Annotated in this window: 49 protein-coding genes (2 of these 49 only partly in view); 25 read left to right on the top strand and 24 right to left on the bottom strand. The window is 70.6% G+C overall.

Translation table 11 applies throughout. From position 1 onward, the window contains the following. Positions 1–369 carry the 5' end (the start) of a COX15/CtaA family protein gene (locus tag KF837_21215; GenBank protein ID MBX3229853.1) on the bottom strand. Its footprint begins 651 nt before the window's first position, so 369 of the gene's 1,020 nt are visible here — the first part of the coding sequence; it begins with the start codon at positions 367–369; its stop codon lies beyond the left edge, outside the window. An 87-nt stretch (positions 370–456) separates the two neighbouring features. Between KF837_21215 and KF837_21210 the strand changes: the two genes are divergently transcribed. After that, positions 457–1,077, top strand: coding sequence for a class I SAM-dependent methyltransferase (locus KF837_21210; GenBank protein ID MBX3229852.1), 621 nt, complete (start codon positions 457–459; stop codon positions 1,075–1,077). Positions 1,078–1,084: 7 nt separating this feature from the next. On the opposite strand, the gene KF837_21205 is transcribed toward KF837_21210, so the two are convergent. The 3 genes from KF837_21205 to KF837_21195 are packed head-to-tail and all read right to left on the bottom strand — an operon-like array spanning position 1,085 to position 3,764. Continuing rightward, on the bottom strand, positions 1,085–2,092 hold the full coding sequence (locus KF837_21205; GenBank protein ID MBX3229851.1) for a hypothetical protein: 1,008 nt from the start codon (positions 2,090–2,092) through the stop codon (positions 1,085–1,087). A gap of 5 nt (positions 2,093–2,097) precedes the next feature. Beyond that, positions 2,098–3,372, bottom strand: a complete 1,275-nt coding sequence (locus tag KF837_21200; GenBank protein MBX3229850.1) for a threonine/serine exporter family protein — start codon at positions 3,370–3,372, stop codon at positions 2,098–2,100. Then, positions 3,369–3,764 (bottom strand): PilZ domain-containing protein, encoded by a 396-nt coding sequence (locus KF837_21195; protein ID MBX3229849.1) that lies wholly within the window; start codon positions 3,762–3,764, stop codon positions 3,369–3,371. Before KF837_21195 ends, KF837_21200 begins: the two co-directional genes overlap by 4 nt. A gap of 58 nt (positions 3,765–3,822) precedes the next feature. On the opposite strand from KF837_21195, the gene KF837_21190 reads away from it, so the two are divergent. The 5 genes from KF837_21190 to KF837_21170 all read left to right on the top strand — a co-directional run bounded on the left by KF837_21190 (position 3,823) and on the right by KF837_21170 (position 9,532). Next, positions 3,823–5,160, top strand: coding sequence for a sigma 54-dependent Fis family transcriptional regulator (locus KF837_21190; protein MBX3229848.1), 1,338 nt, complete (start codon positions 3,823–3,825; stop codon positions 5,158–5,160). A gap of 18 nt (positions 5,161–5,178) precedes the next feature. After that, complete coding sequence (locus tag KF837_21185; protein MBX3229847.1) at positions 5,179–6,612, top strand: serine/threonine protein kinase; 1,434 nt, start codon at positions 5,179–5,181, stop codon at positions 6,610–6,612. Further along, positions 6,593–7,531 (top strand): tetratricopeptide repeat protein, encoded by a 939-nt coding sequence (locus KF837_21180; GenBank protein MBX3229846.1) that lies wholly within the window; start codon positions 6,593–6,595, stop codon positions 7,529–7,531. The genes KF837_21185 and KF837_21180 overlap by 20 nt, the downstream gene beginning before the upstream one ends. Before the next feature lie 131 nt (positions 7,532–7,662). Then, entirely contained in the window at positions 7,663–8,055 is a 393-nt protein-coding gene (locus KF837_21175; GenBank protein ID MBX3229845.1) for a hypothetical protein, read from the top strand. A 46-nt stretch (positions 8,056–8,101) separates the two neighbouring features. Next, entirely contained in the window at positions 8,102–9,532 is a 1,431-nt protein-coding gene (locus KF837_21170) for a hypothetical protein (protein ID MBX3229844.1), read from the top strand. Between the two features lie 132 nt (positions 9,533–9,664). Here the strand turns inward: KF837_21170 and KF837_21165 are convergent, their stop codons facing one another. Next, positions 9,665–10,930: a hypothetical protein gene (locus tag KF837_21165; protein MBX3229843.1), complete on the bottom strand. Its 1,266-nt coding sequence runs from the start codon at positions 10,928–10,930 to the stop codon at positions 9,665–9,667. A gap of 192 nt (positions 10,931–11,122) precedes the next feature. Further along, entirely contained in the window at positions 11,123–13,567 is a 2,445-nt protein-coding gene (locus KF837_21160; protein MBX3229842.1) for a U32 family peptidase, read from the bottom strand. An 87-nt stretch (positions 13,568–13,654) separates the two neighbouring features. Here KF837_21160 and KF837_21155 point away from each other — a divergent pair, with 87 nt between their 5' ends. After that, positions 13,655–14,584 carry a helix-turn-helix transcriptional regulator gene (locus KF837_21155; protein ID MBX3229841.1) on the top strand — a complete coding sequence of 310 codons (930 nt, stop codon included), beginning with the start codon at positions 13,655–13,657 and terminating at the stop codon, positions 14,582–14,584. A 54-nt stretch (positions 14,585–14,638) separates the two neighbouring features. Here KF837_21155 and KF837_21150 read toward each other — a convergent pair whose 3' ends face one another. Next, entirely contained in the window at positions 14,639–15,586 is a 948-nt protein-coding gene (locus KF837_21150) for a serine protease (GenBank protein ID MBX3229840.1), read from the bottom strand. A gap of 1,332 nt (positions 15,587–16,918) precedes the next feature. Here KF837_21150 and KF837_21145 point away from each other — a divergent pair. Both KF837_21145 and KF837_21140 read left to right on the top strand, forming a co-directional pair. After that, the gene (locus tag KF837_21145) at positions 16,919–17,674 is read left to right on the top strand and encodes a fused MFS/spermidine synthase (GenBank protein ID MBX3229839.1); all 756 of its coding nucleotides are present in this window, start codon (positions 16,919–16,921) and stop codon (positions 17,672–17,674) included. Beyond that, complete coding sequence (locus KF837_21140) at positions 17,674–19,248, top strand: fused MFS/spermidine synthase (GenBank protein MBX3229838.1); 1,575 nt, start codon at positions 17,674–17,676, stop codon at positions 19,246–19,248. The genes KF837_21145 and KF837_21140 overlap by 1 nt, the downstream gene beginning before the upstream one ends. On the opposite strand, the gene KF837_21135 is transcribed toward KF837_21140, so the two are convergent. The 5 genes from KF837_21135 to KF837_21115 form a co-directional block, all read right to left on the bottom strand. Beyond that, a complete protein-coding gene (locus KF837_21135) occupies positions 19,245–19,970 on the bottom strand; it encodes a Uma2 family endonuclease (GenBank protein ID MBX3229837.1) in 726 nt (241 codons plus the stop codon). The two genes, KF837_21140 and KF837_21135, sit on opposite strands and share 4 nt — an antisense overlap. An 81-nt stretch (positions 19,971–20,051) precedes the next feature. Further along, a complete protein-coding gene (locus tag KF837_21130) occupies positions 20,052–20,708 on the bottom strand; it encodes a hypothetical protein (protein MBX3229836.1) in 657 nt (218 codons plus the stop codon). Positions 20,709–20,731: 23 nt separating this feature from the next. Then, complete coding sequence (locus tag KF837_21125) at positions 20,732–21,391, bottom strand: hypothetical protein (protein MBX3229835.1); 660 nt, start codon at positions 21,389–21,391, stop codon at positions 20,732–20,734. Continuing rightward, a complete protein-coding gene (locus tag KF837_21120) occupies positions 21,391–22,380 on the bottom strand; it encodes a hypothetical protein (protein ID MBX3229834.1) in 990 nt (329 codons plus the stop codon). Before KF837_21120 ends, KF837_21125 begins: the two co-directional genes overlap by 1 nt. 35 nt (positions 22,381–22,415) lie before the next feature. Continuing rightward, on the bottom strand, positions 22,416–23,879 hold the full coding sequence (locus KF837_21115) for a serine/threonine protein kinase (GenBank protein ID MBX3229833.1): 1,464 nt from the start codon (positions 23,877–23,879) through the stop codon (positions 22,416–22,418). A gap of 151 nt (positions 23,880–24,030) precedes the next feature. Between KF837_21115 and KF837_21110 the strand changes: the two genes are divergently transcribed. Next, positions 24,031–24,390, top strand: a complete 360-nt coding sequence (locus KF837_21110; protein ID MBX3229832.1) for a helix-turn-helix transcriptional regulator — start codon at positions 24,031–24,033, stop codon at positions 24,388–24,390. Between the two features lie 126 nt (positions 24,391–24,516). Here KF837_21110 and KF837_21105 read toward each other — a convergent pair whose 3' ends face one another. The 3 genes from KF837_21105 to KF837_21095 are packed head-to-tail and all read right to left on the bottom strand — an operon-like array spanning position 24,517 to position 27,258. Further along, positions 24,517–25,581: a hypothetical protein gene (locus tag KF837_21105; GenBank protein ID MBX3229831.1), complete on the bottom strand. Its 1,065-nt coding sequence runs from the start codon at positions 25,579–25,581 to the stop codon at positions 24,517–24,519. Next, positions 25,578–26,252 carry a hypothetical protein gene (locus KF837_21100; GenBank protein MBX3229830.1) on the bottom strand — a complete coding sequence of 225 codons (675 nt, stop codon included), beginning with the start codon at positions 26,250–26,252 and terminating at the stop codon, positions 25,578–25,580. The genes KF837_21105 and KF837_21100 overlap by 4 nt, the downstream gene beginning before the upstream one ends. A 22-nt stretch (positions 26,253–26,274) precedes the next feature. Next, the gene (locus tag KF837_21095; protein ID MBX3229829.1) at positions 26,275–27,258 is read right to left on the bottom strand and encodes a hypothetical protein; all 984 of its coding nucleotides are present in this window, start codon (positions 27,256–27,258) and stop codon (positions 26,275–26,277) included. Between the two features lie 189 nt (positions 27,259–27,447). Here KF837_21095 and KF837_21090 point away from each other — a divergent pair, with 189 nt between their 5' ends. Next, positions 27,448–29,712, top strand: a complete 2,265-nt coding sequence (locus tag KF837_21090; protein MBX3229828.1) for a family 20 glycosylhydrolase — start codon at positions 27,448–27,450, stop codon at positions 29,710–29,712. On the opposite strand, the gene KF837_21085 is transcribed toward KF837_21090, so the two are convergent. Both KF837_21085 and KF837_21080 read right to left on the bottom strand, forming a co-directional pair. After that, positions 29,690–30,844 carry an SUMF1/EgtB/PvdO family nonheme iron enzyme gene (locus KF837_21085; GenBank protein ID MBX3229827.1) on the bottom strand — a complete coding sequence of 385 codons (1,155 nt, stop codon included), beginning with the start codon at positions 30,842–30,844 and terminating at the stop codon, positions 29,690–29,692. The genes KF837_21090 and KF837_21085 overlap by 23 nt on opposite strands. After that, positions 30,844–32,325, bottom strand: a complete 1,482-nt coding sequence (locus tag KF837_21080) for a sigma-54-dependent Fis family transcriptional regulator (protein ID MBX3229826.1) — start codon at positions 32,323–32,325, stop codon at positions 30,844–30,846. Before KF837_21080 ends, KF837_21085 begins: the two co-directional genes overlap by 1 nt. A gap of 871 nt (positions 32,326–33,196) precedes the next feature. Here KF837_21080 and KF837_21075 point away from each other — a divergent pair. From KF837_21075 to KF837_21055, 5 genes are read left to right on the top strand one after another with little or no spacing between them, the layout of a single operon-like run. Next, a complete protein-coding gene (locus KF837_21075; protein MBX3229825.1) occupies positions 33,197–34,966 on the top strand; it encodes a hypothetical protein in 1,770 nt (589 codons plus the stop codon). A 32-nt stretch (positions 34,967–34,998) separates the two neighbouring features. Beyond that, positions 34,999–36,012, top strand: a complete 1,014-nt coding sequence (locus tag KF837_21070) for a flippase-like domain-containing protein (protein MBX3229824.1) — start codon at positions 34,999–35,001, stop codon at positions 36,010–36,012. Positions 36,013–36,045: 33 nt separating this feature from the next. After that, positions 36,046–37,575, top strand: a complete 1,530-nt coding sequence (locus KF837_21065) for an NAD(P)/FAD-dependent oxidoreductase (GenBank protein ID MBX3229823.1) — start codon at positions 36,046–36,048, stop codon at positions 37,573–37,575. Then, a complete protein-coding gene (locus KF837_21060; GenBank protein ID MBX3229822.1) occupies positions 37,572–39,512 on the top strand; it encodes a hypothetical protein in 1,941 nt (646 codons plus the stop codon). The genes KF837_21065 and KF837_21060 overlap by 4 nt, the downstream gene beginning before the upstream one ends. Next, a complete protein-coding gene (locus tag KF837_21055) occupies positions 39,509–40,543 on the top strand; it encodes an NAD(P)-dependent oxidoreductase (GenBank protein MBX3229821.1) in 1,035 nt (344 codons plus the stop codon). The genes KF837_21060 and KF837_21055 overlap by 4 nt, the downstream gene beginning before the upstream one ends. Here KF837_21055 and KF837_21050 read toward each other — a convergent pair. Genes KF837_21050 through KF837_21035 form a run of 4 tightly spaced genes read right to left on the bottom strand, consistent with a single transcriptional unit; the run spans position 40,515 to position 46,092 of the window. Further along, positions 40,515–42,302 carry a hypothetical protein gene (locus KF837_21050; GenBank protein ID MBX3229820.1) on the bottom strand — a complete coding sequence of 596 codons (1,788 nt, stop codon included), beginning with the start codon at positions 42,300–42,302 and terminating at the stop codon, positions 40,515–40,517. The two genes, KF837_21055 and KF837_21050, sit on opposite strands and share 29 nt — an antisense overlap. 30 nt (positions 42,303–42,332) lie before the next feature. Then, positions 42,333–43,466: an iron-containing alcohol dehydrogenase gene (locus KF837_21045; GenBank protein MBX3229819.1), complete on the bottom strand. Its 1,134-nt coding sequence runs from the start codon at positions 43,464–43,466 to the stop codon at positions 42,333–42,335. A gap of 12 nt (positions 43,467–43,478) precedes the next feature. After that, positions 43,479–45,071, bottom strand: coding sequence for a hypothetical protein (locus KF837_21040; protein MBX3229818.1), 1,593 nt, complete (start codon positions 45,069–45,071; stop codon positions 43,479–43,481). Beyond that, a complete protein-coding gene (locus KF837_21035; protein ID MBX3229817.1) occupies positions 45,052–46,092 on the bottom strand; it encodes a hypothetical protein in 1,041 nt (346 codons plus the stop codon). The genes KF837_21040 and KF837_21035 overlap by 20 nt, the downstream gene beginning before the upstream one ends. A 39-nt stretch (positions 46,093–46,131) precedes the next feature. On the opposite strand from KF837_21035, the gene KF837_21030 reads away from it, so the two are divergent. From KF837_21030 to KF837_20995, 8 genes are all read left to right on the top strand, one after another. Beyond that, positions 46,132–47,322: a hypothetical protein gene (locus KF837_21030; GenBank protein ID MBX3229816.1), complete on the top strand. Its 1,191-nt coding sequence runs from the start codon at positions 46,132–46,134 to the stop codon at positions 47,320–47,322. Positions 47,323–47,331: 9 nt separating this feature from the next. Further along, a complete protein-coding gene (locus tag KF837_21025; GenBank protein ID MBX3229815.1) occupies positions 47,332–48,003 on the top strand; it encodes an FkbM family methyltransferase in 672 nt (223 codons plus the stop codon). A gap of 144 nt (positions 48,004–48,147) precedes the next feature. Continuing rightward, entirely contained in the window at positions 48,148–49,311 is a 1,164-nt protein-coding gene (locus KF837_21020; GenBank protein MBX3229814.1) for a hypothetical protein, read from the top strand. Positions 49,312–49,359: 48 nt separating this feature from the next. Further along, a complete protein-coding gene (locus KF837_21015) occupies positions 49,360–49,794 on the top strand; it encodes a Nif11-like leader peptide family natural product precursor (GenBank protein ID MBX3229813.1) in 435 nt (144 codons plus the stop codon). A 29-nt stretch (positions 49,795–49,823) separates the two neighbouring features. After that, the gene (locus KF837_21010) at positions 49,824–50,954 is read left to right on the top strand and encodes a radical SAM protein (protein ID MBX3229812.1); all 1,131 of its coding nucleotides are present in this window, start codon (positions 49,824–49,826) and stop codon (positions 50,952–50,954) included. A 4-nt stretch (positions 50,955–50,958) separates the two neighbouring features. Then, a complete protein-coding gene (locus tag KF837_21005; GenBank protein ID MBX3229811.1) occupies positions 50,959–52,155 on the top strand; it encodes a hypothetical protein in 1,197 nt (398 codons plus the stop codon). Further along, a complete protein-coding gene (locus KF837_21000; GenBank protein ID MBX3229810.1) occupies positions 52,145–52,849 on the top strand; it encodes a 2OG-Fe(II) oxygenase in 705 nt (234 codons plus the stop codon). The genes KF837_21005 and KF837_21000 overlap by 11 nt, the downstream gene beginning before the upstream one ends. A gap of 4 nt (positions 52,850–52,853) precedes the next feature. Next, a complete protein-coding gene (locus tag KF837_20995) occupies positions 52,854–54,038 on the top strand; it encodes a hypothetical protein (GenBank protein MBX3229809.1) in 1,185 nt (394 codons plus the stop codon). A gap of 16 nt (positions 54,039–54,054) precedes the next feature. Here KF837_20995 and KF837_20990 read toward each other — a convergent pair whose 3' ends face one another. Then, positions 54,055–54,390 carry a Nif11-like leader peptide family natural product precursor gene (locus KF837_20990; GenBank protein MBX3229808.1) on the bottom strand — a complete coding sequence of 112 codons (336 nt, stop codon included), beginning with the start codon at positions 54,388–54,390 and terminating at the stop codon, positions 54,055–54,057. Positions 54,391–54,530: 140 nt separating this feature from the next. Further along, a complete protein-coding gene (locus KF837_20985) occupies positions 54,531–55,898 on the bottom strand; it encodes a glutamine synthetase (GenBank protein MBX3229807.1) in 1,368 nt (455 codons plus the stop codon). A gap of 79 nt (positions 55,899–55,977) precedes the next feature. Here KF837_20985 and KF837_20980 point away from each other — a divergent pair, with 79 nt between their 5' ends. Continuing rightward, entirely contained in the window at positions 55,978–56,790 is an 813-nt protein-coding gene (locus KF837_20980) for a hypothetical protein (GenBank protein ID MBX3229806.1), read from the top strand. A 58-nt stretch (positions 56,791–56,848) separates the two neighbouring features. Here KF837_20980 and KF837_20975 read toward each other — a convergent pair whose 3' ends face one another. Further along, a protein-coding gene (locus KF837_20975) for a hypothetical protein (protein MBX3229805.1) crosses the window boundary here: on the bottom strand, positions 56,849–57,671 show its 3' portion. It continues 269 nt past the right edge of the window; the window shows 823 of its 1,092 coding nt (coding positions 270–1,092); its start codon lies beyond the right edge, outside the window; its stop codon occupies positions 56,849–56,851.

The raw sequence follows: 57,671 nt of genomic DNA, 5'->3' as shown, positions 1-57,671 counted from the left end.
CAAGACGAGCGCGGCGCCGATGGCGGCCTCGCCGAACACGAAGAACGTCGCGAACCCCGCGCCGCGACGGGCGCGATGGCCCTTCGGCAGGTTGCGCATCGCGACGACCAGGAGCGCGACCACCGCGACGAGCGCGAGGCCGCTCGTCACGCGGTGCGCCGCCTCGATGAGCGTGGCCGTGCTCTCTGCGCGCGGCACCACCTCGCCGTTGCAGAGCGGCCAGTGTCGCCCGCACCCCGCGCCCGACCCCGACGCCCGAACGAACGCGCCCCACAGCACGACCGCGACGTTCCACGCGAGGACCGCCCAGCCCAACCGCGCGACTTTCTTCTCTTTCAGGGAGAGATCCGCTGCCGCCGCTGCCGCCATGGCCGCTCACGTAGACGCGAACCGCCCCCGAAGCAAGCCGCCCGCTCACGGGTTGCTTCACGTAACAATCATTGTTACATGATCGCGATGCCCCACCTCTGGGAGACGGTGTTCGCGAAGCACAAGACCGTGTGGGGCTCCGAGCCGACCCGGTCGGCGCTGCTCGCGCGTGACCTCTTCGTGGAGCGCGGCGCGCGGAGCGTGCTCCTCCCTGGAGCCGGCTACGGCCGCAACGCCAAGCCGTTCCTCGACGCGGGGATGGCCGTGACCGGGATCGAAGTCTCCGAGACCGCGATCGCGCTCGCGCGCTCGCAGCTCGGGCTCGACTTCCCGATCCACCACGGCTCCGTCACCGACATGCCGTTCGACGACCGCACGTACGACGCGGTCTTCTGCTTCGGCCTCCTCTACTTGCTCGATCCGCCCGCCCGCACGAAGCTCCTCGCCGACTGCGCGCGCCAGCTCGCGCCGAACGGAGCGATGGTGTTCACGCTCATCGCGAAAGACGCCGAGATGTACGGCCGCGGCCGCAAGCTCGGCGACGACTGGTACGAGACCGAGCCCGGCATGCGCCTGTTCTTCTACGACGAGGTCACGGTCGAGCGCGACTTCGGCCCGTACGGCCTCGTCCGCTGCACGCCGATCGACGAGCCCATGCACAACGGCACGCTCCGCCCGTTCCTCCACGTCGTCTGCACGCGCGCGTGACTCACGCTCACGGCGCCGCGCCGAGCTCGGTGATCCACTTGCGGACCGCGGCGAGCTCGCCGGCCGTCGGCTGCGCCTCACCTTGCGGCGGCATGTGATCGTCGTCGTCGAGCGGCAGCGTCATGCGCGTGTAGAGCTTGCTGTTCGCCGGATCGCCGGGGACGACCTCGCCCGCCTTCAGGTTCGAGAGATCGGTGACGCGGAGCCCGCCCTTCGAGTTGCGCGTGTGACACGGCGCGCACTTCCTGAGCATCATCGACTGCGCGATCTGCTTCGACGTGAGCTTCGGCGCAACCGGCGCGGAGGCGTCGCGAACGACCGGCACCGGCGCCGGCGCTGTCGCCACCGCGTCGGCTGGCGCGCCCGCGTCCTCGATCGTCGCGTCCGGCGGCGCCTCTGCGTCGACCGGCTCCTCCGCGCCCGCGTCGTCGCCCTCGCGATCGTGATCGTGATCGTCCGGCACGACCGGCGGCTTCGACGCCTCGAGCGCGCTCGAGAACAGGAAGTCCGCGCCGTGCGTGATCGTGCCGCCGAAATGAGCGCCGAGCGTGACGAGCCCCGCCGCCGCGCCGAGGAGCGCGCGGTGCCCCCAGCGTCCGGCCTTCGCGCGGTACGGCAGCGCGAACGTCGCGAGCGCCGCCACCGTGATGCCGGCGAGCGTGAGGTTTCGATGCCGCGCGACGAGCTTCGCGGGGTACGACTCCCCGTACGCGAGGAGCACGCCGAGCACGATCGCGGCAGAGCCGGTGAGGACGAGGAGCGGGAGGAGCGACGTGACGAGGACGTCGGCGCGCCGGCGATGACGGCGGAGGAGCGTCCCCGCCTCCGCGAGCAACGTCGCGACGAGGACGCCGATCGGGAGATGGAGCGCGAGGATGTGGAAGCGCCCCAGCCGCGTCGCGACCTCCGACGTACCGGACCCGTTCACCGGCAACGCGAGCACCAGAGCGATCGCGACGACGACGCCCCCGCCGACGAGGGCCCGAACGATCATCGCTTCGCGACGGCGGCTCATTTCGATCACAGGAGCTTACGCGATGGCACGACGACGTTCGCGACGAGAACGCCGATCACGAGGGCGGCCCCGGCGAGCATCATCGAGAACACGCGCGCGTTCCCGTCGAGGACCTTCCCTTCGAAGTAGTCGCCGAGGCTGAGGAAGCCGACGCTGCCGGGGACGAGCAGCATCATGCCCGGGAGCTGGAAGAGCTGCGCCGGGCGGTTCGTCGCGCGCGCGAGGGCGTTCGCGAGGATGCACACCGCGAGCGCCGCGCAGAACGCCGCGACGTGCCCGGGGAAGTGGAGCCGCACGAGCAGCGCGGCGACGATCCAGCCCGTCGCGCTCGACGCGACGCTCGCCCAGAGCCACCGCCACGGCACCTGGAAGAGCGCCGCGAACGCGACCGACGACACCGCGAGCGCGCCGGCCTGCCACGCGATCCCGAGCCCGACCGGCGCCGTCGTCGCGATCCAGCTCGGCACCTCCACGCGCAACGCGTCGGCGAGGCCGTCCATGAGCGCGACGCCGAAGAAGATGAGGAGCAGCGTGACGGCCGCCTCCACGAGGCGCGCGCCGCCGGCGACGATGTTCTTCTGCGCGACCTCCGCGACGCCGGTCGTGAACGTCATGCCGGGGAAGAGCGAGATCGCGCCCGCCGGCACGATCACCATCGGGCGCGCCTCCGGCCACAGCATGACGGCGAGGCCGGCGCACGCCGCGGCGACGAGGCCGCCGAGGAAGTCGCTGAGCAAGAGGCGCGCGTTGCGGCGCGCGGTCCCCTTCGTCCCGCTCGAGAGCGCGACGCGGCTCCCCGCGATCACGGCGCCGACGACGGCGGCGACGAAGACGTCGACGAGGCCGCCCTGGAAGAACACCGCGACCGCGCCGGAGAGGACGACGGTGGCGCAGAAGACGAGCGGCTTCGACCACGGGTGAGGGAGGCTGATCGCCTCGCGGATCCGCGCGCGCGCTTCTTCGATCGACGCCTTCCGATCCACGACCGCGCTGAAGATCTCGTCGATGAGCGTGAGCCGCGCGAGATCGACGCCCCAGTCGCGCACGCGCGACATGCGATGCACCTGATGCCCGTGCCCGTCCGGTCCCGTCACGCGGAGGAAGAGGCCGGTCGGCAGCGCGAACGGCTCCGCGCGCTGGCCCTCCGCCTCGGCGACCTGACGGATGACGTCCTCGAGCCGGTAGCTCGGACATCCGTACGAGGCGAGGAAGACGCCGAGCTCGAGGAGGTAGTCGGCGAGCGCCTCGCGCGAGAGGTGCGAAGGCTCGTGCGGGCTCACGCGAGCGGGCGCGGCGGACGCTGGGCGTCGGGGCGGCTCGTCCCGCGGAGGTGCTCGAAGAGGCGCTGCTCGTCGTCGGCGGAGAGCCCGTGGAGCTCGATGCCGTACGAGAGACCGTAGTCGCCGGGCCGCCGTCCGTGCACCACGCGCGCGACGACGCCCTGCGCGTCGAACCACTCGTTCGATCGCGGCGGCTTGAAGGAGATGACGACCTCCTCGCCGGTGAGCACCGGCGCGATACGCCGCTCGTGTCTCCTCGCGCGCACGAGCATCCCCTTCGGCGAGAGATCGAGCGCGAGATCGCCGACGAGCTGGAAGTCGAAGTCGCGGACGACCTGGCAATCGAGGCGGACGTAGCGACGGAACGCCTTGCGGATCGGCTCGTGAATCATGCGCAAATCGTAAGGTAGGAGAATGTGTGCTGGCCAAGAATTGGGCTATGCTGCGTCCGTGGCGAGGCCGAAGGGCAAAGGCGGTCCTCCGCAAGAGACGCAGACGATCGCGAACGCGCACCGCATGGCGCAGCCGCTCGGCGCGATCGTCCGCGTGATGGGCGCGCGCGCGACGCCGAAGGACTTCCGCCTCGAGCGCGGGACCTGCATCCTCGGCGCGGGGGCGGACTCGGACGTCCGGATCGAGAACCCGAACGTCTCGCGCTCGCACGTCGAGCTCGGGCTCGTGCCGGAGGGGATCAGCGTCCGCGATCTCGGGAGCCGCAACGGCACCTTCTACCTCGGGCAGCGCGTGCAAGGGATCGTCCTCGCGCCCGGCGCGCGCATCCACCTCGGTCCGGTGGAGGTCGCGCTCGATCCGGACCTCGACGCGATCGAAGGCGGCGAGCCGTACCCCGAGCCGGTGTACCGCGGGATGATCGGCGCGTCGCTCCGCATGCGCTCGCTCTTCGGCGCGCTCGCGCGGCTCGAAGGCTCGCTCGTCACCGTCCTCGTCACCGGCGAGTCGGGAGTCGGCAAAGAGCTCGTGTCGCGCGCGCTGCACGAAGGGTCGACCGTGGCGCAGGGTCCGCTCGTCACCGTGAACTGCGGCGCGATCGCGCCCGAGCTCGTCGCGAGCGAGCTCTTCGGCCACAAGCGCGGCGCGTTCACCGGCGCGAGCGAGCAGCGCAAGGGCGCGTTCGAGAGCGCCGACGGCGGCACGCTCTTCCTCGACGAGATCGGCGAGCTCCCGCTCGACGTGCAGCCGATGCTGCTCCGCGCGCTCGAGTCGGGCGAGATCCGACCGGTGGGCTCCGATCGCTCGCAGCACGTCCGCGTGCGCGTCGTCGCGGCGACGCACCGCGATCTCCGGAGCGAGGTCCGCGCGGGGCGCTTCCGCGAGGACCTCTATTACCGCATCGCCGTCGTCGAGCTCGCGGTGCCGCCGCTCCGCGAGCGCGTCGACGACGTCGCCGATCTCGCGACGCGCTTCGCCCACGCGGCGGGCCTGCGCGAGCTCCCTCCTCCCGTGATCGAGCGGCTCCGCGCGCGGCGCTGGCCCGGCAACGTGCGCGAGCTCCGCAACGTCGTGCAGGCCTTCGCCGCGCTCGGCCGCTTGCCGGGCGAGTCCGCGCCGCCGGGGGCGATCGCGGCGGACTCGATCGAAGGGATGATCGACGTCACGCGGCCGTACGCCGATCAGAAGGACGAGCTCGTCGAGCGCTTCACGCAGGCGTACCTCGCGCGCCTCATGCAGCACACGGGCGGAAACCAATCCGCGGCGGCGCGCCTCTCGGGGCTCGATCGCTCGTGGCTCTGGCGCCTCCTCCTCAAGCACGGGATCGCGAAGGGATAGCGTGCGTATAATCCCTTCGTGAGCTTCGCTCCGGGGACCGTCATCGCGGGGAAGTACCGCGTCGAGCGCCTGCTCGGAGAAGGCGGCATGGGGATCGTGCTCGCCGCGCGCCACCTCGGGCTCGACGAGATGGTCGCGATCAAGCTGATCAAGGAAGACCGCGCGGCCGGCACCGACGCGCTCGCGCGGTTCCAGCGCGAGGCGCGCGCGGCGGCGCGGATCAAGAGCGAGCACGTCGCGCGCGTCCTCGACGTCGATCGCCTGCCGGAGGGCGATCCGTACATCGTGATGGAGTACATCGACGGGACCGATCTCCACGCGCTCGTGAAGCGGCGCGGGAGGCTGCCACTCGACGAGGCCTCCGCCTTCATCGTGCAGGCGTGCGAAGGCCTCGCCGAGGCGCACGCGCTCGGGATGGTGCATCGCGACCTCAAGCTCAAGAACCTGTTCCTCACCAAGCGCCGCGACGGTCGCGCCCTCATCAAGGTGATCGACTTCGGCGTCGTGAAGCTCGCGCAGCTCGCGGACGAGGACACGACGCGCATGCAAGCGGCCGCGCCGCGCGACGTGTCGCTGACGAGCACGTCGACGCTGATCGGCTCGGTCCACTACATGGCGCCGGAGCAGATCCGCGCGTCGAACGTCGTCGATCCGCGCGCGGACGTGTGGTCCCTCGGCGTCTGCCTCTACGCGATGCTCACGCTCCAGATGCCGTTCGACGGCGAGACGGTGACGGACATCTGCATGCAGATCCAGGGACGCCCGCCGCGCGACGTACGCGCGCACTCGCCGCACGTGCCGGCCGAGCTCGCCGCCGTCGTCACGCGCGCGCTCGAGAAGGACGTGCGGCGCCGCTTCGGCAGCGTCGGCGAGCTCGCCGCGGCGCTCGCGCCGTTCCACGCCGATCGGATGGCCGCGTCCCGCATCGAGACGATCCTCGAGTCGAGCGTGCAGAGCCGCGGCGCGCTCGCCTTCGCCGCGACGGCAGAGGTGCCGTCGGCGCAGGGCCACGTCACGCAGGACATGTCGATCGTGCCGTCGTTCCACGGTCGCGTGGAGAGCACGATCGACGCCGCCGCGGTCGGCTCGCTCGCCGTCGCGCCCGCGCCCGTCCCGGCGAAGCGCTCGTACTGGGTCGGCGCCGCGCTCGTCTCGCTCGCGGCGGCGGGCACGCTCGGCCTCGCGTGGATGCGCCAGCCGAAGGCGCGCCCGGAGCCGGCCGTCGCCGCGGCGCAGCCGCCCGCGACCGCGCCCGCGACGAAGACCGCGCCGGCGACCGTGAGCGTCGAGCCCGAGCCTGCACCGCCGCCTTCGCCGCCGCCTCCGTCGACCGCGACGCCGCCGGCGCCTGCGCGCGCGACGGCGCCGAAGACGAAGCGGCCGCCGAAGCACGAGCCCGCGACGAAGACCGAGAGCAAGAGCGAGCCCGCGGGTGCGTACGACAAGTTCTAGGCTGCTCCGCGTCGCGCTCGTCCTCGCGCTCACGATCGTCCCCGCGCTCGCGCGCGCCGACGCCGACGAGCAGCGCGCGGTGCAGCTCTTCGAGAAGGGCCGCAAGCTCGCGCGCGACGGTCGCTGCGCGGAGGCGATCGCGCCGCTGCAAGAGAGCCTCCGCTACGCCGAGGGCGTCGGCACGCTGCTGAACCTCGGCAACTGCTACGAGACGCTGGGCAAGAGCGCGAGCGCGCATCGGGCGTTCCTCCGCGCGCAGGAGGTGGCGCACCGGAACGACGACAAGCGGCGCGAAGAGGCGCGCGACCGTGCGCGCGCGGTGGAGAAGGACGTGTCGACGCTGCTCGTGCACGTGCCGGTGTCGATCAAGGCGAGCGCGGAGCTCCACGTCGACGGCGAGCCGTGGCCGCGCGATCGCTGGGACGTCCCGTGGCCGATCGACGCGGGCGTCCACGAGATCGAGCTCATCGCGCCGAAGCAGCCGAAGCAGATCGAGTCGATCACGGTGAAGCCCCGCGGCGCGCGCGCGGAGTGGTCGGCGAAGCTCCCCGACGCGGGGCCGGCGACGACGACGACCGCGCCGCCCGCGAGCCTCGCGCCGTCTCCGCGCGCCCCCGGCGAGGACGACGTCGGATCGACGCAGCGGACGCTCGGCCTCGTCGCGGGCGGCGTCGGCGTCGGCAGCGCGATCGCGGGGACCATCTTCGGCGTGATCTCGCTCAGCGCGCACTCGTCGCTCGTCGGCCGGTGCCCGACCTATCCGCGCTGCAACGTCGCCGACAAGAGCGCCCTCGACGACATGAACGCGAACGCGCAGACGTCAGGCACGATCGCGACGGTGGGGATCATCGCGGGGCTCGCGCTCGTCGCCGCGGGCGCGGTCCTCTACTTCACCGCCCCGGCGCGCGCCCTCCGCTGAGTCGAAGCAACGGCCTGCTGTTTCGGCGCAACAGGTCCGGCGCTCCAAGCGCGAAAACGCCTGGATTTCCGGACCGCCGTGGGCCGGCACGCCCCCTGCTTCATGGGTGTGCGTACCCCACGGAGGCCATCATGTTCGGCAAGTCTGCATTCTTCGTTCGCTCTCTCTTCGTCGCTTCGTTCCTCGTGTCGCTCGTCGCGTGCACGTTCGAGCCGGCTGAGGAGCGCGAGGGCTCGACGACGCAGCACTCCACGGGTCGCGACGACGACGAGGGGGACGTCGACGCCGACGAGGACGAGGACGAGGACGACGCGCCGAGCCGCGGCGTCGACGCGAGCGCCGCGATCGACGGCGGCGGCGCCGACGCGTGCGCGTGCGGGACCGACGCGGGCATCGGCGTCACCGACGGCGGGCGCGCCGACGGCGGCTGGGGCGGGCACGCCGACGGCGGCACGTGGGCTCACGACGCGGGCTCGTGGGGCGGACACGACGGCGGCTGGGCGAGCGACGCGGGCAGCTTCTGATCCTCGCGCACGTCCGAGCGCGTCCGGTTCGCTGTATCATGCGGCCATGTTTCGGCCGCTTGCTCTTGCTTCTCTCGTCGCCGGCCTCGGCGCTTGCGCGGCGATCCTCGGTGACTTCGAGGTCGTCGCCGACACGACCGACGGCGGCGCGAGCGACGGCGGCGCGGACACCGGCGCTCCGGAGGACGGCGGCGCCGACGCGGGCCCGCAGCCGGAGCCGCTCGACGTCGCGGTGACCCTGCACGCGACGTGCGCCACGCTCCGGTATCCGACGGAGCGGCGCACGTACTGCTGGGGCGCGCAGCTCCCGAAGAACCCCGAGTACCTCGGCGTCAACGGCAACGCGGCGCCGATCGGGCCGGGCTTCTACGCGCCGCAGGCACCGAACGGGAGCCCGCTCGGCGTCGAGCGCCTCTTCGGAACGGGCACCGGGAACTGGTTCATCGCCGCGGGCGGCGAGAGCCAAGGGCTGAACGAAGCGTTCACGTGGGGCTCGAACGCGAGCTCGCAGAGCGGTCAGGGCCGCGACGCGACCGAAGCGCCGAACGTGCTGCCGAACCGCCTGAAGCGAGGCGAGACGACGCTCAGGATCGCGGGGGCGCGCGCAGGCGGCGGGCCACGTCACGGCTGTATCGTCGAAGACGGAAAGCTGTATTGCTGGGGGCAGAACGATTTCTGTCAGGCGAGCGGCGGCGCCCTCGAGACCTGCACGAAGACCCCCATCGACCCGCCGATCCTGTCGCCGGCGGAGGTGCTCCACACCCCCGGCTCCGCGTTGACGTACGTCGCGGTCGCGGCCGGCGACGCGCACACGTGCGCGCTCGCGCAGGTCACGGGGACGAACGAAGCGGGGGTGTACTGCTTCGGAAAGAACGAGGCCCGGCAGTCCGGTCGACAGGGGGTCACCACCCCGATCGCGAATCCGCAGGAGGTCGAGGGTGTCCCGCGCGCGTTGCCGGACCGGATGGAGATCGCCGCCGGAGACAACCACACGTGCGCGATCGTCGATCGGAACAAGCTCCATTGCTGGGGCGCCAACGACGCGAAGCAGTCGTCGCCCGACGCGCAGCAGCTCGACGTGCTCGCGACGGAGGTCCCGGGGATCGCGCCGGACGGCGCCGAGCTCTCGATGCTCCGCCTCGGCGGCAACGCGACCTGCGTGGTCACGACGCCGCCGAACGCGCCGTCGCGCATCCAGTGCTTCGGCGGCGGCGCGCTCGGCCGCCTCGGCGGCGTCGGCGTCGCCGAGGTCGAAGGCCTCATGGACATCAAGGCCCTCGCGATCTCGAGCCTCCACGGCTGCGCGATCGCGCGCACCGCAGAGAGCGCCACGCACGGCGTCTACTGCTGGGGCGACAACGTCCCGCGGGGCGTCGACCCCGCCTCGGAGGAGGGCTCCTTCGCTACGCCTCGCCGCGTCCTGTTTCCTTCAACAACGCAGGGGCCTGCGGCCCCTGCACCCCGCTCGCAGCCGTAGGACGCGCGCGAAGACGCGCGCATCCTCCGCTGCTCGCCGATGCGTACGGGGACGCTTTTCCTGGTCGCGGGGGGGCGCGGTCAGCGGGCGGGCGCGGTCAGCGGGGGGGCGCGGTCAGCGGGGGGGGCGCGGTCAGCGGGGGGGCTTGGGCGGGGTGGTGGGCTTGGCGGGCTTGGGGGGTTTGGGCGGCTTGGGGGGGGCGATCTTGCCCGTGCCGGTGTCGATGGAGCCGAGCTCCCACTTGTCTTCGGCGTGGCGGTGGTCGTGATCGCAGACGGACGTGGTGCGCTCGCCGTTGAACCAGACGTGGACGCACGGCGAGGCGCCGGACTGCGCGCGCTCGTCGAGGTAGAGGAGCGAGAGCGGCAGCTTGCGCCGCCAGCCGCCGGGGATCTTCATGTACGTGAACGAGCCGCGTGTCTTCGCGTCGCAGAGGCCGGGGACCGGGACCTCGGCCGAGCAACGCTGCCCCTTCGCGCCTTCGGTCGCGACGCGGAGGAGCACGCGCGGGAGCGGCGTCGCGGGATCGAGCGACTCGGTGTCGGACCACGCGAGCTGGATCTGCACGTCGCGCGTCTTCTTCGGGAGCACGTCGATCGTCGCGGTGCCGAAGCCCTTGCGGCCCGCCTCGTCCGTCGCCTCCGCCTTGATCGCGTACGTGCCGAAGACGTCGGGGGAGAGCTTCGCGCGCACGGAACCCTTCGAGAACGTGAGCTTCGCCTTCGACGCGGGCGGCACGTCGCCGAGGCTGAGGACCTGATCGACGAGCGTGTACTTGCCCGTCGCGATCGAGGCGAGCTCGCACTCGACGATTTCTCCCGCCTTCGCCGTAACCTTCGGAGTCCATGTTTTCCCCGCGCCGACGCGGCAGGACACGTCGGCCTTCGGCGGCGCGCCGCACGACGGGGCGTCCTCGTCCTCCACCACGAACTTGATCGGTTTGTCGATCCGCGCGGTCACGATCGCGTCGAGGCCGGAGCGATCGTCGTACTTGTTCCGGACGCAGCCCTCGCCGAGCATCGTCTGCTTCACCCACACCGTGACGTTGCCGCTCGCCTCCGCGACGCGGCTGATCTCGAGCTTCGAGACGATCGCGTCGTCGGTCGCGACGACGAGGAGCATCTCGCGCTGGAGATCGATCCCCTCCGGGATCGACGGGACGTCGTCCTTGCCGGACCACATCTTCTCCCAGTCCGTCCGCGTTCGGACGACGTACGCGCCGCCGTGGATGCTCGAGTACGTCTCGTTGCCGGGACGGCGCATCTTGAGGCCGTCGCCGGCCTTGTCGTCCGGCGACGCGGGCTGCGACTTGCTCACGTGCACGACCGTCACCGGCGGCGTCGGCACGCAGGCGCCGAGCACGCAGGTAAGGAGGGCAAGGATCGAGCGCGCTCGCACGAGGTCGCAGGATAGCCGAACCGGCCCGCGGAGCCGAAAACTCGGCCTCCCGCGGCCCACGACGACGCCGAAAACGCGGCCTCCCGCGGCCTACGGCGAGCGCCGAAGCTCGGCCTCCCGCGGCCCACGGCGGGCGCCGAAGCTCGGCCTCCCGCGACCTGCAGCGAACGCCGAAGCTCGGCCTCCCGCGGCCTACGGGAGCACCCGGAGGGAGCCTTTCACGACGCCGTAGCCGCCTTCGGTCCGGAGCTCCTTCCAGATCGACGGGGCGCGCGCGGGCTCCTCGAGCGCACGGAGGTAGGCGCCGACGAGGCGTCCCACGTCGGCCGCCGTCTCGCGCACGAGCTCGATGCGGAAGCGGCGCACGCCCGCGCGCGCGAGCTCGGGGAGGAGCTCCACCGCGCTCTGCGGGCGCGCGTGGAAGACGGTGTTGCGGCAGCCGACGTCGGCCTCCACCGGATGCTCCATCCCCGCGCGGTCACGGAGCGAGACGCGATGCCGCTCGCACGGCCGCCCGCAGGTCTTGTGATCGCGACCCTCGGAGAGCAGCGCCGCGATCACGCAGTGCTCCATGTGGAACAGCGCGATCGGGTGATGGAGGACGACCTCCATCCACGGCCCGAACGCCGTCTTCGCGAGGAGCGCGAGCTGCGCGGCGTCGAGATCGAACGACGGCGTGAACGCGGCGAGACCGCGGCCGAGGACCTCCGCCGCCGTCACGCGGTTCGTCACGTTGAGCGAGAAGTCGCCGATCGCGATCCCGCTCGGGGGCGAGGATGAGGGTGAGCGCGCGAGCTCGCGCAGCGCGCCGAGACCGCGCACGAGCACCGCGTCGGGCTGCAGCGATCCGAGGAAGCGATCGATCTTCTCTTCCCCCGGCTTGCGGATGCGCGGCGGCGCGACGCCGACGAACGCGCCGTCCGGGCGGGCCTTGAGCGCACGAAACGCGTCGCCGGTGCCGGTGAGCTCGAGGAAGTCGAGGTACACCCCCGCCGCCCCCGCATCGAGCGCGGCCTCGGCCTGCGCGAGCGTGCGGCAGAGCACGAAGAGGCCACCCGCCGGCGGCGACGGCGGCGGCGGCGCGGCGGCGGCGACGAGGTCGCTCGCGCGCACCGCGGTCGTCGCGGGCGGCGCGGCGGCGGCGACGAGGTCGCTCGCGCGCACCGCGGTCGTCGCGTGCGTCGTTGGCGCCGGCTTCGCTTCGTCGAGCGCGGCGACGAGCGCGCGGCGCGCGCGGTTGAGCGCGGAGAGCGGGAGCATCGCGCCGGCGGGGAGATCGACGTCGAGCTTCGCGAGCGCGTAGGCGGAGTCGCCGAGGCGTCCGAGCTTGTCCTTCAGCGTCGCTTCGTCGATCGGCGCCGAGCGCGCGGCCTCCACCGGCGCGTCGCCGGTCACGCGCGCGTAGGCGCCGTGCGCGGTGGTGCCTTCGAGGACGAACGGCTCGCCGATCGCGCCGGCGATGCGGAGGTCGACCGGCGTGCGCCGCTCCTCCGCGTCCCGCGCGCGAATACGCTTCTCCACCGCGGGCGCGCTCGTCTTGTGGACGCGGCGGCCGGCGGGCAGCTCGCCGATCGCGACGTTGGGTCCGAGCCAGACGCGCGTGCCTTCGAGCGCCCACACGCGGCCGCCGACCTCGCCCTCGCTCGCGTGCCCGCCTTCGACGAGGACGCCGTCGCCGAGCGCGAGGTCCTCGGCGCGATCGAGGACGAGCCAGGTCTTGCCGCGCGTGCGCTCGATCTTCGTGAGGACGCCGACGAGGAGGCCGCGGTGATCGCAGGAGCGAGCTTCGACGAGGCGCTGGTGATCGACGCCGGGGAAGAAGCCGAGGCCCGAGCCGCGCGTGAACGTCTGCAGCGCGTCGCGCCGCTCCTCCTCCGTCGGCCCGGTCCCGTCGACCGCCTTCCGATAGAGGCGCGTCGTCGCGGCGACGTATTCGGGTCCCTTGAGGCGACCTTCGATCTTGAGCGACGAGACGCCGAGGCGCGCGAGGTCCGGCACCACCGCGGAGGCCTCGAGGTCCTCGGGCGAGAGGAGGTACGCGCGATCGCCGGTGTCGACCGGCGCGCCGTCGACGACGAGGTCGTAGGGGAGGCGGCACGCTTGCGCGCACGCGCCGCGGTTCGCGCTTCGTCCGCCGATCGCCTCGCTCGTGAGGCATTGCCCGGAGTACGAGATGCAGAGCGCGCCGTGGACGAACACCTCGACCTCGACGTCGGAGCCGGCGCGGATCTTCGCGATGTCGTCGAGCGAGAGCTCTCGCGCGAGGATCACGCGGGAGCAGCCGAGCTCCTTCGCGAGGAGGGCCGACGACGCGTCGGTGCACGTCATCTGGGTCGAGGCGTGGATCGGGAGGTCGGGCGCGATCGCGCGCGCGAGCTTCGCGACGCCGAGGTCCTGCACGATGACGGCGTCGACGCCGGCGGCGGCGCACGTGCGCACCGCCTGCTCCACCGCGTCGAGCTCTTCGTCGAAGACGAGCGTGTTGAGGGTGACGTACCCGCGGACGCCGTGATCGTGGAGCCACGCGATCGTGGCGGTGAGCTCCTGCGCGTCGAAGTTCGTCGCGCGCGCGCGTGCGTTGAAGCCTTGGAGCCCGAAGTAGACCGCGTCCGCGCCCGCGCGCACGGCCGCCTCCATCGCCGCGCGATCGCCGGCGGGCGCGAGGATCTCGGGCTTCGTGCGCGGGCCTGTCACGGAGGGTCTCTTAGCGCTTACGCTGCGATCGTGCTCGAAAGAAAGGAGCCGGCCGACTTCCGCGTCCGCCCCGAGGGCGGCTACCTCGCGGGAGACACGTGGCTCTACTTCTGCGCGCGCCCCGATCTCTACGGCTTCGCGCTCTGGGGATCGCCCGAGCCGGACGACATGGCCGCGCTCGTCCGTCTCCTCGAGGTCGAGCTCGACCGCGCGCCGCACGCCGCCCTCGTCGACGTGAAGGACCTGACCGCCGCGCTACCGGCGTCGTTCGACGAGCTCGCCCGCTACTTCTTCGCGCACGCAGGCACGCTCGCGGACCGCGTCACGCGCTCGGCGATCGTGAAGGGCAGCGGGATGACGGCGGCGATCGCGGCGGGCTTCCTGGAATCGGTGCCCCCCACCTTCGCGGCCTCGCTCTACGCGGACGTCGCGGGCGCGCTCGAAGGCCTCGGCTTCGACCGCTCGTTCGCGAGCGCGATCGAGCGCGCGAAGGAGGAGGCGCGCGCGGTGCCTGGCGTCGTGCGCGCGCTCCGCGCCTGGCTCGACGACCACCTCGCGGAGACGACGATCGACGACGCCGCGCGCGCGCTCGCGACGGCGACGCGCACGTTGCAGCGACGGCTCACCGAGGCGTCGACGTCGTTCGCGGAGGAGGTCCGCCTCGCGCGCGTGCGCGCCGCGAAGCGCATGCTCGCCGAGACGGATTTGCCGATCACGACGATCGCGATCGACGTCGGCTGTTCGTCGCCGCAGCACCTGAGCACGCTCTTCCGGCAGTACGTGGGAGACACGCCGTCAGCCTGGCGGGCTCTGGTCTTACTCAACGTCGGGGGCTCCGCCCCCGACACCCCCGCCCCAGACACGGCCCTCGCGCTGCGCGCTCGGGGCGCTTCGCGCCCGCTGAAGCGGCCGCTTCTGGGGCCCCGGGGGGACCGAGGCCGAGGGCGTGGTGGGGCGTGAGGGCTCGTGAGTTGGAGCTACTTCGTCGTGGTTACGCGAGCACCTCCAACACGATCACTCGTCGGTGTCGGTGTCGGCGTTGGGGGCGGGGTCGAGGGTCGCGTCGTTGCCGCTGGTCGTGGTGACGGAGCCGCTCGAGGTGCTGGAGCTGGGCGGGGTCGAGAGCGTGGCGGCGTCGGCGTCGACGGCGCCGGCGGTCTGCGTCTTGATCCAGGAGAGGTAGTTGCCGACGCGGGAGTAGACGCCCGGAGCGCGGGCGCGGGCGCAGCCGATGCCCCAGCTCACGACGCCGATCTGGACGTACTTGTCGTCGATCTTCTGGAAGAGCGGTCCGCCGGAGTCGCCCTGGCAGGCGTCCTTGCCGCCGGTCGTGAACGCGGCGCAGATCATGTTCGCGCTGACGCGGCTGTAGCCCGAGTTCGACTTGCAGGACGCGTTCTCGATGATCGGGACGTCGACCTGACGGAGCGAGTCGCTCACCGAGCCGCCCTCCCTCGTGGTGCCCCAGCCCACGACCGTGGTCGTCGCGCCGCCGACGATCTTGGCGAGCTGCGCGCTGCTCACGAGGGTCGCGACGGGCGACGTCGCGGGCGTCGAGAGGTGGAGGAGCGCGATGTCGTTGTCGAGCGTGCTCGAGGAGTAGCTCGCGTGCTTGATCGCGCGATCGACCGTCTTCGTCTCGCCGCCGCTCGCCGAGAGCTTGTTCTTGCCGATGACGACGCGCGTGATGCCGCCCGTCGTCGTGCTCGACACGCAGTGCGCGGCGGTGAGCACCCACTCCTTGTGGATGAGGGTGCCGCCGCAGGCGAACGACCCCTTGTAGAGTGCAACCGCTCCCGGCCACGCGCCCTGCGCCGCGACGGTCCCGCCGACGATCGCGTCGGCGGTCTCGATCGACGTCTCCGGCTCTTCACCGGTATCGGCGGCGCAGGCGACCTGCGTGGCGGCGAAGACTGTGAGGGTGGCGGCGACGAGCCCGAGGCGAGCGGCGTGAGCGAACATGCGCGAACCCTACGGAGTCGAGCGCTGGATCGGTCGGCACCCAGGCGTCTCAATTCTGCCAGCCGCACGATCGGTCCCACCTTCACCACCCTCCGCATCACATGCGCATCACATGGAGTGCGAGGTAGGAGACGTCCGCCCCATTGACCAAAAACATCCAACAATTGCAGCTATTTCTCAACCCTCCTGGATCCCCGAACATCCGGAGCCTCCCGTGAGACGCGCCCACGTCGACGCACATCGTCCCTCGCGGTCCCACGTCTCTTTCGTGCGCAATGCACGCTTCATCGAGCGCGTTCGGCGGCGCACGGTCGACGGCCGCACGCTCCCGCCCGAGTCGCCACCACGACCACGCTGCAGCCACCACACGTGCATCCTCAGCCGATCGCTACGGCCCAGACGATCGACCCATGCACGCGTCACGACGCATCGCCGATAGCGCATACGTTCGCGCCAATTCCTACCGCTACAGTCACCGCGACCACGCTGCGGCCGCGCGCATGCGCTCGCGACGCGTCTCTTGCGATGGCCATCACGACTGTGCGGCAACCACCGCGCACACGTTCGCACCGATTCCCTACGCTACAGTCACCGCAACCGCGCATGCAGCCACTCGCATGCGCTCGCGACACGTCGCTTGCCGCCGATAGCCACCGCGACCTCGCGGCAGCCGCGCACGTCCACTCGCGACACGTCGCGGCCACCATGACCACCACGACCGCGCGGCAGCCGCGCGCATACACTCGCGACACGTCACGGTCACCATGACCACCACGACCGCGCGGCAGCCGCGCGCATACATACGTCACGGCAACCATGACCGCGCTGCACTGCGCATGCGCAGGCATTCGCGACGCGTCGCGGCCGCCTGTCACCACGACACAACCGCGCTGCACTGCGCTCGCGACGCGTCGCGGCCGCCTGTCACCACGATACAACCGCGCTGCACTGCGCTCGCGACGCGTCGCGGCCACCACCACCGCGCCATCGCAGGCGTTCGCGACGCGTCGCGGCCGCCTGCCACCCACGACACACAACCGCGCTGCACTGCGCATGCGCTCACGACGTGCCGCCGCCGCCATGGCCTCCACCGCGCTGCAGCCGCGTGCATGCATTCGCGACGGGACGCGGCCACAAAGCCACCGCGACCGCGCTGCAGCCGCATGCGCTCGCTCGCACGCGTCGCTGCGCACCGTGCTGCTCCAGCGGTGTCCGTCCGTCGACGCAGCCGACGCGGCGGGTTCGAGTGAAATCAGTGGCAACTCGCGAGCCTGTGGGTGGCGGCGAACGGGGGTGGGGCCGCCGGGATTCTGTAGTAGCGTGCCGGCCACCATGCCGCGGCGTCTCTGGATTTACGTGGTCTTCTTGCTGTCGGGGTTCGCCGCCCTGCTCTACCAGATCGTCTGGCAGCGGGCGCTCTATGCCATCTACGGCATCAACATCGAGAGCGTGACGATGATCGTCACCGCGTTCATGCTCGGGCTCGGCGTCGGATCGCTCGCCGGCGGCGTCGTGTCGAAGGACCCGAAGCGGCCCGTGCTGCTCTACTTCTCGCTCGTCGAGGCCGGCATCGGCCTCTTCGGGCTCGCGTCGCTGCAGGTGTTTCACGCGGTCGGCAACGTCACGCTCGGCATGAGCGCGCTGCCGACGTTCTTCGTCACGTTCCTCCTCGTCCTCGTCCCGACGATGCTGATGGGCTCCACCCTGCCGCTCCTCGTCGCGCACCTCGTCCGCGAGAACAAGAACGTCGGCAAGAGCGTCGGCACGCTCTACTTCGTGAACACCCTCGGCTCCGCGTTCGCGTCCGCCGCGAGCGTGCTCTTCATCCTCGGGCGCGCCGGGCAGTCCGGCTCCGTGCGCGTCGCCGCGCTCTTGAACGTCACCGTCAGCCTCCTCGCCTACGTCGCCCACCGTCGCGCGCAGCGCCCCGCCGAGATCGCGGCCACGCTCGCCGCCGCGACGAAGGCGCCGCTCGACGACGAGAAGGAGAAGCAGGACGAGAAGGAGAAGCAAGACGAGAAGGAGAACGGCGCCGACCCGCAGCCCGCGCCGGCGGAAGAGCCGGCAACGGAAATGGAGTCGGTCTGATGGGCTTCGTCGTCGCTCTCGTCGTCGCCGGCGCGGCCGGCTTCATCGCGCTCTCCTACGAGATCATCTGGTACCGCGTCATCTCGTACGCGAGCTGGGGTCTGCCCGGCGCGTTCGGCCTCCTCCTCGCCGCGTACCTCCTCGGCCTCGCGATCGGCTCGCGCGTCGCGGGACGCTTCTGCACCGACGACAAGGCCGGCAACGCGAAGGTCCTCCGCTCGCTCGCCGCGTTCACCTTCTTCGCGAACGTCGTCGCGTGGCTCGTCGTCCCCGTCTTCGGCTGGGTCTCCAAGCTCTGGGACTGGCCGCCCGCGCTCGCGGCCGTCATCGTCGCCGCCGGCCTCCTCGGCGCGATCCTCCCGCTCGTCGCGCACTTCGGGATCAAGCCCGACGATCGCGCCGGCGTGAACCTCAGCTACGTGTACCTTGCAAACATCATCGGATCGTCCGCCGGCTCGCTCATCACCGGCTTCGTCTTCTTCGACGCGTTCACGCTCCAGACCACGAGCATGATCGTCGCCTGCCTCGGCATGGTCCTCGTCGCGGCGCTGGTGCTGCTCTCCGATCTCGGCGGCAGCGGTCGATCGAGCGGCGTCGTCGCCACCCTGGTCGCGGGCGTCCTCTTCGTGAAGCTCACGCCCGTCGCGTACGACCGCATCTGGGAGCGGCTCCAGTGGAAGACCACCCTCGAGGAGGACACGCGCTTCCTCGACGTGGTGGAGACGAAGAGCGGCGTCGTCGCGGTGACGAAGGAGAAGATGGTCTTCGGCGGCGGCGCGTACGACGGCAAGGTCAGCACCTCGCTCCGCTGGGACTCGAACGGCATCTTCCGCGCGTACGGCGTCGGCGCGATGCACCCCGCTCCGAAGAACGTCCTCATGATCGGCCTCGCCACCGGCGCGTGGGCGCAGGTCGTCTCCCAGATCCCCGGCGTCGAGAAGCTCACCGTCGTCGAGATCAACCCGGGTTACCTCCAGCTCATCGGCAAGTACGACGAGGTGAAGAGCCTCCTGACGAACCCGAAGGTCGAGATCGTCATCGACGACGGCCGCCGCTGGCTGAACCGCCACCCCGAGAGTCGGTTCGACGTGGTGGTCATGAACACGACCTGGAACTGGCGCGCGCACAGCACCAACCTGCTCTCGGTCGAGTTCCTCGAGCTCGCGCGCTCGCGCCTCGCGCCCGGCGGCATCCTCTACTTCAACTCGACGTCGTCGGACGACGTGCAGTTCACCGCCGCCACCGTCTTCCCGCACGCGCTCCGCGTCTGGAACTTCGTCGCGGTGAGCGACAGCCCGTTCAGCTGGGACAAGCAGCGTTGGAAGAACCTCGTCGAGACGATGAAGCTCGACGGCGAGCCCGTCGTCGACGTCAACGATCCCGACAACGCGCAGTTCTTCGCCGACACCTACGCGTACCCCGACACCGTGAACGGCCCCTACGACCGCGAAGGCCTCGAGTCACGCGACAACATCCTGAAGCGCACCACCGCCGAAGGCGCCAAGCTCATCACCGACGACAACATGGTCCCGGAGTGGCGCAAGGTCCTCCGCTTCCAGGATCCGACGCACTAACCGCCGCGGCGGGCGAGCTCGGCCTCGAGCTCCGCGACGCGCGCGAGCGCGGCGTCCTTTTGCGCGAGCGCGGCGTTCTTCTGTGCGACGGCGGCTTCTTCCTCCGTGAGCCAGAAGTCGGTCGCGGCGGCGTCGCTGGTGACGCGGAGCTTTCGGCCGTCGTCGGTGGCGACGACCCACGCGTCGAGCGCGGGAGAACGCGCGGGCCCGGTCCCCGCGTAGATGCGCTCGAAGCTGCTCCCGTTGCGGCGCCAGATCTGGAGGCGATACGGCCCGTCGACCTGCTTCGGTCCGCAGAGCAGCGGGTCGAAGACCCAGAGCTCCTGCGTCCCGCTCGCGGCGTACTTCGCCGGCGCGATCGAGTAGTCCTTGTGCGCGTTCGACTTGCTCACGACCTCGATCGCGAGCAGCGGCGGCTCGTGGCCCGGGAGCCAGGTGAAGACGCTCTCGAGCGCGCCCTCCTCCACCGGCGGCGGCGGAAGGAGAACGGCGACGTCGGGATCAACCCCGATGCGCGCGTCCTCCTCGACCCAGCGGATCGGGAGCCGAGTCACGATGCGCGCCCCCCAACGCCGCGCCCAGTACTTCAGGAGCGCCTCCAGCAGCGTAATCGCCTGCGAATGTAGCTCGGTCTCTGGCATCGTCCCCTCGTAGAGCTCCCACCCCACGGCCGGACGTGTGACGGCAAAGACGAGCGTCGCGACTTGTCCGGATTGAGACATCGGCTCGATCATAGCGCGGGCCCACCGCATCGGCCCACGCCCGCGGCGGCTGCGCGGTTACTGGCCGCCGCGGCGCGCTAATCAGCGGCAGCCTTGGATGCGCTGCTCCGTGCTGCCCACCGAGCACAGCGTGACGAGGCCGAGGACGTTTAGTGCCGGCTTGCAGATGTTGTACGTGCCCGTAGCGCCGCACGGGACGTCGATCGCGAAGCCCTCGGTGCAGTCGGTGAGCGAGCACTTGATCCCGTAGTCGAACTGCTTGGTGACTTTGCCATCGCAGTTCCAGTCGTTCGGAGTCGGATGCGAGCTCTGCGGGTCCCACGGCGACGCGACGAAGTCCTGGCCCGGATACACGAGCGGATCGAAGTCGTCGCAGTCGGGGCGTTCGTCGGGTGGCAGCTCGCACGACCGGTTGAGGCTGAGATCGCCATCGCAGTCGCACGCCACCGCGCAGCCGCTGCCGTCGGGGCCGCCGTCGAGACGCACGCTCGCATCATCGCGCACGGCCGCATCGCGCGTGCCGCCTTCGGGATCGACATCGTCGGGCCGCACGCGCCCGCCGTCGCCGGCGTCCGACACGGCGTCCGTCGCGTCGACGCCCCCATCCGTCGCCGCCGCATCGATGTCGTCGATCCGGCCGTCCGGTCCTGCCTCGGGGGCGCCGTCGTCGAAGACGACCTCCGGAAACGAGCACGCCGCAAAAGCGCCAACGGCGGCGCAGGCGACGAGCGCAAACACGACACGACGACGACGCGTTCGCTTCATTTGCAGGTCTGCACGCGTTGTTCCAGAAAGACAACCCCGCACGTCGCAGGCCCTGTTCCCACGCACGTGTAGAAGTCGGTCCGCGTCCCGCACGCAGACTGGACCTTCTCACCGGGAACACCGCTGCACGGCACAAGACCGTTGTTCAAGCCGGAGCAGCTGCCGTGAATTTTGATGGAGCGCTCCACGTTGTTGTCGCAGTTCCAGTCGCCGACGTTCGGCGGCGTCGGCTCCGTGAGAACGAACGTGTTGATGTTCGGATGGACGAGCGGATCGATGTCCACGCAGTCACCGCCGCCGAGCGATCCTGCGCCCGGCTCGTCGAGCTCCGTCGCCGCGTCGCAGCCGATCCTGAGATAGCCGTCGTTGTCGCAGTCGCACTTCCCGTCGCAACCGGCGGCGTCGACGATCGCGGAGGCGTCGTCGCGCTCGATCACGTCGCCGATGACGTTTCCGTCGGGGAGGACGATGGGCACCTCCTCGGCGTCGGTGTTCGCCGCGTCCGCGGTCGGCCCTCCATCGGCCGCGTCGATACCGGATCCCGCCTCGCTCCCACCAGCACTAAAGCTCACGTCCGGGAACGTGCACGCGGCCGCGACCACCGTGAGCGGCACGGCGAAGAGCGCGGCGAACAAGAAGACACGACGGCGCTTCATCAGAACGTGCCTCCCAGGCGGAAGCCGCCGAGGCTGGGGGTGAAGCGGATCGTGGGGGCGGCGGTCTTGTTCGACGAGCCGCTCGTGAGCACGAGGGCGAGGCCGGCGCCGACGCCGACGAGGCCGACGGGGAACAGGATGCTCGTGAGGACACCCATCGTCGGGCCGCGGTCGGCGGCGCTCTCGTTGTCCGGCGTCCGCGGGCATACGTTGTTCTCGCAGTTGTCCGCGATCGTGCTCTTGTCGCTCTGATAGAGCAGGAACGTGACGCCCGACGCGACGAGCGACGCGGCGCCCACGCCCGCGACGACCCAGCCGACCGTGCGGCGCGTGGAGTGATCCTCCTCGACCACGACCGGGGGTGGCGGGGGCGGCACGATCGTGAGTCGGAGCGTGACGCGTGGGTTGTCGCCGGCGCTGAGCGCGACGGTCTGCTCGACCGGCTGCGCGTCCTTGTGCGCCGCGCGAATGACGTAGTTGCCGGGATCGCGCTCGAGCGGGGTGCCGACGAGCGTGCCCGCCACCGGCTCGCCGTTCACGCTGAGCTCGACGCCGCTCTTCTCCGTCGCCGGCGCCTCGCCCTCGGGCGAGCTCACGATCACGTCGACGACGAACGACGCGACCTTCGGCTTGAGACGCGCCGCGGCGTCGTCCGCGTCCTTGTCCCAACCCTCGTACTTCTGATCCGGCGGCGCGGTGATGAGCGCGCGCTTGAGATCGAGCCACGCCCGCCGCGCGGAGGCGAAGTGACCGAGCGTCTCCTCGCACTCGGCGAGGTTGCGGAGCGAGCCGAGACCGGCGGGATAGACCGTCCACGCCTTACGGAAGAGCGGCGCCGCGCTCCCGCAGTCGTTGTTCTCCCGGTGCTCGCGGCCTTTCTGGAAGAGGTCCTTCGCGTCCGACTGGGGATCGGCGTACGCGACCGGAGCTGCAAGGACGAAGACGAGACCGACGGCGCTGCTCAGCAGCCGCTTGAAAGAGAAGGTCACCGTCCGATCATACATCGGTCCGGATAGCTCGGCATTCAGAAGACGTTGGCTTTGTCGACGGACTTGGCCGGCGCGGGCGCGCTCTTCGCCGGCGACGGGGACGTGTGCGGCGCGGGTGTCGGGGACGTCACCGGCGGAGGTGCGGGGGCCGGCGGCTTCGGCGCACCCGTCGCCACCACCGGCCTCACCGCCGCCGGTGACGACGCGGGCGGAGGCGACGGCGACGGCGCGGGCTCCGGCGGCGGGATGTCCTCGAGCGTCGTCGTGGCGGTCGTCACCGTCGCGATCGCGCTCGTCGGCGGGTCGGGTTGCTTCGTGGTCGGCGTCTTGTCGCTCCGGCTCATCGCCACGAGGATCACGGCGCCGATGCCGACGATGCTCATCAGCACCGTGATCGCGATGAAGAGACCGCCGCCGCCGCGACGCCGCGTGATGACGGTGGGGCCGCCGACCGCGACGTTGAGATCGGGCGACGAGCTCCGCATCCCTGCCATCGGATCGCTCGAAGGCGGCGGCGGCGAGAGCTCCGGCTGGCTCGGCGGGGCGGCGGCGAGGTTCGGCGCGCTCTGGCGCGCGACCTCGAGCCGGCGCGCGCTCGGGGTGAGGACGATGCCGAGCGCCTGCTCGAGCTCCTCCGCCGGCACGAGACGCTCGAACGCGTCGGAGAGCTCGAGCGCGGTCGTGAACCGATCCTCGAGCTTCGGCGCGAAGGCGCGCGCGAAGAAGGCCTCGAGCGCGGGAGGGAGATCGGCGCGACGCGCGAGGACCGGCACGACGCGGAACGTGCAGATCGAGAGGAAGATGTCCTCGACCGTCTCGCCCTCGAACGGGATCTTCTTCGTGAGCGCCTCGTAGGCGACGACCGCGAGCGCCCAGAGGTCGCAACGGTAGTCGAGCGTGTCGAGGCCGCGCGCCTGCTCCGGGCTCATGTAGCTCGGCGTGCCGAGCACCATGTCCTTGCTCGTGGCAAACGGTGAACGCGTTCGAAACGGCTTTTTCGTGCGAGCGATGCCGAAGTCGAGCAGCTTCACGAGGAGGCGGCCGTCCTCGTCCTTGCCGAGCCACACGTTGGCGGGCTTGAGGTCGCGGTGGAAGATGTCCTCTTCGTGCGCGAGCGAGAGCGCGCGCGCGACCTGCAGCACGATCGCCGCGACCTCGGGGAGCGCGAGCGCGCCGGCGCGCTTCGTCCTCGCCTCGAGCGACTCGCCCTCGAGCAGCTCCATGACGAGGTACGCGAGGCCGTCCTCCTCGCCGTGATCGCTGACGGAGACGATGTGCCGCGTCTTCCGCGACAGCTTCGCCGCGATCTGCGCCTCGAGCTGGAAGCGGCCCGCCGCCGTCTCCGCCTCCATGTCGTCGGCCGGCTCGACGAGCTTGATCGCGAACTCGCCGCCGAGCGAGTTGTGCGTGGCGAGCCAGACTTCGCCCATCGCCCCCTTTCCAAGGAGGCGAACGAGCTCGTACTTTCCGGCAATGACCTGACCGACGTCGACGTTCACGCGCACGACGAGAGTACAGAACCACGCAGAGTCATGCGAGGAATCCGCCCCGCAGCGCGTGCCGCCGCACGCACCGGCGGCCCCTCTGTCGCATCCCGAGCGACACAGCTTTTCACCTGCGAACGAGAGCGCATGGAGCTAGCGTTGTTGCGTGGGACAAGAGAGCGGGCGGAGGCCCAAATTCGATCCGGACCAGCGCCCTGCAACCGGCGGCGCTGCGGGCGACGAACAGGACGAGCATCGCTCGTTCAACGTCACGGTGGGCGAGGCGATTCGGCGGTCCCGTCAGGAGCACGGCTGGACCCAGGCGCTCCTCGCAGAGAAGGCAGGCTTGTCTCCGAACTACATCGCGCGGCTCGAGCGCGGAGAGCTGGGACCGTCCCTCTTCGTCGCGAACCGCATCTGCGGCGCGCTGACGATCGACCTCGAAGCGCTCGTCACGCCCGTCAGCGGCGCGGGACCGACCGCGACCCGTCGCACGACGACCAAACGCCGCGCGATCGCCGGCTGAGGCTGGCTTGTTCGAGAGGGCTCTGCCCTCTCGAGCTCTCCCGCCGGGGGTTTCTTCGCGCGCGGGGCGCGCTCCGACGCCCCCGGACCCCCCGAGAGAGTCTCGATCGCGGCGTGGGGGTCTCGGTCACGGAACGAGCAGGGGTGAGATGGCGTCGGGGGCGTAGCGTGCGAGCGCGCCCTGGCGCTTTGTGTTGGGGCGAGGCGCGGCCGTGAACTGGCCGCCGGCGCCCCAGAAGGCGCCCGTCGGATCGGCCCAGGCGCCGTGGAGATCGACGAGCGGCTCGCTGCCGAAGTCGGTCTCCCATCCTCTTGTTCCGTCGGACCTCGTCACGAGCCGCAGCTTCAAGCTCCCGCCGCCGACCACGACGACGCCGCCGCGACCGCACGAGACGCCGTTGAGGTCGTTCAGGACGAGCAGCGGATCGATCTCCGCGCGCCTCCACGTCGCGCCGTCCGACACGAGGAGATCGCGCCCGCCCACGGCGTAGACCTCCGTCGCGGAGCAGCCGAACACGGTCGTGAGCCGCCCCGTCGCGACACCCTCCCCCTCGCGTTTCCATGCATTTTGCACGCGATGCCAGATCACGCCGGCCTCGCCGACGACGTAGAGATCCGACGGGCTGGAGCCCCACACCTTGTAGAATGCAACTTTCTGCGCGGGCGGCGCCTCCAGCTTCCACGTCGCTCCGTCCCAGTGCAGCACGACGTCGTTCGCGCCCGTCGCCGACTCCGGCGTCCCTCCCACCGCCCAGACGTCGTTCGGCGCGGCCGCCCACACCCCGAAGAGCGTCGCGTCCGTGCCGGAGGGCACCTCCGTGAACGCAGCCCCGTCCCAGTGCGTAACGCGGCCCTTCTCGCCGACGAGCCACACGTCGCTCGGGCCGGTGCCGTGCACCCACCAGAACGACTCGCTCTTCCCCGGCTTCAGGCGGCGCCACACCGTGCCGTCGAACCGCACGACGAGCGACTCGAAGCCGGCGTTGCCGAGCGGACCGCCGACCGCCCAGACGTCGCGCTCGGAGGAGCCCCACACCGAGAGGAGCGTGCCGTCGAGCTCCGAGAGGACGGTCCTCCACGCGGCGGCCGGCCCCGCCTCGACGTCGGCGCCCGCGTCGGTCGCGGGGCGCGGCGGATCGTCGCCGTCGCAGGCGACGCAGAGGAGCACGAAGGCGAGCGCGCTTCGGTTCATGTCCCGCCCTCCGCTCCCGCGTCCTCGCCGCACGTCTCGCCGAGCACGTAGCCGCTCCGGCAGAGGCACTTGCACGCGACCTCCTTCGCGCCCGGCTCGGCGCAGCGCGGGACGACCGTGATCTTCTTCGACGCCGTCTTCTGCCGCCGATCGGTGAGCACGAGCTCGAGCTCGAAGGGCTGATCGAAGACGTCGCGATCGGCCCACTGGTTGGGGCAGAGCGGCACGTTGGAGTAATCACCGATTTCGTCGGAATCTTCGATGTTCGTCGCGGTCCCGCGTCCGGTGACGCCCCAGCCGTCGTCCTGCCGCCGCAGGTTCACGGTGCGGCCGTCGAGCCGGACCTGCTTCGTCGCCGGATCGCGGAGCGCGCCGATGATCTGCGCCGCACACCCGTCGACGTTGAGGACGCGCACGCCGACGAACGCGACGCGGCCGCCCTGCGGCGGGAAGAGGACCGCGAGGTCGTCGCCGTCGTTCAGCGGCACGTCGGTCCCGTCGGCGCGCAGCGCGCGGAGCTCGAGGATCGGCTCCGCCGCGGGATCGCCGAGGTAGCCGGTAGGGCACACGCTCGCGAGCGGCGCGTCCGCCGCCGCCTCGACCGGCGCGGGCACGGCGGGAGGATCGTCACCCGGGCATCCGCCGAGGACGGTGAGGAGCGGAGCCGTCACGAACGAGAGGCCGAGCGCGGCTCTAGTTGCAGAAGACGTCGCCGGTCTCCTGCTTCGGCCAGTAGTAGACGAAGATGTTGCAGTGCTCGTTCGTCTCGACGATCGGGCCGAACGTGTAGCAGCAGTCCTTGTCCTCGCTCTTGTCCTTGTCGTCGAGCGTCTTGCAGCCGCCGGCCTCCTCCGGCGGCATGCGCCACTGGAAGCCGCAGGTGTAGAACACGCCGCCGCCCGGCTTCACCTCGAGGTCGAGCTCCGGCGAGCGCTTCATCGGCGGATCGTCCCACGTCTCGGAGCGGTAGAAGCGATCGGCGTCGCCCGGCTTCTGGATCGAGACGCCGTCCCAGCTGAACATGTCGAAGATCCGGCCGCGGCCGTGGAAGTGGCCGTTCGCGCCGATGACGTGCACCGGTTGGTTCGGGTTCTTGAACTGGCAGGTGCCGCTGAACTCGGGGGTGGGGTTGCTCTTGCAGACGCGGATCGACTGCTTCGTCGCGAAGAGCGTGCCCATCTGGTGGACGACCTTGTCCGCCGGGATCGTATGGAAGTTCACCGCGACCTCGGCGGCGTCGGGCGTCTTCTGCGAGCCGGCGTTGACGTAGTGGGTCTGGAGCATGATCCACTCGTCGGGCTCGAAGACGTTCGCGACGCCCTCGGGGAAGGTCCAGTCGACCTCGCCGTCCTGCTGCGTGTTCGCGACGAGCGGCCAGTCCGCCCAGTTGGGGCTCTTGAAGCACTCGCCCTGCCCGTTGATGCCGTGGTGGAACGTCCCGGCGTTCGGATCGAGCCCGACGATGCTGCGGACGCGGAACAGGTTCATGTGGTGCGAGCCGTCGCGCTGCACCATCTGGACGCGGTGGAGGTTCACCGGCTGGTTCTCGTCGAGGCCGCCGCTCCGCGCGAGGTCGCGGACCTTGTAGAAGTAGCAGTCCTGCACCTCCTCGCCGGGGCCGACCTGGAAGAGCGGCGTCCGGAACTGGAAGCCCTCGCCCGAGAGCGGCGCGCTCAGGTTGCTCGGCGTGAGCGGCTCGTGGGTCTCGGGATCGCCGGGGCAGCCGACGAGGGTGGCGAGCGCGATCGGCGCAGCGACGAACAACGAAAGCAGACGGTTCATGGAAAGCTCCCCTGACGTGAGCCACGATAGTCGCACTCGCGATCGATGGGAAATCCCGGCGCGCGGCTCGGGTAACATCCGCGTGTGCCGAGACATCTGCGTCTTGCCTTGCTCGCGGGCATCACGCTCGCGATCGCGTGCGGGCACACGCCGTCGGCGACGCCGCGGCCGGCGATCGAGGAGCCGTCGCTCGAGCTTCCGCTCCTGCCGCGCGCGCGGAGGGACTACGCGCGATGCGGCGAGCCGTTCGTCATCGACGCGCACACGCGGATCGGCGGGCCACGCGAGGTCGCGTCGCAGCTCGCGCGCTGGCTCGGCTTGCCGGAGAGCGCCGTCGGCGGGGGCGCGGCCGACATCGACCTCGTATACACCGGCGGCGTCGTCCACGATCCGGCCGAGGGCCCGCTGCCGATCGACGAGCAGAGCTACGTGCTCGAGATCGGCCCCGGCCGAAAGCCGACCGTGTCCGCGCGCGGGCGCGGCGGCCTCTTCTACGGCGCGCAGACGATCGCCCAGCTCGCGGGCGCGCGGAGGATCGGCATGCCGACGCCGCCGCTCGGGCCGGGCGATCGCTGGACCTTGCCGTGCGTCCGGATCGAGGACGAGCCGCGCCACGCGTTCCGCGGGATGCACCTCGACGTCGCGCGCCACTTCTTCGATCGCGCCGTCGTCGAGCGCTACGTCGACATGCTTGCATTCTACAAGCTCAACGTCTTCCACTGGCACCTCACCGACGACCAGGGCTTCCGCCTCGATCTCCCGAGCCACCCCGAGCTCAAGTCCGCCGACGGCGCGTACTCCGCCGCCGACGTGGAGGCCGTCGTCGAGCACGCGCGCGCGCGCGGCGTCACGGTGATCCCCGAGATCGAGATGCCGGGGCACACGCGGTCGGTCCTCGCCGCGCACCCCGAGCTGTCGTGCACCGGCGAGAAGCAGGAGACGCCGCGGACGTGGGGCGTCTTCGACGACGTGCTCTGCGCCGGGAACGAAGGCTCGTACACGCTCGTGGAGGAGATGCTGCGCGACGTCGTCGCGGCCTTCCCGTCGCGTCTCATCCACGTCGGCGGCGACGAGGTCCCGCCCACGCGCTGGGAGGCGTGCCCGAAGTGCCGCGCCGCGATGAAGGCGGCGAACGTCGACGCGATCGGGCTCGAGCACGTCTTCATGCAGCGCGTCTTCGACATGCTCGCCGCGTCGAAGCGGCGGCCGATGGTGTGGGACGAGGCGCTCCCGAACGGTCCGGCGAGGAACCCACCCGTCGTCGTGGCGTGGCAGTCGAAGGAGCGCGGAGAGCTCGCGGTGCAGCGCGGCTTCGACACCGTCTTCGCGCCGTACCAGGCGCTCTACTTCAACTTCCGCCAGTCGGGGCGGCGCGAGCTCGAGCCGGGCCACCTCGGTCACCTCTCCTGGCCGCTCGTGCACGGCTTCGACGTCGAGCCCGCGCCCCACGTGCTCGGCGGCGAGGCCGCGCTCTGGACGGAGTACGTCACGACGCAGGAGGACATCGACACGCTGGTGCTCCCGCGCATGGCGGTGCACGCGGAGACGCTATGGACCGGGAGGCGCCCCGCGCACGAGCTCATCACGCGATCGCGCCTCCAGCGTCCGATGCTCGACGCGTCCGGCGTCCGCTACTTCGTCGAGCCGCCGGGGGGCACGCGCCCGCGGAGCGTGGTCCTCGACGTGCGGAAGGTCGTCCTCGAGACGCCGCTCTTCTATCCGGACGGCGTCGTCCGCTACACGCGTGATGGCTCGATCCCGACGCCCGCCTCGCCGCGCTATCGCGATCCGCTCTCGATCATCGACACGACGACGTTGACGACGGCGCTCTTCCTCCCGAGCGGCCGCGCGAGCAAGCCGGTGCGCGCCCTCTTCGTGAAGGAGACGCCGCGGCCCGCCGTCGCGACGGCGAGCGCGCCGCGCGTTCGCTACTACGAGGGCCGGTTCGCGAAGCTCGCCGAGATCGCGAGCCCGCTCGCCGAGGTCGAGACCGACGGCGTCTCGCTCGAGGCCGCGGCGCGCGCGCTCGGCGGCCGCATGAAGCGCGATCACTTCGCGCTCGTCTTCGACGCGGTGGTGAAGATCGCCGAGACGGGGATCCATCGCTTCGAGATCGTCGGCGACGACGCCGCGCGGATCGAGGTCGACGGCGAGCTCGTCGCGGAGGTCGACACCGACCCGTGGCCGCGCGAGGCCGACGGCGAGATCGCGCTCGCGGCCGGTCTGCACGCCGTGCGCGTCACGTACCTCCAGGGCACGGAGGACCGGAAGCTCGAGATCGTCGTCGCCGGCCCGAGCGGCCGCGCGCCGCTCGAAATCGCCGGGGTCAGGGGCGCTTCGGCTCCGTGATCTCGATGCGGCCGTAGACGTAGGTGATCTCGCGGCTGAAGGTGCCGCGCGCGTCGACGCCGCGGACGCGGAGGTGGCGCGGCGTGCCGTTGCGCGCGACCTCCGGCATCGTGGTGCCGGTCGCGACCTTCGCGAGGAGCATGTCGCCGCGCGTGATGCCGACGCCGCACCCCGCGCCGGTGGACGACGTCGGGTTGGCGCAGCCGACGAAGACGCGGAGGTCCTCGTTCGGCACCGGCACCCACTGCCAGCCGTGCGCCTTGTCGCTCGGGACGTCGGCGGCGGCGCAGCCGATCGCGTCGGAGAGCGCGACCGACGCGACGTGACCGAGCGTCGACGACGGCACCATCCCGAAGCCGGGGGTGCCTTGGAGCTCGAGGTGCACCTCGGCCATGCTCTTCGGGCCGGCGCAGCAGCGGAAGCCCATCGTCGGCGCCTTCTTCGCCGGGTCGCGCGCGATCGCGTTCGCGCAGCGCCCCACCAGCTCGCCGGCGGTGGAGTTGCCGCCGCGGAGCACGCCCTGCGCCGCGTCCTTCGACGCGCGGCCCCACCCGCTCGACGTCCACTCCCACGCGCCGCCGTGCAGCTCGAGGACGCCGAACTTGCTCTTGCACTGCGCGTGCTCGCCGGAGGGGCGGCGCGCGGCCTGCTCGAGCGCGACGCCGGTCCCGCACGGCTCGCGGCGGTACGCGTCGCCGTACTCGTAGGTCGTGTTCTCGGGGCCCTTGCACGCGCGCTCCCACTCGAGCTCGGTGCACAGGCGCTTCTGCTTCTGGACGCAGAGCTGCTCGGCCTCGTCGCGCGACACGTTGGTGGTGGGGATCGCGTTCGGCTCGTTCGGCCAGGGGAGGAGATCGATGTAGAATCCACCCATCTCGACGGCGACGCCGGCCATCTCTTCGTCGGCGATGCGCGGCGCGCGATCGGGGTGCGTGCCCGCGTGGAGCGTGCCGGCGGGGATGAACGCCATGCCGGGCCGCGGCGCGCCGAGGTCGCTGCCGAGCGGCCACGACGCGGTCTTCTCGGGGCGCGGTCCCGCCTCGGTCTCCGCGACGGCGCGGGTCTTCGGCTTGGTCGAGCAAGCGACGCCGCCGATCGCGATCGCGATCGCTATGAGCCGCGCGCGCCGCATCAGTCGCCCTTGTCGTTCGCTTCCCGGAGCCCGAGCTCCTTCATCTTGAGCTGGAGGCCTTTGCGCGAGATCTTGAGGAGGCGCGCGGCGTGGGTGACGTTGTTGTTGGTCTGCTTGAGCGCGCGGCTCACGAGGTCCCGCTCGAGGCGGCTCATCGCGACCTTCACGTGCTCCTTGAGGCCGCCTTCGCCCGAGAGCGACGCGAGATCGACGCCGGCCTCCACCGTCATCGGGAGCGGCGTCGCGCCCGACATCGCGCCGGGGCCGCGGAGCTCGCTCGGGAGGTCTTCGACCCGGAGCTTCGACGCGTCGCAGAAGAGGACCGCGCGCTCCATCACGTTCTCGAGCTCGCGGATGTTGCCCGGCCACGTGTACGCGCTGAGGAGGTCGAGCGCCTCGGGCTCGACGCCGGTGACGTTCTTCTTCAGCCGCTCGTTGAACTTCTTGAGGAAGTGACCGACGAGGAGCGGCGTGTCGCTCGCGCGCTCGCGCAGCGCGGGCAGCCGGATCGACACGACGTTCAGGCGGTAGAAGAGGTCCTCGCGGAACGCGCCCTGCGCGATGAGCTTCTTCAGGTCGCGGTTCGTCGCCGCGACGAGGCGCACGTCGACGCGCATCGTCTTGATCCCGCCGACGCGCTCGAACTCGCTCTCCTGCAGCGCGCGGAGGAGCTTCACCTGCATCTCGACCGGGATCTCGCCGATCTCGTCGAGGAACAGCGTGCCGCCGTTGGCGAGCTCGAAGCGCCCCGGCTTGCTCGTGACCGCGCCGGTGAAGGCGCCGCGCTCGTAGCCGAAGAGCTCGCTCTCGATCAGCTCCTTCGGGATCGCGGCGCAGTTCACCTTGATGAAGGGTTTTCCGCGGCGCGACGAGTGATCGTGGAGCGCGCGCGCGACGAGCTCCTTCCCGGTGCCGCTCTCGCCGGTGATGAGGACGGTGGTGGGCGAGTCCGCGACGCGCTCGAGGACGGCGTAGAGCTCGGTGAGCCCCGCCGACTGGCCGATGATGCCGAACCGCGCCCCCTCCGTCTTCTCGATCTCGGCGGTCGAGTCCGCGCTCGCCGACGTGGCGACCGGGATCGCGGCCGACGGCTCCTCCCCTGCGAGCTCGCGCGTCTTCAGCGCCTTGCCGACGATCGCGCGGACCTCGTCCTTGTCGAACGGCTTCGTGAGGTAGTCGAAGGCCCCGAGCTTCAGCGCCTCGACCGCGGTGTCCACCGTGCCGTGCGCGGTGATCATGACGATCGGGAGCTCGGGCTGCTCCGCGAGCGCCTCGCGCAGGAGCGTCATCCCGTCGATCTTCGGCATGCGGAGGTCGGTGACGACGAGGTCGATGTGATGTTCGCGGAGGAGCGCGAGCCCCTCTTCGCCGTCCTCGGCGAGGAGCACGTCATAGCCGTCGCGCGAGAGCTGAGCGGCCAGGATCTTCCGCAGGTTCGGCTCGTCATCGACGATCAGCACCTGCTTCTTCTCGGGAAGCATCGCCCGCCCAGCCTACCATAGGGTTTTCAACGTCGGGGGCTTTGCCCCCGACACCCCCACCCCGCGACCACGGCCCTCGCGCTGCGCGCTCGGGTTGCTTCGCAACCGCATTCGCGGCCGCGGTCGCGGGGCCCCGGGGCGCGCCCCCGCCGGATCGCCGCAGCGGCTCGCGCGCTTCCGGACGCGCCTCGTCCCGACATCCAGAAGGGGCCCCAGAGCGGCCGCGACAGCGGGCGCGAAGCGCCCGAGCGCGCAGCGCCCCGAGCGCGAAACGCGAGGGCCGTGTCTGGGGTCGCGGGGCCTCGCGGCGCGCCCCCGCCGGATCGCCGCAGCGGCTCGCGCTTCCGGACGCGCTTCGTCCCGACATCCAGAAGGGGCCCCAGAAGCGGCCGCGACAGCGGGCGCGAAGCGCCCCGAGCGCGCAGCGCGAGGGCCGTGTCTGGGGTCGCGGGGCCTCGCGGCGCGCCCCCGCCGGATCGCCGCAGCGGCTCGCGCTTCCGGACGCGCCTCGTCCCGACATCCAGAAGGGGCCCCAGAGCGGCCGCGACAGCGGGCGCGAAGCGCCCCGAGCGCGCAGCGCCCCGAGCGCGCAGCGCGAGGGCCGTGTCTGGGGTCGCGGGGCCTCGCGGCGCGGCGCGCCCCCGCCGGATCGCCGCAGCGGCTCGCGCTTCGTCCCGACATCCAGAAGGGGCCCCAGAAGCGGCCGCGACAGCGGGCGCGAAGCGCCCCGAGCGCGCAGCGCGAGGGCCGTGTCTGGGGTGGGGGTGTCGGGGGCGAAGCCCCCGACGTTGAGTGATATAGACTCCAGCCCCGCTGAGAGCGACACCGACAGAACGCCAGCGCCGGACCGATGACCGAAGAACGCACGAGCGTGAAGAGGGCACGACGCAATCGCTGGATCGAGGCGACGGCGCTCGGGCTCCTTGCGATTTTGCCGCTGGTGCCGTATTTTACGTTTCTTCTTCGGGTGGGCGTGCCGCGGTTCGGGCTCACCGGGGACATCGCGGTCGTCGAGCACGCGACGCGTCATGTGTGGACGGGGGAGACGCTGGTCGGGGCGCCGACGCGGTTCGGCTTCTCTCATCTTGGGCCCTTCTTCTTCTATTTCGCGGCGCCGTTCCAGGCGGCGTTCGGCAACGCCGCGACCGGCGTCTACTTCGCCGCCACCCTCGTCAACGCGGCGGCGGCCGCCGGCATCGCGGCGGGGGCGCGGCTGTTCGCGCGGCGCGCGCACGCGATCGCGGCGCTCTTCGTCGTCCTCGCGTGGTTCGCCGCGTTCGGGAGCGTGGCCGCGAGCCCGTGGCCGCCGCACGTCGTCGTCCTCCCGCTCGCCGCCTTCCTCTTCAACGCGGCGATGGTCGCGCGCGGCAAGAGCGGCGCGGCCTATCCCGCGCTCGTGTTCGGCGTCTTCGCGCTGCAGACGCACGTCGCGACCGCGCTCGTGTTCCTCGTCGTCACCGCCGCCGCCGTCGTCTCCTTCTTCGTCGTCACGCGGAAGGAGACTCGCCCCGACGTGCTCGCGCAGCGCTGGCGCCTCGGGATCGCCGGCTGCATCGGCCTCATCCTCTTCGTCCCCCCCATCGTCGAGACGATCGTCGCCGCCCAGGCCGGCAACATCCAGCGCGCGATCGGCTTCTTCACCGATCGCAGCACGCCGTGGGTGTCGATCGGCGCCGCGACGCAAGAGTGGATGACGATGATGGCGTGGCTGCCCTACCGCGTCGCCCGCCTCTCGCTCCTCAAGGACGACTTCGTGCCGGTGATGGCGAGCACCGACGAGATGTACGTCGGGACCTCGACGTTCCCCGCGCTCATGGCGAGCATCCACGTCGGCGCCGCGGTGACGGCTTCGATGATCGCGGCGAAGCGCAAGGACGCGGCGAGCCTCGGGCTCCTCGGCGTCGGCGCGCTCGCGGACGCGCTCGCGATCCTCTCCCTCACCGCCGTCGCCGGCACGAACGCGCCGTTCATCGTCTTCTGGACGTCGGCGGCGAGCAGCGTCCTGTGGATCGGAATCTTCGCGACCGTCTTCTCCGCGCTCGGCGCCGCGCTCCTCCGCTTCCCGAAGGTCAGCAACGTCGCGGCGACCCCCCTCATCATCGTCGCGCTCGCGGGCGCGGTGACGACCGCGTCGCTCCAGCGGCTCTCGCTCGCGAGGCACCCCGCCGGGCCCGGCTCGCAGCCCCAGCTCCGCCCCGACATCACCGCCGCCTACGGCGCGCTCAAGACGAAGCTCCAGAAGGAGGGGCTCACCCCCGTCGTCCACCTCGACGCGCACGAGGACCTCGCGCTCGGCTTCTTCCTCGAGCTCGAGAAGGACCGCTTCGACGTGCGCACCACCGACAAGGAACGGAGGCGCCTCGGGAGCGCGCGCGCCGACACGAACCTCGTGAAGCCCTTCCACCTCTGGATCGGCAGCGCGGCGACGCCGCATCGCCTCGCGAAGTGCACCGAGCAAGTCGCCAAGAGCGGCGATCTCGTCGTTGTCGGCGGACCAAAGTCAATCGACAATTGCGACGACGCCGCGGCCCCGCCGCCGCCGAGCCCCGAGCCGCCGCCGAAACCCGAGCCCGAGCCCGAGCCGAGCGCCCCCGACGCGGGCGCGCCGGCGAAAGACGCGGGCGCGCGCCGGAAGCACTGACGGCGCTCCGCGCCGGTGCTACGAGCCGGCGCGTGGAAGCGGCAGAGCCGGCGACGTCGAGCAGGCCATCGAACAGGCCGATCTGGATCGGGGCGCTCTCGAGCGTCGTCGCGCTCCTCCTCCTCTTCTGGCGCGTGCGCCTGCGCGATCTCGGGACCGCGATCGCGGGCGCGCACAGCGGCTGGCTCGTCCTCGCGGCCGCGGTGTTCTTCGTGATGTTCCTCGTCCGCGCGTGGCGCTGGTCGCTCATGCTCGGCAAGACGCCGTTCTGGGCGACGTGGCACGCGAACATCATCGGGTACTTCTTCAACATGACGCTCCCGCTCCGCGTCGGCGAGCTCGCGCGCGGCTACGTCATCTCGAAGAGCGGCGGCATCACGCTGACGCGCGCGATGTCGATCGTGATCGCCGAGCGCCTCGTCGACCTCGCCGCGGTGCTGCTCCTCTTCGCCGGCTTCGCGCTGCGGATCCCGATGCGCCCCGCGTTCACGCGCGCGGCCACGATCGGCTCGGCCGCCGTCGTCCTCGCCCTCGTCGCCGCCGTCGTCGTCGTCGTGAAGGGCGCCGCGATCGAGCGCCTGCTCGAGCGGCGGCTCGCGCGCTTCGGCGAGGCGCGCGCGAAGGCCGTCACCTCCAAGCTGACGCAGATCCGCGAGTCGCTCCAGGCGATCGGCGCGCCGCGGATCCTCGCGCCGACCCTCCTCTTGACCGCGGTCGTGTGGCTCCTCACGATCGCGTTCTGCTGGCTCTGCATGAAGGCGTTCCTCCCGGAGGGGACCTTCGAGCAGGCCGGCCTCGTCGTCGTGATCGGCAACCTCGGCGGCGCGCTGCCCTCCGCGCCGGGGGGGCTCGGCATCGTGCAGGGCTTCGCGACGAGCGCGCTCGTCGTGCCGTTCGGGATCGACGAGAGCGTCGCCGTCGCCTTCGTCTTCGTGTGGAGCCTCGGCGCGCAGCTCGCGTTGATCGCGCTCGGCTTCGTGAGCCTCGGCCGAGTTGGCCTGTCATTTCGCGAGATTCGGGCCGGCGCCGCCCGCGGCGGCGATTGACCACGCAGAGCGTCGCCGCTATGAGGGCGCGCCATGACCAGCGGTCTCCCCGTCGCGATCTTGGGTGCCGGCCCTGCCGGGCTGACGGCGGCGTACGCGCTGTCGAAGAAGGGCATCCCCGTGACGGTGCTCGAGGCCGACCCCGAGTACGTCGGCGGCATCTCGCGAACGGCGAAGTACAAGGGCTACCACTTCGACATCGGCGGCCATCGCTTCTTCTCGAAGTCGAAGGAGATCGAGGACCTCTGGACCGAGATCCTCCCCGACGACATGCTCGACCGCCCGCGGTCGTCGCGCATCTTCTACAACGGTCAGTTCTTCGCCTACCCGCTCAAGGGCGCGGAGGCGCTCGTGAAGCTCGGCCCGATCGAGGCCGCGCACTGCGTCCTCTCCTACGCGAAGGCGCGCGCGTTCCCGACGCCGAAGCCTACCAACCTCGAGGACTGGGTCACGAACGAGTTCGGCTCGCGGCTCTATCGGATCTTCTTCAAGACCTACACCGAGAAGGTCTGGGGGATGCCTTGCAACGAGATCAGCGCCGACTGGGCGGCGCAGCGCATCAAGGGCCTCTCGCTCTCCGGCGCGATCAAGCACGCGCTCGTCCCGCAGAGGAAGCCGAAGAACCAGGCCGACAAGAAGGGCGTCATCAAGACGCTCATCGACACCTTCCGCTACCCGCGCAAGGGCCCGGGCATGCTCTGGGAGGCGTGCGCGGAGAAGGTGAAGGGCCTCGGCGGGACCGTCGAGATGGGCTGCCGCGCCGAGTCGCTCGACTACAGCGCGGACCGCGGGAGCTGGAAGATCGGCTTCACGCGCAAGGACGGCACCACCGGCGAGCTCGAAGCGCGCGCCGTGATCTCCTCCGCCCCGCTCCGCGAGGTCGCGAACGCGCTCGCGCCGAAGCTCTCCGCGGAGGCGACGAAGGCGGCGAACGCGCTGAAGTACCGCGACTTCATCACCGTCGTGCTCATCCTCGAGGACAAGAACCTCTTCGACGACAACTGGATCTACATCCACGACCCGAACGTGAAGGTCGGGCGCATCCAGAACTTCAAGTCGTGGTCGCCGGAGATGATCCCGGATCCGAAGATGGCCTGCTACGGCCTCGAGTACTTCTGCTTCGAGAACGACGGCCTCTGGTCGATGAAGGACGAGGACCTCGTGAAGCTCGCGACGAAGGAGCTCGCGAAGATCGGCCTCGCGAAGGAGAGCGACGTCACGGACGGCTGCGTCGTCCGCCAGGTGAAGGCGTACCCCGTCTACGACGACGACTACACGAAGAACGTCGAGACGGTGCGGAGCGAGATGGAGCAGAGGTTCCCCACGCTCTACCCGGTCGGGCGCAACGGCATGCACAAGTACAACAACCAGGACCACGCGATGATGACCGCGCTCTTGACGGCGGAGAACATCGCGGCCGGCTCGCGCGTGTACGACGTCTGGGAGGTGAACCAGGACGCCGAGTACCACGAGGCCGGGAAGGCCGGCGCCGAGACCACGATCGGCACCTCCGGGATCCGCGCGGTCCCGACCCGCGTCGTGAACCGCACCGAAGGCGCGTGACCGCGCCGACGCCCCGGCACGTCCTCGCCGGCTTCTGCGCGCTCCTCCTCGTCGGCGCGCTCTTGCATCGAGGACACAGCGTCGAGTCGCTCGACGTCCGCACCTACGTGCAGATGATGCGCGGCGTCGCGGACCACGGGCTGCCGTACTGGGACAACGGCCCGCTCGATCGCTGGCCGCTCGTCGTCCCCCACGCCGCCCCGGCGCGCGGGATGGTGTGGGGCATCTACAGCCCGCTCTATCCTTATCTCCTCGCGCCGGTGCTGAAGGCCTTCGGCCTCGCCCGCGTCTCGAGCGCCACGTTCGCGCTCCTCGTCCCGATCGTCCTCGCGACGTTCGCGCTCGCGAAGCGGTTCGTGAAGAACGAGTGGTACGCGGTCGGCGCCGCGGCGCTCGTCGTCGTGTCGACCCCGCTCCCGGGAAAATCGCTCGAGATGACCGCCTTCCCGCTCGCGGTCCTGATGGCGACGCTCGGCACCTACTTCGGCGTGCGCGTCGTGGCGGGCGACTCGTCCCCGCGCACCGGCGCGCTCGCGGGGCTCGCGTGGGCGGCGGCGACGGCCGCGCACGTCCTCACGTTCCCGATGGCGGCGGCGTCGCTCGCCGTCATCGCCGTCGCGCCCGCGCCCGACGGGGGCCGCTCGCTCCGCGCCGCGGCGCGCCGGGTGGGCCCCGCCTTCGCCGGGTTCGTGGGCGGCCTCGCGCCGGTGTGCCTCCTGAACCGCGTCCGCTTCTCGTCGCTCAACCCCATCTCCTACGGTCCGCCGCCGTGGTGCGGCCCCGCCGAGATGAACCTCGCGTCGCAGGTGAAGTACGGGATCCCGATCGGCGTCTTCACGCTCGTCGTCGTCGCGCTCCTCGTCGTCGTGCGCAAGAAGCGCTTCGCCTGGATCGGCGTGCTCGCGGCCGCGCTCGCGGTCGCGTGGCTCCAGCCGACGCTGCACGAGAAGGGCGCGCGTTACCTCGGGATCGGCTTCGGCTACCTCGTCGACGTCGGCTTCTTCGACCTCGATCCGTGGATGTACGTGCGCGAAGAGGACAAGCTCGGGCTGCTCATCGGCGGGTGGACGAACAAGGCCACGCTCCAGGCGACCCCGCTCGTCGCGCTCGCGGTCCTCTCGTTCCGCGCGGCGCGGCGCGAGCTCCGCTGGCCGCTCGCCGCGCTGCTCCTCCCGACGGTGGGGCTCTACGCGTCGTTCCTCACGCGCGCGAACATGCCGTACACGCACGCGTTCGGGTTCCCGTGGGCGTACCACCGCTACACGCTCCCCGCGCTCCCGGCGCTGCTCACCGCCGCGTTCGTCGTCATCGAGCGCGTCCGCCTCCCGCGCGCCGCGTTCCTCGCCGCCGCGGCGCTGGGTCCGCTCCTCGCGATCTACTTCTGGAACGTCTCCGACCACGTGCTCCTGAAGCGCGTCATCCTCCTCGTCCTCACGCTCGCCGCCGCGCTCGGCGCCGTCGTCGCGACGCTGCTGGTGCTCCGGAAGGAGGACGATCGCCGCCGCGCCCGGATCGCGCACGTGACGATCGCCGCCGCGATGGTGCTCGGGATCGGGATCGCGTGCGGTCACGACTTCCGCGCGCACTACGAGGGGAAATACTGGTGCGACCACTGGGTCGATCGCTTCGGCGAGGCGGTGCCGCGTCGCTTCGCGCTCATCGGGAACCTCGGTCAGTTCGACGTGCTCCTCACGACGACGGCGACGCACGACGTGCGCTACGTCGACATCGGTCACTTCCCGGAGTGGGGCCACGGCCTGCGCGAGCTCGTCGACTACTGGCGCGCCGAGGGCCGCGAGGTCTACCTCCACGCGCCCTTCGTCGTGTGGCACGGCGTGCCGGCGAGCCCGTGGCCGGACGTGACGTTCGTGCCGACGGCGACGGTCCCGGATGTGCTTCACCTCGAGTTCGCCGACGTGGTACCGAAGGCGCCATGAAACGCGCCCTCGTGACGGGAGGCTCCGGCTTCCTCGGCAGCTTGATGACGAAGCGGCTGAGCGACGACGGGTGGCACGTCGTCAACATCGACCTCGAGCCCGACGCGCAGGAGCTGCCGAACCTCACCTCGATCCAGGGCGACATCCGCGACCGGGACCTGATGGAGCAGACGTTCGCGAAGCACGACTTCGACGTCGTCTTCCACCTCGCGGCGATCCTCGCGCACGGCAAGGTCGATCAGGAGCACCTCTGGACCTCCAACGTCGACGGCACGAAGCGGGTCGTCGAGATGGCGGAGAAGCACGGCGTGCGCCGCGTCGTCTTCACGTCGTCGAACTGCCTCTGGGCGGAGGGCTTCAATCGCCCCGTCACGGAGGACGACGCGCCGAACCCGGTCGAGGTGTACGGCGTCTCGAAGTGGGAGGGCGAGAAGGCGCTCCTCGGCGCGACGAAGACGAACGCGGTCGTCGTCCGCTGCCCCACCATCATCGACGCGGGTCGCCTCGGCCTCCTCTCGATCCTGTTCGAGTTCATCGACGACGACAAGCGCCTCTACGTCGTCGGCGACGGCTCGAACCGCTACCAGTTCATCTACGCGCAGGACCTCATCAACGCGCTCCTCCGCGCGGCCGAGTACGGGAACACCGCGCTCTTCGGCATCGGCTCGAAGGACGTGAAGTCGCTCCGCGAGGTGTACGGCTACGTCATCGACAAGGCGGGGTCGAAGTCGAAGATCGCGTCGCTCCCGAAGGGCCTGACGATCCCGGCGATGAAGCTCGCGCACAAGCTGAAGGTGAGCCCGCTCGGCCCGTACCACTACAAGATGATCGCGGAGAGCTTCTCCTTCGACATCTCCAAGATCACGCGCGAGCTCGACTGGACGCCGACGCTGACGAACGAGGAGATGCTCTACCGCGCGTACCAGTACTACTCCGACAACCGGAACGACATCGCCGCCCGCACCAACGTCTCCGCGCACAAACAGAGCGCGAAGATGGGCGTCATTCGCCTGCTGAAGTGGGTGTCCTGAGCTCGTAGATCCAGACCGGGAGGCCGGTCGTGCCGTGGACGTGCACGATCGGGAAGATGCTCCCGTCGTAGTCGGAGACGTGCGCGACGCGGTAGGGCCCCTTGTCGTCACGAAGCTGACGGAACCACCCCACCGCGCCTCCTTGCGCGGCGTCGCGCTCCTGCGTCGGCGCGTGCTGCCGGCCGGCGCCGAGGTAGAAGTCGTCCGGACGAATGAGGTAGCGCCACACCCACGCGTACGGCACGACGATGAAGCGCGGCGCGCGCGCGGGGGCGTCCTCGAACGGCGCTTCGATCTCGGTGACGCCCGGCAGCGGGTTCCGCCCCGCGACCGGCTCCGGCCCGACCCGCTGCACGCGCGCGTCGGGCACCTCCGTGAAGCGTGGAAGATACACGTTCTTGCCGTACACCTCGACCGTGTCGCCCGGCGCGACGTGCGCGCGGAGCCACGCCTCCGCGTCGTAGCGGGGATCGTGGTGGAGGTTCGCCGCGACGGCGATGCACGTGAAGAGGCCGCCGGCGAGACCGGCGCTCGCGACCGCCTGCGCGACGAGCCGGCGCGTACGGCCGGCCGCGAACACGAGCGGCGCGAGCGCGAGCCCGCCGTACGGCGCGAGCATCAACGCCTGCGGGAGGAGGAACCGCGCGTCGGCGCGCCGCGCCACGAAGTTGAACGCCACCGTGAACGACACGAGCACGAGCAGAGGCACCGCGACCGCGACGACGGCAGGCCCGCGCGAGCGGCGCGCGCGCGCGAGGGCCCAGCCGGCGGCGGCGAGGGCGAAGGCGCCGAGGGGCTTCGGCATCTGGCGCGGGAAGCGGTGGTACGCGTCGGCGAGGAGGCCCCAGCGGCCGGGCCAGTCGTTCGTGTACTCGACGTAGTCCTGGCTCGCGCTGCCGCGGAGGAACGCGAGGCGGCCCGCGAAGCCGGACGGGTTCAGGAGCGCGTTGTCGACGACGAGCAACACCACGAGCGCCACCGCGGCGCCGATCGCGGCCTCGCGGAGGATCGCGCCGCGGCGCGAGAGCGAAGACTCCGCGAACGCCCACCCACCGAGCGCGATCGGGATCGAGAGCGCGAACAGCGCATAGGCCTGGTCCTTCGTCCCGATCGCGAGCGCGGCGAGGACGAACGCGCGGCGGAGGAGCCGCGGCTCGGCGCGCACGATGGCGCGGACGAAGACGAGGAGCGACCACGTCGCCCAGAAGAGGTACGGCACGTCGAGGTTCGTCGTCTTCGCGTAATACGCGAGCGTCGCGTTCACGCCCGCGAACGCGGCGGTGCACCAGCCCGCGCGACGCGACGCGCTCGGCGTGGAGCCGGGCAGCGCGGTCGCGATCTCCTCCGCGGTGCGGGCGAGGAAATAGACGATCGCCACCGACATCACGAGCGACGCCGAGCGCGCGACGTACGCGATCGACGTCATGTACGGCACCTGCACGAGCTCGCCGACGAGGGAAGGGAGGTCGTGCGCCGGCGCGCGGAGATAACCGGCGAGCGTGATCGGGAGCGTCAGGACCGCGAGGACGACGAGGTGGACCGGCGGATACGTGTTGAAGCTGCCCGGCGTGAACGTCCGATACAGACCGGGGAGGAAATCGCGCGGCGCGACGCCGTCGCTGTCCCAGCCGTCCGTCGCGGGCAGCCCCCACCCGATCCCGACCGCGTGCACCACGAGGACCGCGAGCAGGATCCACGCGAGCGGATCCGACGCGAGGCCGGCGATACGGGCGCTGCGGGAGCTCGCTGGCTTCGCCATGTCGACTGCGCGAGCCTTCGCGCGCGCCGGTCAGAGCGACAGCTCGTAGAGCTTCACCATGTCCGTGCGCTCGCACGGACGCGGGTTACTGCGATGGCAGGCGTCCTCCATCGCCTTGTCGGCGAGCTTCGGGATGTCCGCCTTCGTCACGCCCTCCGCGCCGAGGCCGCCGGGGAGGCCGACCTTCTCGCGCAGCGTGCGGAGCGCGTTCGAGAGGCTCGTCGCGGTGAGGTCGACGAGGCGCCGCACGCGCTCGACGCGCTCGGGGACGGCCGCGTTGTTGAAGTCGACGACGGCGGGGAGGCAGAGCGCGTTCGCGAGCCCGTGATGGAGGTTCTTCTCGCTCGAGAGCGGGTGCGCGAGCGAGTGGCAGACGCCGAGCCCCTTCTGGAACGCGACCGCGCCCATCATCGCCGCCTTCATCATCGCGCCGCGCGCCGCGAGATCGCTGCCGGCCTCCACCGCGCGCGGCAGGTGCTTCGCAGAGAGCTCGATGCCCATCAGCGCGATGCCGTCCGCCATCGGGTGATCGCCGACCGAGAGGTACGCCTCGATGCAGTGCGTGAGCGCGTCGAAGCCCGTCGCCGCCGTCACGCGCCCCGGCATCGAGACGGTGAGCTCCGGATCGAGGATCGCCGCCTTCGCCATCAGGTGCGGGCTGAAGATCACGGTCTTCCGCCCCGTCGCGGCGAGGGTGACGACGCCGGAGCGGCCGACCTCGCTCCCGGTGCCGGCGGTGGTGGGGACGTTGATGATCGGCGGGACGTTCGCGGTGATGTGCGCGTCGCCGCCGATCGCGTCGTCGTACTCGTGGAGCGGACGCTCGTGTGTCGTCTTCAGCGCGATGAGCTTGCCGGTGTCGAGCGGCGCGCCGCCGCCGACGGAGACGACGAGGTCGGCGCCGTGCTCGCGGTACGCCGCGACGCCGTCGACGACGTTCTGCTCGACCGGGTTCGGATCGACCTTGTCGAAGACCTTCGCCGCGATGCCCCCGCCCTCGAGGTTGGCGCGCACGCGGTCGGCGATGCCCGCCTTCGTGACGCCGGGATCCGCGACGACGAGGACGCGCCTTCCGCCCGCGCGCTTCACATGTTCGGGGAGCGCCTTGATCGCGCCCGTGCCGAAGACGACGGTGGTGGGGAAGCTCCAGGTGACGAGGGACATGGCAGGCGCAGGCTACCGAAGTCTGCGCCGCACCGCGAGGACGACCGCCGTCCGCTCCACCGGGACGAGCTCGAAGTCTTCGCGCTCGCCGTCCCCCGCCGCGAAGCGCGAAAACTGGGGATCGTTCGCGAAGCGAGGATCGCGCCGCAGGCGATCGTCGATCACCACGAGGCCGACGCCGCGCTCGTGAACGAAGTCCCAGAACGGACCGCGTTTGTCCTGCTGCCCCACGCGCTCGAACGGGAAGCCCGCGTACACCGCGCGCGAGTAGCTCGTCTCGAGGATGACGGTCTTCTGCTTCAGTCCGAGCGAACGGAGCGCGCGGATCGTCTCCGCGGCCTCGGGCGGCGACGACGGCGGGGGGACCGCGGGGCGAAGGAGCGCCGGCGGCGCGCCGGAGCGCGCCGGGAGCAGCGCGAGGAGCGACGCGAGGAGGGCGACCTGGACGATCCCGCGGAGCCGCGGGCGAAGGAGCGGCGGGACGACGGTCCCCGGCGCGCTCGCGAGCGCGGCGAGCGAGAGCCACACGAGCGGCAGCAGCACGTGCTCGCGCGGATGGATCAAGAGCGCGGACCCCAGCGTCGTGAGGAGCACGACGAGGTAGAGCGGCATCCACCCCACGAGCCGCGCGTCGAGGCGGCGGCGGACGAGCGCGCGGATCCCGACGAGCACGAGGACGACGAGCACGAGCGCCACGACGACGACGAGGAAGAGCGGCACGTACCTCAGCGGCCCCACCACCGCGACGATCGCGCGCGGGAGCGCCTTCGCGTTCTCGCCGACGTGCCAGAGGAACGCCTCCGGGTTCTCGCGCGCCGCCTCGAGGATCGTCGTCGCGTGCGGGAAGTCCGCGCGGGTGTGCTCTTCCCAGGTCGTCCATGCGTCGACGCCGAGGTGCCGCGCGCGAATCACGTTGCGCGCGTAGTGCTGGCCGAACGCGAAGAACGCGCGCCACCCTTGCCGCGGCTCGCCGAACACGAGCCGCAGAACCGCGGGGACGGCGACGACGAACAGCGATGCGAGCGGGCGGCGCCGCCGGCCGACGACGCCATGGATCGCCGCCGCCGCCGCGAACGCGTACGAGGGGACGAGCAGCTCGGCGCGCGCGTACGCCGCGACGGAGACGGCGGCGGATCCGAGCGCGAACGCGACGCGCCGCTCGCGCGCGAAGGTGGACGCGAGCGCGCCGGCGGCGAGGACGAGCACCGCGAACTTCGAGACGAACGGGTTGACGAGGACCGCCCCCGAGAACGACCACACCGCGGAGGCGGTCGCCGCGAAGCCGAGCGAGGCGCCGGAGCGCCGCGCGAGCGCGTAGAGCAGGAGCGGCAGCGCGAGCGCGAGGACGAACCAGTTCAGGTAGTAGAGCGAGAGCGGCTCACGCGCCGCGAGCGACAGGACCCGATACCACGCCGGATAGAGCGGGCTCGACTCCGCGAGCGGCAAGTAGCGATCGCGGAGGTGATGGGCGGCGTCGAGGTAGATCGTCTCGTCGTCGAGCTCGACGTCGATCGTCCCCGCGAGCCCCGCCGCCGTCTTCAGCGCGACGAGGAACACGAGGACGGGGACGACGACCCGCGCCGGGTTACTCGGCCCACCGCGCACGCATCGCATCGATCTCCCGCCCCGTGAAGAAATGCCGGACGTAGCGCGAGGTCACCACCTCCTCGACCACGCTCCCGGGAAACCGCGCCGTCCGCATGATCGTGGCGAAGCTCTCCGCGTTCTCCTTGTCGCTCGTTCGATTCACGGGCTCGAGCGACAGATCCAGATCGACGAATCGGGAGAGCTCGCCGACGAGGCGAGGCAGCCGATCGTGGCGGTACACGAACAAGCGGAGGTGGTGCTCCTCGTAGACGCCGAACCCGGCCTCGACGTCGAACGGGTGCGCGTACACGTCGAGCTCGCGGCAATACCCGTGATCGAACCAGTCCAGGATCAACCTGCGATGCGGCGACAGCACCATCGCTCTTATCTTCTTCGTCGCCGCTTCGACCGACCACTCCGACGGGTCCTGGATTGGAGACTGATAGAACCCCGAAATGAGGCGCTCGAACGGATCCCGTACACCGGAGATGACGCGAATTGGCTTGTCCGCGTTGCGCGCCATCACTTCTTCGTAGGCAAAGAAGCAGTCCGGGTAGGTCGCTACGAAATCACTCGGCCAGTGGAAATGAAGGACCAACGACTCGTGGCCCGCCGCATAGATCGCCGCCTCGATGGCCTTCGATCCGACTTTTCCCATTTGATAGAGGTGAATCCTGCTGTCGAGGACGTGCTGGCTCGCCGCGTTCGGCACGCGCCCCTCGTAGTATCCGTCGTACATCCAGTGCCGCACCGCCGCCTCCGGACTCTCGATTTCGAGCTCCGGATAACGGGACACGTAGAACGCGGGGTCGATGAACGCGTGCAGCACGCGGTTGTAGGACCGGCCTTCGGCCCAACCTCGCTCGATGAAGTGCGCGAACAAATCGTCCGATCCCAAGTCGGTCAGATCCGCGACGCCGTCGCGATGACGATGCGTGCGATAGAAGTCGACGTCGAAGTGGCGCAGCCATAGCGATAGGCGCCCGCATCGAGGCAGGTTGACTCGGTTCAAGCTCGGGACCGACTCTCGAAAACCCATCCCACCTCCTACTGCTACCGTACTCTACGCGACAGCACGATGACGTCGATGGAATGGGCCGCGCGGTTCGCCGAGATGGGCGCTCGGATCACGGAGCGGTGGCGCGCGCGGCGCCGCGACGAAGCGGCGTTCCCCGAGATCGCGCAGCGCGTGCTCGAAGAGACCGACCTCGGCAGCGACGTCGACGAGCTGGTCCTGGCGATGCTCGCGCAGGATCCCCTGCCGTGGCAGAGCGATCCCGAGGCGAGCTTCGGCCAGCCGCCGTTCACGACCTTCCGCGGAGAGGACTTCTTCATCGAGGCGCTCTTCTGGATCGACGGGCTCATCACCATCCATCAGCACTCCTTCAGCGGCGCGTTCTCGGTCTTCTGCGGGTCGAGCGTGCATTGCCGCTACCGGTTCACGGAGACGTCGCGGGTGAGCTCGGCGATGGCCCTCGGCGCGCTGGAGCTGACGGACACGGAGCTGCTCGTGCGCGGCGACGTCCGGCCGATCCACGCCGGGCCCGCGCTCATCCACTCCACGTTTCACCTCGAACGTCCGACCGTCACGATCATCGTGCGCACGGACACCGGGCGCGAGAGCGGACCGCAGTACAACTACCTGCCGCCCTCACTCGCGCTCGATCCGTTCCAGCCGCGACCGGCGGTGACGAAGCGCATCCAGCTCCTCACGATGCTCCACGCCGCCCGTCCCGACGCGTACTGGCGCGCGGCGGAGCTCACCCTCGCGCGCGCCGACTTTCACGCGGCCTATTTGATCCTCGCGGAGGCGTGGCGCACGCTCGAACGAGCCGAAGACCGCGCGCGGCTCTTCGCGATCGCCCGCGCGACCCAGGGCGCCGATCTCGACCTCGTCTTGCCGGTGCTCGAAGAGAGCGCGAAGAAGCGCGCGTTCGTCGCGCGACGCGACGGCGTGACGGACGACGAGCTGCGCTTCGTCCTCGCGCTGCTCCTCAACGTGCCGAAGAGGGCCGCGATCTTCGACCTGCTCGGCGAACGTTTCCCCGGCGTCGCGCCGACCGAGGTGCTGCTGCGGAACCTGCAGAAGCTGAACTTCGACGAGGTGGGCCTCTCGCTCGCGAAGTTCCTGATGACGGGCGATTCGAGCCGCGACGCGCTGAAGGAGCACCTCGCGCGGGAGAACGTTCGGTTCACGAACGACTACGAGCTGCTCGCCTGCGTGCGCATGTTCAGGGAAGCCCCGGGCTTCGGCGCCCTCTTCGCTTAGACTGCCGCGATGGAAGAGCGGGATCTAGAGAAGCTCGGCTTCGCGAACATGCTCGAGACCCTGTCGCTCGAAGCGCGCGGCGTCGTCTACGCGGGCGCACATCGCGGTGAGCACGTCCCCGAGCTACGGGAGGCCGGCTACGAGCACATGCTCCTCGTGGAGCCCAACGCCGACGACTTCGCGCACCTCCAGACCTTCACGAGCGCGCACGTGCGGTGCGTGCAAGTCGCGCTCACCGATCGCGAGGGGCCGCTCGACTACTGGGCGGCGCCGGGTCGTTTTGCGGTCCTCAACTCGATCCTCGAGCCGGACGAGGAGCACTTCTCGAACCTCTTCGCCCGCGCGAGCCCGACGGAGGGCGAGGTCCGGTTCGAGAAGCGCACGGTGCAGGGCACGACGCTCGACGCGCTGCTCGCCACCGACGACGCCCCCTACAACCTGTTCTACCTGAACGTGCAGGGCGCGGTGCTGCCGGCGCTCAAGGGATCGAGCAAGGTCCTCTCTCGATTCGACGTCGTCGTATGCGAAGCGGAGCTCGTCTCGCGCTATCGGAACGCGCCGCTGTTCGCCGAGCTGGAGCCGTGGATGAAGGCGCACGGCTTCATGCTCAGCGGGCTCTCGCGCAGCGAGGACGCCGAGAACGACTTCGGCATGGCGTGTTTCCTCCGCATCCGGAGGTGAAATGGCTCGTTCGACGAGTTGGCCTCGCGTCACCCGTTCGGGCGACGAGGCGCGTTCGGCGGCCGTGTCACCCGATTGGAGCCGAATCCCATCGGTCGACTTTCGTCCATCTTCGGCCAGACGTCTGCTCTGCTCTCCACGCTCATGCTCGACCCTCGCCAACAGCCCCTTCGCGCGCACGACGGAACGCTCGACCCGACCGATCTCCGCGCGTTCGCCGCCCCGCATCGCGACGCCGCAGGACGAGCGCGCCTCATCGAGCTCGCGCGGAGGGTCCGCGCGGAGCGCGTGATTCGATCGGTCGTCGCCAGGCGCGGCGCATGGGAGCACGTTCACGAGTCGGTCGTGCACGCCCTCGAACGCCTCCCCGCCGTCGCTTCGCGTGATTGGCAGAACGTCGATCGTGCGCTCTCGCAGCTGGCGTGCGGCGATCTGAACGACGCGTCTCTCGGCGATGGCGTCGTTCGCGCGGCGATGGCGGCGGCGACGCCAGATTCGCCGGCCTTCGAGGCGGAGCTGAGCGCGCCGATGCGCCTTCGCTGGCGCGACGTGATCACGCCGCGCGTTCGCGCGGTCGCCTTCGATCCGAGCGCGCCCGACCAGCTCACGGTCCGATCCGTCGACGGAAAGACCATCGTCGTCTCGTCCACGGACGACGCGCGTATCGTACGCACGCCTCGTGTCACCTTCGGGGACACGACGTCGAGCCTGGTCCCGGCGTGGATGCACGACACCTATTCGTGCTTCGCCGACGGCTTCGAACCGTCCCCGCTCGAGACCCCGAAGCTCGTGAAAGAGACGACCGAATTGGGCGCCTTCCTCGCGGCGGCGGCGCCGGAGCACTTGGGGTGGATCCAGGAAGTGACGTGCGACCTCGTTCCGGTATGCGCGCGGGACAACCTGCTGCTCAGCGGCACCTGTCCGCAGTTTCCGGGCCGGATCGCCGCCACGTTTCCGCTGTCTCCCGTCGCGTTGGGAGAGCTCCTCGTTCACGAGGCGAGTCACCTCCACCTCGGGCTCGCCGGCGAGCTCGCCACGTTGGACGACGGGAGCGACCCGGACCTGTACTATTCGCCCGCCCGCAAGACGGGGCGGCCCATCGACAAGATCCTCTTGGCGTTCCACGCATGGGCGAATATCTGCGTCTTCTACGAGAAGTGTCTCGAGAAGGACCTCGATCGCGACGGGTGGGCGGAGCGAAATCTCTCCGCGATGAAGAAGGAAACCGACGAGCTCCGACACGGCCTCGAAAAATCTCCCGCGCTCACCCCGTACGGTCACGCGCTGTGGATGCCCTTCTACGAGTGAGCTGCTGTAGCAACGGTCAATCATCTCGAACACAAGGAGAACGACGACATGTCGAAGGAAAACGCTGACAAGTTCCTCGCGGACATCAACAACGACGCGAGCCTCAAGGAGAAGCTGCTCGCCGGCGCGGCCAGCGCGACGGCGTGGATCGCAGAGGCGGCATCGAAGGGTTACGAGGTGACGGCCGAGGAGCTCCGCGCCGCCGCCGAGGCCCTCGTGGGCAAGCCCGTGGCGGAGGGTGACCTGATCGGCACCTTGCGCGGCCTCTTCGAGGGGGAGCTCCAGGATGGGGACCTCGACGCGGTCGCTGGAGGCGCGGGTCCGGTGGCTGCGAACGCGGTGCGGAAGGTCAACGTCCCGGCGCTGAAGGGCGCGGTCGTTGGTCCTGGCGGCAATCAGTCCATGTTCGTTCGCGAGGCGTCGCCCATCTTCCCGAAGGACGGCATGCCGGCGGACGCCAACATCAAGATCAAGGGCCGCTGAGTCGGAACGTTCGAAGAGGAGGTGCTCGATTGGGTCGTCATCTATGCGTCGTGGTCGTTCCGTCGACCTTCTGCAATCTGCGTTGCTCGTATTGCTACGAGCTGCCGTTGCTCAAGGACAAGACGCGAATCGGCGGCGACGACCTTGCGATCATGTTCGAGCACCTCGCTCTCTTCTGCCGCGAGAACGACGTCGACGTCCTCCGGGTGGTCTGGCACGGCGGCGAGCCGCTGCTGCTGCCGCCCGACTACTACTGGAAGGCCTTCGAGCTCGCGAGGAACGCCTTCGCCGGCCAGAGCACCCAGATCTTCCACGTCACCCAGACGAACCTCACCGTCCTCGACGAGGAGCGCATCGCGCTGATCCGCGACGGCTTCCACGGGACCGGCGTGTCGCTCGACATCTTCGGCAGCCTGCGCGTGAACGCGGCGGGCGAATGCAAAGAGCACGTCGCGATCAAGAACCTCGACCTCCTCCTCGAGCGGAACATCGACGTCGCCGGCATCACGGTGCTCACGAAGGGCAACCGCCGCCGCGTTCGTCGGATCTACGACTTCTACGCCGAGCGCTCGATGAGCTTCCGGCTGCTTCCTTTGCACCAAGGTGACTTCGGCTCGAACCAGTGGTTCGAGATCGGCCCACAGGACACGTTGCACGCGTTCAAGACGCTCGCCGATCTCTTCCTCGACAACCCGCGCGGCCCGCAGATTCATCCCATCATGTCCGTCGTGCGCGACGTGATGGTGTCGCTCGAAGGCGAGGACATCGGCCGCGTCGACAAGCGAACGTTCGAGGGCCTCCTCATCATCGACAAGGACGGCGGGGTCTACCCCTACAGCGACTTCCCGAGCGAGACGGCGTGTTACGGCAACGTCTTCCGGCAGCCGCTCTCCGCCCTTCTCTCCAGCCCCGCGCACGAACGCGTGATGGTCGAGACGGAGGCCCGCGTGACGAGGACGTGCAGCGCGTGTCCCAATCTGGGCAAGAGCTGCACGGGAGAGCCCGCCGCCGAGTTCACCCAAGACTTCTGGGAGAAGAACCCCGACGGCACGCCGCGCTGCACCGTCTTCAAGGGCCTCATCGAGCACATCCGCGCGCGCCTCCAAGCGAGCGGCGTCGGCGTCCTGTCCGAGGCGCCCCTCGAGCGCATCGCGGTCTGAGGCCGTGTTCGACCTCCAGCGGCTGGTCCACCCCGTGCCGCTCGGTGTCTTCTTCGCGGAGCACTGGGACAAGAAGCCTTTGCTCGTGAAACGGGGAGATCGCCGATACTTCCACGAGCTCTTCTCCGTCGACGATCTCGATCCGTTCTTGTCGAACTTCGGCTCTCCCGCGCCGTTCAAGCTTCGTCTCGCGAAGGAGGACGGCGATCCGCCGAGCATCGAATTCGAGGCCAACGTCCCCCTCGACCTCGATCGAATCTACGCCGGGTATCGGGACGGCTACACGGTGAACGTCAACGACATCGCCTGCCATCACCCCGCGGTGCGCCGCATGACCCACGCGTTGCTCGCCGAGCTCGGGGCGCGGCCGCGACCGAACGTCTACCTCACGCCCGCGGGCTCACGCGCGTTCGATCTGCACTACGACACCCACGACGTCATCATCCTCCAGCTCGGCGGCGCGAAGGAATGGCGCGTCTATCAGCGCGTCGACGAGACCCCGACGCCGGCCCACTCCGTCGGTACGAACATCGACCGCGCGCGCGTCGCTGCCCCCGCGATCGAGACGACGCTCGAAGCCGGAGAGCTGCTCTACGTCCCGCGCGGCTTCGTCCACGAAGCGCACACCGAGGACCGTTTCTCCCTCCACATCACGGTCGGCGTGCTCATGCACACCTATCTCGACGTCCTCGGGAAGATGGTCGAGGCGGCGGGCTTTCGCAGCGCGAAGCTGCGCGAGTCGCTCCCGCCGGGGGCGGTGCTGGGCCGATCGCGCGCGGAGGTGATCGCGCGGCTCTTGGAGATGCTCGGCTCGGAGCTCGGCGAGTCGCTCGTCGACGAAGCGCTCGCTTCTTGGGCGATCAACGAGCTCGCGCAGTCGGCGCCGGTCGATCGCCCACGCTTCGCGGACCTCGACGGACCCGAAGGTGCGCCCATCACGCTCGACGAGCCGTTGACGCGGCCCGCCGCGCTCGTCACCACCCTGCGCGCCGGAGGCGGTCGCGTGCGCCTCCACTTCCAAGCCGGAGCGCTCGAGGGACCGTGGCGCGTGCGGCCCGCGCTCGAATACGTCATGCGCACCGAGACGCTACGCGCGCGCGACCTTCCAGGCACGCTCACGGACGACGAGAAGCTCGTCCTCGCGAGACGCATGGTCCGAGACGGCGTGCTCCTGCGGAGCGGTCGACGCGATGCTCCTTGAGGTCCCTCTCCCGGACCCGGCGGACGAAGCGGTCGACCGCGCGATGGTGGCGCGGCTCCGGCGGCGGCTCGCGCGAATGAAGAGCGTCGACGATCCCTACCCCCATTTCGTGACGAACGACCTCGTCGATCCGGCGTTCTTGACGACGCTCCTCGAGTGGCTCGAGGGCAGAGGTCGGTTCGTGCCCGTGAACGAGGGTCACTACTCGCTCCACCGCTGCGAAAACCTGCGCGACGTCGTGCGCTCTCCTGCGCGCAGCCTCGTCGGGCAACGCGCGATCGAAGCCCTCGCGAGCGAGCTCGGTCGCATCTTCGACGTCCCCCTCGGGACGCAATGGATCTACTTCGCGACCCACTGCATGCAGTCGGGGCAGTTCATCGCGGTGCACACCGATCCTCCCGACGAGGGCGGCGAGGACGTCCGCCTCGTCATCCATCTCGCGCGCCCCGAGGCGCCGGTGGGAGGTGGGGAGCTCCTCTTGCTCCGTACGCCCGAGGACGAGACGGCGGACGCTGTCGTGCCGATCCACGGCGCGAGCGCCGCGTTCGTCCTCTCGCATCGCTCGTTCCACGCCGTGAACCCGGTCCTCGCCGGGACCCGCAGGACGATCGTCTTCGGCTTCTACCGAGAAGGCCGCGTGCCCGACGAGCTGAGAGGCGCGGCGCGACCGCCTCCTGCCCGTGGTACAACGTGACGCGTTGACCGACGTCCGGAGCGTGTTCGGCGATCTCATGGGGCGCGTGAGCGCCGAATGGGCGGCCGTTCATCGTGACGAGCTCGCCTTTCCGTCCCTCGCCCGCGCCGCCCTCGAGGCCGCGCGCATCCACGAAGCGCTCGACTTCGATCGCCTCGTCGACCTCGTCCTCGACGGCGACCTCCCTCCCCAGGTCGAATCGAACGACGCCTTCGCGCCGCCGCCGATCACGATCGCGCGGGGCGAAGGCCTCGTCGTCGAGCTCGTCTTCTGGGCCGATCGCGCGCGCTCCGTCCACCAGGTCGACTTCCACGGCGCGTTCCAGGTCTTCACCGGCGGCGGCATCCACACGCGCTACCGCTTCGAAGAGAAACGACGGGTGAGCTCTTCGCTCCTCTTCGGAGATCTCTCGCTGACGGGCGCCGAGCTCCTCTCTCGCGGTGACGTCCGCGAGGTCGCGCAGGGACAGCGCGTCGCGCAGGTGACCTTCCCCACCGAACGCCCCACCGTGACGATCGTGCTGAGGACGCTCGCCGACACGACGGCGCCCCGATACGAACATCGGCGCCCGAGCGTCGCGTTCGATCCGAGCTACGCGCGTCCCACGCTGCGCAAGCGCCTCGAGCTGCTCCGCATGTTGCAGCACACCGACGTCGCCGCGTTCTGGCGCGCGGTCCCCCGGCTGATGCGCGGCGACCTCCTCGCCACCTACGAGGTCCTCGCTCGGTGTGAAGGAGGCTTCGGCGACGCGCGGCTCCGCGCGAAGCTGCTCGGCCTCGCCCGTGACGCGCACGGCGCCGACGCCGAGCCGCTCCTCCGCGCGATCGAGGCGAGCGCGCAGGAGCGCACCGTCGTGCACCGCCGGCACGAAGAAGCGGACGACGAAGCTCGCTTCCTCCTCGCGGTGCTCGCGATGGTGCCGAGCCGCCAAGCGATCCTCGATCTGCTCGCGGCCCGCTACCCCTCGCGCGATCCGGTCGAGACCGTCATCCGCGGCGTCGAGAAGCTCGACTTCAACGCCGACGCGATCGCGCTGTGCCGTGCGCTCCTCGCGAAGAAACGCGACCACCGTACGGTGCGGGTCGCGCTCGCCCGCGAGGGCTATCGCGTCGCGAACGACTACGCGCTCCTCGAGGCCATTCGTGTCGTGCGCGAGACCCCTGGCTTCGCCGCGCTCTTCGGCGAGTGACGGACCGCGCGCTCCCTCACGGCTTCCCCCCTCCTCCGCTCGGCTTGGTCGTCTGCACTCGTAGCTTGCGGGCGGGGACGCCCGCGCCGCCCGTGACCGCGTCGAGGCTCTCGTCGCCGAGCTCCCCTTCGAAGAGGCTGCGCAGCTGACCGGCGAGCGCCTCGGCCGAAATCGGCCTGCCGACGAGCCCCTCCGCCACCGCGCGAAGCTCGTCGACCGTCACCTCGTACCCCTTCGACGCCGCCTCGCTCACCCACGACTGCGCCCCCATCCCCGCGCCGAGGAGCCTCGCCCGCAGGCGAGCATCATCGTTCACCTCATCGAGAAACTTCTTCGCATCCTCGGTCGACATATCAATCCTCAGGCTACAACGCCGCGCCCACGTTCCGTAGTCGAGCCCTCTCGCGGGGGTCTGGGGGCGGCGGAGCGCGCGCGCAGCGCGTGCGGAGCGACCCCCAGCGGGAGAGCTCGAGAGGGCAGAGCCCTCTCGAGCTAAACAGACTCGAAGTAGCGGCGGAGCTCCCAGTCGGTCACCGCGCGCTCGTACTGGCGGACCTCCCAGTCGCGGGTGCGGACGTAGTGATCGACGAAGGCTTCGCCGAGGATGTCGCGGGCGCGCTTGCTCTCGTCGAGCCAGTCGGTCGCCTCGCGCAGCGTGCGCGGGAGGCGGCGCTCCTTGTTCGCGCTCGCGTCGCCCTCCGCGACCGCGGGCGGCTCGATCTCGTTCTCGATCCCCCAGAGGCCGGCCGCGAGGCAGGTCGCGATCGCGACGTATGGATTGATGTCGGCCGCGGTCTGCCGATACTCGATGCGCGTCGACGACGGGCCGCCGGGGATGACGCGGATCGCGGTCGTGCGGTTCTCGATGCCCCACGACGCGTTGAGCGGCGCCCACACGCCGGGCACGTAGCGCTTGTACGCGTTCACGGTCGGGGAGTAGAGCGCGGTCAGCTCGGGCATCAGATCGACCTGCCCGCCGACGTAGTGCCGCGCGATCTTCGAGAGCTGGTGCGCGCCGGCCTCGTCGTAAAACACGTTCTTCTTCTGCGCGTTCCAGAGCGCCTGGTGGAGGTGGCCGCTCGAGCCGGGGAGGTCGTGGCTCCACTTCGCCATGAACGTGACCGCGAGCCCGTGCCGCGACGCGAGGCTCTTCAGCTGCGTCTTGAAGAGCGCCGCCTTGTCCGCGGCGCGCAGCGCCTCGTCGTACTTGATCGCGACCTCGTACACGCCCGGCCCCGTCTCGGTGTGGAGCGCCTCGAGCTCGACGTCGAACGCCTTCATCTCGTCGAGGATCGCGTGGCAAAAGGCGCGGTTCTGCTCCTCGCGCAGCCACGAGTAGCCGAACATGCCGGGCGAGATCGGCGTCAGCTCGCGGAAGCCCTTCTCCTGCAGCGTCTCGGGCGTCTCCTTGAAGACCCAGAACTCGAGCTCGACGCCGACCGTCGCGGTGAAGCCTCGCTCCTTCGCGCGCGCGAGCACCGTCTTCAGGAGCGCGCGCGGACACGCGGGGTGGGGGCGATGGCCGCCGGGGGCGCTCGGGTCTTTTTCGACGAAGTCAACGATAAAAGCTGCTGTGTCGAGTTCCGCGGGGAGGACGCGGAAGGTGCTCGCGTCGATCATCGCGTGCGTGTCGGGGTAGCCCGAGTGCCAGCCGGTGACCTTCGCGTTGTCGTACAGGACGTCGGCGATGTCCCAACCGAAGATGACGTCGCAGAAGCCGAAGCCGGGCTCGAGCACGCTCCAGAACTTGTCGAGCGCGACGTATTTCCCGCGGAGGACGCCGTCGAGGTCGAAGCCGCCGACCTTGACCTTCTTGATCCCCAGCTCGTCGAACTTCTGCTTCAGCGCGGCGACGTCCATCGCCCCCGAAGCTATCACGCGCGCTCTTCACTTCGGTGGGAACCAAAGCTCGACCGGGGCCACTGTGTCTGCACGAGTCATGCGTCCCCTCATCCGCGCTTCCGTCTTCGTGTTCGGGCTCGCCGCGTGTGCGCCGACGCCGCGGCCCGTCGATCCCGCCGCCGTCGCGATGCCGGAGCAGCCGCCGCAGCCCGACGAGGGCGAGGAGGGCGCGACCGCGACGGAGCCCGGCCCCGGCCCCGCTCCCGCTCCCGCTTCCGCGGCGGATGCGCCGAAGGACGATCCGAGCACGATGCTCAACGGGGCCTGGTCGGCGACGTTTCGGCACGATCAGAAATGGGCCGACGCGATCAAGAACATGCGCGACGCGCGGGCGGCGTACGTCGCCGCGGCGACGCCGGTCTTCACGTCGACGAGCGGCGTGCCGGCGGCGAGCGAGTTCCAGCACGTGAACATGCTCCTCGAGCAGCTGAACCGCCGCTCCGCCGCCGCGTATTACGCGCCGGACGCGACGAGCGAGCAGCGGATCGAGGTGCTCGACGAGATCTCGACGATGCTTCTCCGCTGGTCGCAGAAGCTCGACGAGCTCGGCCTCACGAAGACGCCCGCCTCCTATCGAACGAACGGAAAGATCGCGCTCACGTTCGAGGACGTGGTGCAAGGACCCGCGAAGCGCTGGCGCGGCGAGGGGCTCACGCTCGCCAACCTCTGCGTGCAGCGCGCGAAGAGCGACAACGTCACGACGTCGGCCGCGCGCGCGTGCGAGACGCTGCACAAGACGTACACGACCGCGGGCGCGCCGCCGCCTGCGACGCAGCCCGAATGCGCGTGCCCGGCCGGCGATCCGCTGTGCAGCGCCTCGATGAACGGCTGGTGCAAGCCCGGGAAGTGACGGCCGAGCAGCGGCGGAGGAGGCGCCCTCGCAGGGCGGAGCCCCCTGTGTTGAAGACTCAGTGCCGGAGCGAATTGACGACCTCGAGCGCGATCAGCACGATGACGATGATCTCGAGGATCTGCGTGCGCGAGACCTCGACCTCGCCCTTGAGCAGCTCGTAGACGCGGCCGACGAGGCCCAGCTTCGACTCCACCGACTCGCGCCACTCCGGGATCCGGAAGCGTCCGAGCGCGGCGGTGTAGACGCGCGCGAGGTAGAAGTCGCCGACCGACTTGATCGCGTTGTCGACGCGCTCGGTGAACTCGGTGAGCTCCATGTAGCGACGGAGGACCTGCCGCGTGAGCGCGCTGAAGGGGCTCTTGAGGATGCGCGGCGAGCGCTCCACGTCGTCGTAGACCTTCGCGAGCTCGCGATCGAGGAGGCCGTCGTAGTAGCGGAACTCGAGGAGCTGGCACGTCGCGAGCTCGAGGACACGCGGCACCACGCGCGAGCCGCCCGGCTCGACGACGAGCGCGCTGTTCCAGTCGACGATGACGAGGTCGTCGGCGAGGTACGAGAACGCGGTCTTCAGCACGTCCTCGCGCGCCGAGTCCGCGAGCGCGCGCTCGCTCCTCTCGCCGAGGAGGAGCTTCGCGACCGCCTCCGACCGCACGAGCGTCTCGACCGTGCAGCCGCGCAGCTCCTCCGCGAAGACGATCGTGTAGCTCTCCGCCTCGCGCCACGCGTGCGCCTTCTCGATCGCGGGGCCGAGGAGCTTCACGATCTCGTCGCGATGCTCCGCGCCGTGGGCGTCGAGCTCGGGCGCGTCGTAGAGCGCGTCGCAGATCGGCGTGAGCGCGGCGACGGTGGTGCCGGGCTCGATCGCGATCTCGTAGAGG

The organism is Labilithrix sp., assembly GCA_019637155.1.
In the GTDB taxonomy this organism is placed as follows: domain Bacteria; phylum Myxococcota_A; class Polyangia; order Polyangiales; family Polyangiaceae; genus Labilithrix.
The sequence above is the reverse complement of the archived record's forward strand: the minus strand, read 5'-3'. Positions and strand labels throughout refer to the sequence as shown.

Excerpts from the sequence above, each read along its gene's own strand:
- KF837_20990 (MBX3229808.1), bottom strand. The coding sequence starts at position 54,390 with ATGTCGACCGAGGATGCGAAGAAGTTTCTCGATGAGGTGAACGATGAT.
- KF837_21030 (MBX3229816.1), top strand. The coding sequence starts at position 46,132 with ATGACGTCGATGGAATGGGCCGCGCGGTTCGCCGAGATGGGCGCTCGG.
- KF837_21170 (MBX3229844.1), top strand. The coding sequence starts at position 8,102 with ATGTTTCGGCCGCTTGCTCTTGCTTCTCTCGTCGCCGGCCTCGGCGCT.
- KF837_20985 (MBX3229807.1), bottom strand. The coding sequence starts at position 55,898 with ATGGACGTCGCCGCGCTGAAGCAGAAGTTCGACGAGCTGGGGATCAAG.
- KF837_21080 (MBX3229826.1), bottom strand. The coding sequence starts at position 32,325 with ATGCTTCCCGAGAAGAAGCAGGTGCTGATCGTCGATGACGAGCCGAAC.
- KF837_21085 (MBX3229827.1), bottom strand. The coding sequence starts at position 30,844 with ATGCGGCGCGCGCGGCTCATAGCGATCGCGATCGCGATCGGCGGCGTC.
- KF837_21160 (MBX3229842.1), bottom strand. The coding sequence starts at position 13,567 with ATGGAGGCGGCCGTGCGCGCGGGCGCGGACGCGGTCTACTTCGGGCTC.
- KF837_21065 (MBX3229823.1), top strand. The coding sequence starts at position 36,046 with ATGACCAGCGGTCTCCCCGTCGCGATCTTGGGTGCCGGCCCTGCCGGG.
- KF837_21020 (MBX3229814.1), top strand. The coding sequence starts at position 48,148 with ATGCTCGACCCTCGCCAACAGCCCCTTCGCGCGCACGACGGAACGCTC.
- KF837_21015 (MBX3229813.1), top strand. The coding sequence starts at position 49,360 with ATGTCGAAGGAAAACGCTGACAAGTTCCTCGCGGACATCAACAACGAC.
- KF837_21135 (MBX3229837.1), bottom strand. The coding sequence starts at position 19,970 with ATGTCTCAATCCGGACAAGTCGCGACGCTCGTCTTTGCCGTCACACGT.
- KF837_21195 (MBX3229849.1), bottom strand. The coding sequence starts at position 3,764 with ATGATTCACGAGCCGATCCGCAAGGCGTTCCGTCGCTACGTCCGCCTC.
- KF837_21145 (MBX3229839.1), top strand. The coding sequence starts at position 16,919 with ATGCCGCGGCGTCTCTGGATTTACGTGGTCTTCTTGCTGTCGGGGTTC.
- KF837_21000 (MBX3229810.1), top strand. The coding sequence starts at position 52,145 with ATGCTCCTTGAGGTCCCTCTCCCGGACCCGGCGGACGAAGCGGTCGAC.
- KF837_21210 (MBX3229852.1), top strand. The coding sequence starts at position 457 with ATGCCCCACCTCTGGGAGACGGTGTTCGCGAAGCACAAGACCGTGTGG.
- KF837_21140 (MBX3229838.1), top strand. The coding sequence starts at position 17,674 with ATGGGCTTCGTCGTCGCTCTCGTCGTCGCCGGCGCGGCCGGCTTCATC.
- KF837_21105 (MBX3229831.1), bottom strand. The coding sequence starts at position 25,581 with ATGAACCGAAGCGCGCTCGCCTTCGTGCTCCTCTGCGTCGCCTGCGAC.
- KF837_21035 (MBX3229817.1), bottom strand. The coding sequence starts at position 46,092 with ATGGGTTTTCGAGAGTCGGTCCCGAGCTTGAACCGAGTCAACCTGCCT.
- KF837_21045 (MBX3229819.1), bottom strand. The coding sequence starts at position 43,466 with ATGTCCCTCGTCACCTGGAGCTTCCCCACCACCGTCGTCTTCGGCACG.
- KF837_21205 (MBX3229851.1), bottom strand. The coding sequence starts at position 2,092 with ATGAGCCGCCGTCGCGAAGCGATGATCGTTCGGGCCCTCGTCGGCGGG.
- KF837_21055 (MBX3229821.1), top strand. The coding sequence starts at position 39,509 with ATGAAACGCGCCCTCGTGACGGGAGGCTCCGGCTTCCTCGGCAGCTTG.
- KF837_21050 (MBX3229820.1), bottom strand. The coding sequence starts at position 42,302 with ATGGCGAAGCCAGCGAGCTCCCGCAGCGCCCGTATCGCCGGCCTCGCG.
- KF837_21175 (MBX3229845.1), top strand. The coding sequence starts at position 7,663 with ATGTTCGGCAAGTCTGCATTCTTCGTTCGCTCTCTCTTCGTCGCTTCG.
- KF837_20980 (MBX3229806.1), top strand. The coding sequence starts at position 55,978 with ATGCGTCCCCTCATCCGCGCTTCCGTCTTCGTGTTCGGGCTCGCCGCG.
- KF837_21025 (MBX3229815.1), top strand. The coding sequence starts at position 47,332 with ATGGAAGAGCGGGATCTAGAGAAGCTCGGCTTCGCGAACATGCTCGAG.
- KF837_21125 (MBX3229835.1), bottom strand. The coding sequence starts at position 21,391 with ATGAAGCGCCGTCGTGTCTTCTTGTTCGCCGCGCTCTTCGCCGTGCCG.
- KF837_21150 (MBX3229840.1), bottom strand. The coding sequence starts at position 15,586 with ATGTTCGCTCACGCCGCTCGCCTCGGGCTCGTCGCCGCCACCCTCACA.